This window comes from Eximiradius proteiniborus, from assembly GCF_058546985.1.
Genome location: NZ_CM178592.1, coordinates 576,714 through 634,384 on the forward strand (window position 1 = coordinate 576,714; position 57,671 = coordinate 634,384).

A 57,671-nucleotide genomic window follows, 5' to 3' on the forward strand; every position below is an offset into this window, starting at 1 on the left:
ATTTGCTCCGAAGCAATGTTGATGCTTCAAAAAAAACAATTGTACTTACTTATGTAGGTAGTTCTGTTACTGACGAAAAGAAAAAAATTATTCATAATAATTTGAAAAATTTCGAACTTGAGAAAGCCCAAATTGAGATAAAACAAGGTTTTTCTTTAGACGAAATCAGCTCAAGTATTAATGAAATGAACAAATATCAAGTTGAAATTAATAAACTTAAAGCTTTGCTTTCAGAAAAAGAAAAAAATATAGACTCTCTTGTTAAAATTAATGAAATTGGTTCTCATATTATTAAAGAAATGAATGTTTTATTCCCAGAAATTAAAACAATCTCGTTTTCTCAAAATTATTTTTTCAACTTTGATGGCTCAAAATCTAAGCATAATTTATTTATTATTAGAACTGACAATGAAAGAAAGACTAAAAGCGAGCTTCATAATATAGAGAAGTGGATAAAAATTCGAACTCAAAAAGATAGTATACAGGTTATCGTAGTACCTGATTGATATTAATAATGTTATGATAAAACTTTATATTTTATTAGTTTTGTATTTTATTTATTTACTAAATAATGAGTGAAAATGTCCAATAACAAGCAAAAAAATAAAATTCATTGTTCCTTTTGTGGGACACCTGCATATTTAGTCAAAACTATTATCGAAGGGCAGGATGGTGTGTTTATTTGTGATGAGTGCGTCCGAACATCTATGCAAATTGTTCGCAAAAACGAATTAGATTTTTATTCAACAAATGAACAAGAACTACCTAAACCCTCTGAAATTAAATCAAAACTCGACGAATATGTTATTGGGCAAGAGTATGCTAAACGTGTACTTTCTGTTGCTGTATATAATCATTACAAAAGACTTAAAATTAATTTAGATGAATTTGATAGTGAAGTAGAGCTTGAAAAAAGTAATATTCTTCTGATTGGTCCAACAGGAACAGGTAAAACATTACTTGCTCGAACGTTAGCAAAGATACTCAATGTTCCATTTGCAATGGCTGATGCTACTACAATTACTGAAGCCGGATATGTTGGAGATGATGTTGAAACTGTTCTGCTAAATTTAGTTCAAAACGCTGATTATAATATCAAAGCAGCAGAAAGAGGTATTATCTATATTGATGAAATTGATAAAATTGCTCGAAAAAGTGAATCTACAAGTATTACTCGTGATGTAAGTGGGGAAGGGGTGCAACAAGCTTTGCTGAAAATTCTTGAAGGCACCCGCGCAGGTATTCCACCCAAAGGTGGTCGCAAGCACCCTGAACAATCGTTAATTTATCTTGATACTCGAAATATCTTATTCATTTGTGGTGGTGCTTTTGAAGGAATTGAAAAAATTATTGCTCGTAGAATGCAAAAGCAAACACTCGGTTTTCTCGCAGAGGCAACTGAAAAGGTTGAAGAAAAATTAGACTTGATAAAACATACTGAGCCAGAAGACTTGGTGAAATTTGGCTTTATTCCGGAGCTTACTGGCAGGCTGCCAATAATTGCTCCGCTTGAAGAGTTGTCAGATGAAGCAATGATGAATATCTTAACGGAACCTAAAAATGCAATAATAAAACAATATAAAAAGCTTCTGGCTATGGATAATGTTGAACTTGAATTTACAGATGATGCTTTAAAAAGTATCGTGAAACTTGCTCGTGAAAGAAAAACCGGTGCACGCGCTTTGCGAGGAATTATTGAAGAAATTATGTTACCAATTATGTTTGAAATTCCAAACCAAAAGAACATTAAAAAAGTAGTGATCAATGAGGAAGTAGTTTTAAAAAAATCTTTTGCCGAAATAATTTCTAAGAAATCAAAAATTGCATAATAAAAATAAAAAGATTTTTTATTAAACGAGGATTTGCTTTGTGTCAGCAAATCCTCGTTTTTTAAGTGAATGAATAATATATTTATAAAATAAAATCTATTCCAATTTTGTAAGTTTTGTTCATTAGTGGTGGAACTGTTTTGAATGGCCAATTCATCTTGTCTTTGTAAAGTTCATAAAATCCATAAGAGATGCCATTTTTGAGGAAAAAATGTATGACTGGTGCAAAACTGGGGGAACTATCAAGTACTTCATCTACGAAGTTGTTGGATAATTCCTGAGCTATAGTTTCAATAATAAAAGATCCCAAATCCTTCCAGAACAAATGACGTGGGAAAGTCATAGTTTGTTCATATTCAGCAGAAATTGCAACACCGTTAATGATAAATAACTTTATCCCACCAGCAAAACCACGACCATATCTTAATTGTTTGCCAAAAATTTTAGTTGAATTAATTGAAACGCTGTCAGCAATATTGTTATCAAATGATAAACTATTCCAATTAATTCCCGAAGTATGGTATAGCACTAAATGTGAATTTCCTCCTAAATTCCAACCATAACCGTCAGCATTATTCAAACCAAGCTTAATATGTCGTAAGTCCATATAATTATTACTATTATCGTTTTCCTTGTAATCTAATTTGTTTTCAGCAAAACTAAATGATAAATAATCATTATCATATTCAACGACATTTGAAGTAACTCTGTGTAAATCAGTTGAACCAAGTTTGATGTCAATTATTCCATTATTATTAATTTTCGATGAAAATGAATTTCTTTCATAAAAATGATTGCTTATCCCATAATTTACATTTATCGTTGGAGAATTATTATAGAAATTTAATCTAAGTTTTTTCGATGGTTTATATTGTTTAAATCTTAATGCAGAAGTGAAGATGTCTATGATTGGGTTATTCCCATTATCATCCTCAAAAAAGTCGTTCTCTTCCAAAACATTTGTTGTGTCATTACTTGGCAAATTCTCTGTTTGAAAAGCAAAGCCATTTGTGTAAATGCACATTGATAAAACGATAAGCAATAGTAGTTTTCCTCTCATATGTATTTCCTTTTTATTATAAAATAACGATTCATAAATATCTTTACGAGAAATAGAAAAAATTGTTTCATATCCAAAGATTAGATGAAATATACTTATTTCTTTTTAGATTAAATTAAAATCGATGAAAAATAATTAATTTCTAATTAATTTAATTGTTAAAATATGTATCATATTAAGTAGTCTAAAAAACATATTGATATGTATAATATTAAGTTTTAGCGATTGAATAATTGATTAATTTTTTTTTAATATTTATTTTGTTTAATAAATTAAAAATATTTATATTTGAAACAAGAAGTTATTTTCCATTCACTATTATGGAGTTATTATGAAAAAATTATTTTCTATTCTTTCAGTAGTAGCATTTGTATTATTTATGACTGCTTGCGAAGGTCCGGAAGGACCTGCAGGTCCACAAGGTCCAGCTGGCAAGGATGGCAAAGATGCAAGCGTTGCTTGTGCAGTTTGCCATTCTGACAATGCCACTGCAACAAATCTTGCATTTGCTCAATTCAACTATTCGTTACACAAAACAGGCGAAACTTATGCTTACACAGCTGGACGTGCTGGTTGTGGTGATTGCCATAATGGAGATGGTTTCCGTAAGATGACCGCCTCAAAAACTTGGGGCCAGACTGGTATCACTTCTATTGACTGCAAAACCTGTCATAACATTCACAAGAATCTCGACGAAACTGATTATGCTTTAAGAGTTACCGAACCATTTACATTGATTTACAAAGGTTCTGCTGCTGATGGAAATGTTGATTTCAAAACAGGTAATCTCTGCGCTACTTGCCATCAAGCTCGTTCTTATTCGAGAAATAGTCCAGATTTCGATACATTAACAGCTGCAAGCTCAACTGCTATGTATTCGAGATTTGGTCCACACTACGGAACAGTAGCAAATGTATTTGCTGGTAAAGGCTTGAATTTGATTGATGGTCCAGAAACATATCCAACAGGAAATCCTCATAGTGTTCTTGCAAAAGGCTGCGTTAGCTGCCATATGGGTAGCAATCCAACTGCACCTGCTGCTGGTGGACACTCATTTAAGATGACTGTTGCTCAAATGAGTACTATTGAATCTTGCAAGAGCTGCCATCCATCAGGTATTCCTACAACCAAAACTAATGAAATTAAAACTTTGCTTGCTGAATACCGTCAATTACTTATTGACAAAGGATTGTTGATAGCTACTGCTGGTAACCCTGGTGATGCAGACTATAATGTCCTTGGTGAATATGCAAAACTCGAAGCTGCCGGACAAAGAAGAGTTATTCCTCGTTCCGATGGTGATGTGTTATTAAATTATCTCTATATCGCAAAAGATCGTTCCAATGGTGCTCACAACCCTGCATTCACACTTGCAATATTGAAAAACGGCTTAGATTACTTGAAGAAATAGTATCCCATTGTATTTCGAGGCTGCAAAGTATTTTGCAGCCTTTAATTTTATAAGTTATTATTTTAATCTTGGTTATATTTTAAATTATTTTTCATTCTACATTTTGTGCAATTTAAAGAGATGTTTATGAATAGATTAGTGATAACAATTTTATTGTTGTTTATAATATTTGATGTAGCGAATGCCCGACCGCAATATTCCATATTGCAATCGTTCGGCACAAAATGTCAAAATTGCCACGTTGCACCCAATATGGGGTTGCAACGCAATATGTCCGGTTGGATGTCGTTCAGCGATATTGCGTTAATTAAACCCGAAGGTCTGGGAATTAATCCAGTATACGATGCTATAAGGGAAAACAATACTCCTTTTACTGATAATGTAATGTTCGGACTTGATTTCCGTTATCAATCTGCTCGGTGGCCTACCACAAAAAATAAAATTGTGGTTTACGACAACTTATTTGACCCAAATGTTAAGGATACCATTCACTATACTGATCCTTATGGAACCAAAAGAGATAATATGTTGATGATATTGACCCCTTATTTAACGATTACACCAATTGACGGAGTTATTTTAGAAGGCTCTTACAATTTAGCTTACGAAATTGAGAATAAAAAACGTTATCCCGGTCAGACTCCATATACTGCTAGTATTATACTTCATCCATTTGAAAAATTTCCATCTTTGCGTATTGGAATGGTGCAAGCAACAATTGGGACAGACTGGGACGATCATACCGTTATGACTCGTCAAGTAGTTACAAAGACTCAGACGCCTCCAACAATTCCTTGTGATTACTTTGAGTTGGGAGCTATACTTGACTATGAGCCATTTGAATGGGCAGATGTGTCGTTAGGTGTATTCGATTCAAAAAATCTTTCAGAAATGACCAATGGCTTTGTAAAAGACAATACGTTGTCAGGACTCGCAAAAGTTACTTTGCATCCACCTGACTTTGGAACTGGACTGACTTCTTTTCTTGGTGCCACACATTTCTTCAATAGCACGCTTAAAATGGACGATGGCTTATATTTTGGGAATCATTATCTAACAACTTCGAGTATTTTCTTTCATTTTGGCGTTCCCGGGAAATTTGCAGTAATGACAGAATATATGAGAACAGAATTGTCGCAGCGAAGAATAACTAATAATTTTACTGTTGAATTTAATTATCAGGTAATTGAACCTGCTTATGCTTATCTTCGTTTTGAACGTGGCAATACAGAAATGAAAACTTCAGGCAATCCAAAATATCATGCTAATAGATATACTTTAGGAGCTAAAATATTCCTTTTACCTTACATAGCGTTGATTCCTGAATACAAAATTTTTAACCGTGAGCACGTTGATAAGTATAATTCTCAATTCGCTTTTCAATTACATATTTTCTATTAGGAGGTGACAGCAATGGGAATGAATAATGATAGAAGAGAATTTTTGATAAAATCGGCAAAAATTGCGGGAATAAGTTTGTGCGGTTGTGTTTTAAGTTCAATTATTGCGGCTTGCGACAATGATGGTGAGACAGTTGCACCACCAGAGCAACCAAAACCAGAAAATTATCCAGTTCTGAAAATTTCTGACTATCCCACGTTAAGCAGTGTTGGTGGAATGATAATGGTTATTGTTCGAGATAAAAACAACAAACCGGTTAATAATGGTAATCCATTAATCATTTTCAGAATTGAACAAAATAAATTTGTTGTTCTTGATTCAATTTGCAGACATGCTGGTGCACAAGTTGTCTTGCCATCTTCACCGGGAGGAGATATATTTTGTCCAGCTCATAGCGCCAAATTTTCTTCTTCTGATGGTTTGTTAAAAGATAAAGGAACTGCCTCCGGTGATGTTCCTCCTTTATTAAAGTATAATTCTGTATTCGATCCAATTGAAAATACTCTAACAATTGCAATATAAAAATGAAACTAATTTATTATTAATTCGTTAAGTTATATAAATAACTATTTCTCAAAAGGAGGTCATATGAAAATCAAACATTTATTCTTAGCATTGGCAGCAATCGCATTTATCGCTGTTGCATCATTTAATGTTTCTGTAAACGCACAAGAAGCAAAAGATGGTAAAACAATTTTTACAGAACAGAAATGCGATATGTGCCATTCTGTAAATTCACTTGGTATTGCTTCTAAGAAAAAATCAGGTGCAATTGATTTATCTAATGCATCAGTTGAAGGAGATGCTGAATTTTTTGCAAAATATCTGAAAAAAGAAACAGATTTAAAAGGCAAAAAGCATCCAGCACAGTTTAAAGGTGGTGACGAAGAATTAAGAATATTATCTGAATGGCTCACTACTCTAAAAAGTGAATAATATTTCCAGCGTAGGTAGCAAGCAATTGCTACCTACCTTTTTTCAATATGTTGAACAAGAGATAATATAAGATGTTTAAATATTTACCGATTTTATTTGCTTTCCTCTACATAGTATCTTTTAGTGTACAAAACACGAATTCACAATCTAATGATGATTGCCTTAGCTGCCATAGTGATCCGGATATTTATATGGAAAAAAATGGTCGTAAAGTGAAACTTCATGTGCGAAAATTTGAGCTTGCTCGTTCTGTACATTCAAAAATGCTATGTATTAATTGTCATGTTGGTTTCAAAGCGGATGATATACCTCATAAAGAAGGTGATTTGAGTGTCAATTGTGCTAATTGTCACTCAAATCTAATAGGTAAACATCCATGGCACCCATCTATGGCAAAAGCTACTGGGAGTAAAGGCGGTCCAGATATTAATTGCGTAGGTTGCCATGGTTCTCACAATATTCAAAGTCCTGGTAACCCAAATTCTCCACTTCATTTCACCAATTCAACTGAATTTTGTGGTAAATGCCATTCAGATGTAAAAAAAGAGCACATACAATCTGAACATTCAATTCAATATGTTGCTCACAATCCCAATGCACCTACTTGTATTTATTGTCATAAGCAACCAATCACGAAAGGTAATCAAATTTCAGAATTACAAAGAAAATTAAATCAAGAAAAATTATGTTTATCCTGCCATTTACATATTACTTCCATTTCGAGCCAGTATGCTAACTCATTGATTAATTATGAAAAGAGCGTTCACGGTTCAGCATTATTAGCTGGAAATACAAAAGCTGCTATGTGCGTGGATTGTCATGGTACTCATAACCTTCAAAAGGCTTCACATCCAGAGTCTCGAATTAATCATTTTAATATTCATAATGTATGTAATTCCTGCCATAGTGAAGTATCAACTGAATATATTCAAAGTGTACACGGAAAATCTCTTTTGAGTGGAAATTTAGATGCACCGAATTGCACCTATTGCCACGGCGAACATAATATCCAACACGTTCCTGATATCCCAAGTGCGGTTTTCACAAAATCAGGAATGAAATTTAATGTTGTTGTGAATAATAAAATGGTCTATTGTGTTGCCTGTCACTCTGACGAAGCAATGATGAACAAATATGGTGTTGCAACTGTTGAAAAAGCACATCGTTGGTTACCACGTATTAGCTCACATTGGGATAGAGTGCGTTGCATTGATTGTCATTCTTCAATCGAACCTCCTAATCGTTCGCACGATATTTTGCCACCGGAGAAAACTGTAAAGCGCTGCGAAACTTGCCATTCTATGAATTCAATGCTTATGAATACACTATATCGTCATCAAAAATCGCTATCACGTGAGAAATATGGTTTTATCAATGGAACTATTCTTTCCGATGCGTATGTTATTGGTGTAACAAGAAACCTGTACTTAAATTTGGTTAGTATTGCAATTTTTGTTCTCACTTTATTAGGTATTATAATTCACGCTTCTCTTCGTGCTTATTTTAGTTTAAAACGTAAAAAAATTGCGGAGAAAAAAGTATGAGTACTGTTCGCAAAGTATATATGTACCCACGTTGGTTACGTTTTTGGCATTGGATAAATGCAATTCTGTTCTTTCTATTGATATTGTCTGGTGTCAGTATGCAATATTCAGATACAAGTTCTTTATTGATGCCATTTGAATATGCGATTGTTACTCATAATGTTTGTGGTATTTTGCTTTCAGTTGTGTTTCTTTATTATCTATTTTTTAATATTAAAACTCGAAACTACAAACAGTATATACCTCAATTACGAGGTGCAAAAGAAATGTATCTTAAGCAAATGCGTTATTATCTTTATGGTGTATTCAAAGGTGAACCACATCCATTCGAGACCACTCCTGAAAATAAATTCAATCCACTTCAACGACTAACTTATTTTATAATAATGTTTTTGGCTGTGCCGGGTATTATCATTACTGGGTGGCTGCTTATGTTTCCGGAACTTGCTCCCGAACAGATTATGGGAATGGGTGGGGTCTGGCCTATGGCGTTGCTTCATATTACAATTGGTTTCTTTTTGAATTTATTCTTTATCGGTCATATCTATCTTGCAACGCACGGCGAAACAGTTTCTTCCAATTTTAAGTCAATGATAAATGGGTGGCATTTGCACTTCGAACATAATAATGAAAGCCAAGCAGATAGCTCAGAAATTTCTAATGATAGTTCGTCAAACGTATTGGAGCATACTTTGTCTGATGAATCCATACAAAAAACGAACAATGAAAATAAAGAATTATCTCAATAAACATAAGGTATTAATACTATGTATTCTACACTAAATGATTTTATTTCAGATTGGACACAAGAGAGTTCAGCTACTATTAAGCTGTTACAGTTAATTCCGGATGAGGCTTTAATTCAAAAAGTCTATCCAGAAGGGAGGACGCTTGGGATGTTGGTTTGGCACATTGTTTACACTGTTGGAGAAATGATGCAGGCGGCTGGTATTCAACTTCCAGATTTTGACCTCCAAGAAAAAATGCCACCAAATATTAATGCGATGATCGATAAATACATTCAGTTTTCTAATTCTTTAATCGAAAAAGTTAAAAATTATGATGACCATAAATTAGATGAAGAATTTCATATTTATGGTGAAAATTGGAAATTTAGAGATTTATTGAAAGGTTTAGTATATCACCAAATACATCATCGTGGGCAGCTTACAGTTTTGATGCGCCAAGCAGGACTTCCTGTTATCGGTATTTATGGACCATCAAAAGAAGAATGGTCGCAATTTGGTATGGAAGCACCAGAATAAATTAGTTTACATTTAGAATTTATTTAATCAAATAATTAATTAAGATTTGCATAATAAATTATCTACTTCATTTTATATGAAGTAGATAATTTCAATTTTTGGGAAAATAGACCTTCTAAGATAACTATCTTCAAGTTTAAAGATACGTTTAATTTCATTCGTAAGTTTTCTATTATTAAGATCTTTATCAAGATATAAAGATCTCACATCAATTCTATTGAGTAAATTGACTAATGTCGTTATTTAAATTTGTCAATTCTTTGTTTTTCTATTGAAATTCAGTATTAACTGCATATAATTCTTCATTAACCGACTGTAATTCTTCCTTAGCACTTTGTAGTTTTTTATTACTTGCTTCGAACTTTTCTATTACATCCTGAAATTCACTCCTTGTTTATTTTAGCTGTCTCTCATATATTTTTATTATGGCTTTTTACATTATTATTGTTACAAAAACGATACATAATATTTTCTACTTGCAAAAAGCACATATTTTATTTATATTAATCAATTATAGTTTATTATTTAGTAATTGATGAATATGGATATTGTTACTAATGGTTGAAAAAGTTGTCAAAGTTATTAATCGTTCGGGCATACACACTCGACCAGCTGCAAGTATAGTAAAATTGGCTTCTAAATTTAAGTCTGAAATATTTTTGATTAGAGATAAATTTGCAATCAATGGGAAAAGTATTATTGGAGTGATGACGCTTGCGGCTGAACAAGGAAGTGAGATTAGAGTGAGGGCAGAAGGACCAGATGAACAAGAAGCTATTGATGAGATTGTGAAATTATTTGAGAGTGGTTTCGGTGAGGTATAATGGCTCCACAAGAAGTAATATATGGGAAAACAGATTATAAGTTACTTAAAGAACAGTTTGTACTAAAAGGAATTCCTTCTTCAGCTGGAGTAGCATTAGGTAATGCAATAGTATTGCAGCCAGAATCATTAATCAGTCCATCAATTAAAATTCCGAGTGAAGAAATTTCCAACGAATTATTAAAATTCGAAAAGGCTCATACAAACTTAGTCCATCAATTTATGCAGAGCCTGCATAAAGTACGTTCTTTGGGTAGTAATGTTATTGCAATTCTTGAAACAAATTTATTAATTCTTACTGATCCAATTTTATACGATGGAATTAGAAACAAAATTAAAGATGGTTTCAGTGTTGAAAGTGCAATAGTTTCTGAATTCGATAATCAAAGAAAGTTTTTTCTGAATGCTTCAGATGCTTTATTGCAAGAGCGAGCTAATGAAATTGATAATATTAAACGTAAGCTTCTTGCTTCGCTCAAAGATCAATCAATAGATTATGATAACTGTCAGCACTCAATTGTTGTTGCCCAAACTTTAACTACTACAGACATTGTTAATTTCAAAGAAGCCGGTATCCTTGCAATAGTTACTGAGGTTGGAGGAATTACTTCACACGCTTCAATTTTATCACGTTCATTTGATATTCCGGCTGTAATTGGTGTGCATAATGCTACAGATATTATTCCAAATGGCTCTGAGATTATTGTTGATGGTTTTGCCGGTATTGTTGTGGTAAAACCCAAAGAAGATATTAGAACAGTTTATTTACAAAAAATTGAAGCATTAGAGGAACACAAAAGAAATCTTGGTGCTCTGGCGAAACTTCCCTCTGAAACTCTTGATGGTAAACGGATTTCTTTGCTTGGTAATGTGAACTTTTTAGATGATGTTCGTTCAGGTGAGATTAATGGTGCAGATGGTTATGGACTGGTGCGATCCGAAAACTTGGTTATGGAACTGAAAGGTTTCCCAGATGAAGAAACTCAATATAAGTGGTATAGAGAAATTTGTGAGCGGGCTTTTCCAAAACCTGTTACAATTAGAGTGTTTGATTTAGGTAGCGATAAGTATGTCGAAGGTTTGCCAATTAAGGAATTTAATCCTGCATTAGGTTTGCGAGGAATTCGTTTTTTGCTTTCACGTCAGGATATTTTTAAAACACAATTACGAGCTCTGCTCCGAGCTTCGATTAATAAAAATCTGAAAATAATGTTGCCGATGATAACTTCTCTTCACGAAGTAGAAATATCTCGAAAAATATTAGAAATATGCAAAGCTGAACTTCAACAAGAAGAAGTACTTTTTGATAATCGTATTCCTCTTGGAGTAATGATAGAAACGCCTGCTGCAGCTATTATTTCTGATGGATTAGCAAAAGTTGCAGATTTTTTCAGTATTGGTACAAATGATTTAACTCAATATACTCTTGCTGCCGATAGAAATAATGAACTTGTTTCTGATATTTTTGATGATTTTCATCCATCTGTACTACGGTTGATTGATTTTATCATAAAGACAGCTCACAAAAATGGAGTAAGTGTTTCAATTTGTGGAGAATTGGCAGGACATGCTGCTGCTACACAACTACTGGTAGGGATGGATGTTGATGAATTAAGCGTTGCACCATCTCTTCTTCTTGAACTTAAAAACAGAGTAAGATCATTGACCTACTCTGAAGCTAAAATAATTGCTGAAGATATTTTGAATTCTAATGATTATTTTGAAGTTAGAAAAAAACTTGAAAAAGCAATAGGACGCCACAGTATTACTGAATTGAATGAAATTTAGCAGCTGTTTTTGTCCCACTATTTTTTTACTGAAATAAGTTGTTTTATCTACATCTAAGTATTATATTTGAATTAACAATTCATTAATTTTTTGTAATGAAATTTATCTTATACATACTTATTGCACTAATTCTTTATTCCTGTGATAGCAATAACGATTTTGCTGTTTCATCAGGTTCGCCGAGAGTAACCAATATTTCAAAAAATATCACTTTTCCTACAGATACATTAATCATTTATGGGAAAAATTTCCCACTTAATAATGATAGCGCTGCTATAATTTTTAATGATAGCGTTGTTTTTCAGAAAAATAATTGTATCTTTTGGAGAGCGAATTCTATTGGAATTATTATTGATGAACGGATTCTAAGTGGGTATTTTTATTTGATTTTTGGAAAAGATACCAGTGAATTATTCAATATTACTGTGTTGCCATATCCACCCTTTGAGACTACAACAATAAATCCAGGTTCTTTTAAAATGGGCAGCACGACAGGTTTTGAAGATGAATTGCCTGTTAGAAATATTTACATTACTAAAAAAATTGAAGTATCAAAAACAGAAATAACTCAAAGGTTATATGAATTTATCTCAAAGAGTAATCCAAGTCCAATCAAAGATAATTCTCTTCCAGTATTCAATGTTGATTGGTTGGATGCAATTATTTTCTGCAATAGATTATCAGAAAAAGATGGATTGAAAGTCGCTTATTCTATTAATGATAATATTGTTATTTTTGATACGACTGCAAATGGATGGCGCTTGCCCACTGAAGCCGAATGGGAATATCTTGCCCGGGCTGGTAGTCAAACTGATGTTCCTGCTAATATTTATTCATCTGCTTGGTTCAATGAAAATTCAGGTGGAATACCTAAAATAGGTAAGCAGAAATTACCAAATTCTTTTGGTTTATATGATATGTTAGGCAATGTATGCGAGTGGTGCTGGGACTTGTATGCTGACTATAATCCGATTGATACAATAAATCCTATTCAAAACTTTGGCAGTCATCGTATTCATCGTGGTGGCTGTTTCCTTGACTCTAAATCTTTTATCCGGTTTAGTTCTCGTCAAAGTCAGAATAATTTAGTTGGAATCAGATTAGTTAGAAACAAATAATTATTCTTAATTTTTCCCTCATTTTAATAAATTAATATATTCATAAATACGTTAATTATTTTGACTAAATTCTAAAAGTTTTTTCATAGGTGTTTTATGATACTCGATATTGATATGCTTCGCAAGCATTATAATTCATTAACAGAAAAAATGAATTATGTTAAATCGAAAATCAAGCGACCACTAACCCTTGCTGAAAAGATACTATATACTCACTTGTTCGATATTCATTCAATAAGAGAATTCGAACGTGGAACTGATTATGTTGAGTTTGCTCCCGATCGTGTAGCTATGCAGGATGCAACTGCCCAAATGGCTCTTTTGCAATTTATGCAAGCTCGCAAAAATAAAGTTGCTGTGCCAACAACTGTTCATTGCGACCATTTGATACAAGCTCAGGTTGGAGCTCATAAAGATTTGGAGTTTGCACTTGAATCAAACAAAGAAGTTTATGATTTTCTTGAATCTGTGTCTAACAAATATGGTATTGGTTTCTGGAAGCCCGGTGCAGGAATTATTCATCAAGTGATACTTGAAAACTATGCATTCCCAGGCGGGATGATGATTGGGACTGATTCTCATACTGTCAATGCTGGTGGTCTCGGGATGATTGCAATTGGTGTTGGCGGTGCTGATGCAGTAGATGTGATGGTTGGAATGCCTTGGGAATTAAAATTCCCTAAACTAATAGGTATTAAACTGACTGGGAAGTTATCGGGATGGACTTCTGCAAAAGATGTAATACTTAAAGTTGCTGGTATGCTAACTGTCAAAGGTGGTACTGGTTATATTTTAGAATATTTCGGTGATGGTGCAGAATCTATTTCTGCAACAGGCAAAGGAACTATTTGTAATATGGGGGCAGAAATTGGTGCAACTACTTCTATCTTTGGGTATGATGAGAAAATGTATGATTATCTAATTGCTACTGGAAGAAAAGAAATTGCTGATTTCTGTAGTTCTATGCTCGAATGTGTTACTGCCGATAAAGAAGTTTATCAAAACCCTGAAAAGTATTTTGACAACCTAATTGAAATTAACTTATCTGAGCTTGAACCACATATTAATGGACCTTTTACACCTGATTTAGCTCATCCTATTTCAAGATTTGCTGAAGAAGTAAGGAAAAACGATTGGCCTGTTGAACTTTCTGCAGGGTTGATTGGCTCTTGCACAAATTCATCGTATGAAGATATTACACGTTCAATTTCTATTGTCAAACAAGCTATTGATAATAATTTATCTGCTAAATGTGAATTTACAATTACCCCCGGTTCTGAAATGATTCGTTATACTATTGAACGAGACGGATTTATAGATATGTTCGAGCGAATTGGTGGTGTTGTTCTTGCAAATGCTTGTGGTCCTTGCATTGGGCAATGGAAGAGACTTAATGCTCAAGATCAACAAAAAAACTCTATTATCACTTCATTTAATCGAAACTTTGCTAAAAGAAATGATGGAAATCCAAACACTCACGCTTTCGTAGCTTCGCCTGAGATTGTTACAGCATTTGTGCTCGCTGGTAGGCTTGATTTTAATCCTATGAAAGATAAACTAATTAATGCTGATGGTATAGAAGTTCTGCTTAAAGAACCAGAAGGAATTGAACTCCCACCTCGTGGTTTTGATGTTATCGAAAATGGTTACAAAGCGCCTGCAGAAGATGGTTCTCAACAAGAAATAATAATCGATCCAAATTCTGAAAGGCTCCAAATTATTCCACCTTTTGATAAATGGGATGGAAACGATTTTATCGGATTAAAACTATTAATTAAAGTAAAAGGAAAATGCACTACTGACCATATATCTATGGCAGGACCTTGGCTGCGGTATCGAGGGCATTTAGATAATATATCAAATAATACACTTATTGGGGCTGTTAATTTCTTTAATGATAGAACAAACTATGTAAAGAACCAAATTACTGGTGAATACGATGAAGTTCCAAAAGTTCAGCGTTATTATAAGTCGCTTGGCATAGGGTCAATTGTGGTAGGTGATGAAAATTATGGTGAAGGTTCGTCTCGCGAACACGCTGCTATGCAGCCAAGATATTTGGGCATTAGAGCAATATTAGTTAAATCATTTGCTCGTATTCACGAAACAAATCTGAAAAAGCAAGGTATGCTTGCACTTACTTTTATTGATAAACGTGATTATGATAAAATATTAGAGGATGATACCATTGACATTGTTGGATTAAAGGAATTTGCCCCCAATAAACCGTTAAGAGTAGTTCTTCATCACAAAGATGGAAGTATAGATAGTTTCGAAGTTTCGCATTCCTATAATGCTCAACAAATTGAGTGGTTCAAAGCTGGAAGCGCATTAAATTTGATTAAATAAATCCAATACTTAATGTTGAATAATATTGAGAAAAAATGAAAATTCAAATTAAACGATTAGATGATCAATTTGATGATTTGCCATTACCTACATATCAAACTTCTGGTTCTGCAGGAATGGATATTTATGCGGCTGTAAACGAACCAATTACAATTTTACCAAGGCAAACAGTACTTGTTCCGACCTCTCTTGCTATTGCTTTACCAGATGGATTCGAAGCGCAAGTGCGTTCACGTAGTGGATTGGCTGCTCGATATGGGGTTTTTGCTTTGAATGCTCCTGGAACAATAGATAGCGACTATCGCGGAGAAATAAAAGTTATTTTATCAAATTTTGGGGATGAACCATTTGTTGTTAATCGTGGTGATAGAATTGCTCAACTTGTAATAGCTCGATACGAAAAAGCTGAATTTCAACTCGTTGATGAACTTCCTGATTCTCATAGGAGTAATGGAGGATTTGGAAGTACTGGAATTTAATTTAAACTATTTTTAATAAATCGCAACTTTTTGCTATATTACAGTAGTTGTTTATCAAATTTTGAAATTGAATATGAAAAAGTTAATGTTTGTAGCTGTTTTGCTTTTCTTATTTTGCTCAATATCGTATGCCCAATACTGGGTAAAAATCGATGGGGTCAATCCTTATATTAACAAAATTTTTTCTCCTGTTGACGAGCCGAACAGAATATTAGTTGCTTCAAGCGGTTTCCCAACTAATGTGTTGCAAAAGAATATCGATTTCCCTTTTATTGGAAACGGTTATCAGGAAAGTATTGATTCTGGTAAAACATTTACAAAGTATCAGCTAAATGAGCGATCGGTATATGATATATATCAATCTAAAAGATACCCTAATAAATGGTTCGCAGCAGTCAGACATTTCACCCGCGGCGGGATATTATTGTCAACAAACCGTGGAGAGAATTGGAGCGAAGATATATTATGCGAATCTTCCAATCAATTATATCGAGTATCTTCAACTATTATTAATCAAGATGAATTTTTCGTTGCTGCCGCGATTAATACAAGTGAAGGCTTTGTTTATTCGGATAATGATTTTATCACTTGCAATTCTTCCTCTTTGAGCGTTGAAACACGTTCAGTTGCTTTTTCAAAAATCTCAAATTTACTCTTTTTATCGGGAGACGCATCATCTCAGGGGAGAGTATTAAGATCATATGATTATGGTAGATCGTGGCACCGCGAAAGCAGTGGTTTGGAAGGATTACGTGTGCTTTCAATTTTGCCTTCATCAATAGATCCTTCTATTGTACTTTGTGGTGTGGATTCACTGACTGTTGATGGTTCAAGTATTGGAAAAGGAATATACATAAGCTTAGATACCGGTAAAACGTGGCAGTATTTTACTGGTGCAGGCAATCAGATTTTTGAATTTGCTGAACATCCACGATATCCGCGCCTTGTTGCTGCCGCTGCAGGGAATGCCGGAGTTTTAGTTTCTTCGATCTATGGACATTATTTTGAAGCTTTCAACAATGGTTTGCCTGCCAATAAATCAGTTCGAACAGTTATGATACCTAATTGGGACACAACTGATGCTGGTTTTATTATATTTGCAGGCGTTGATGGCGAGGGATTATTCAAATCCACATACCTTAAAACAAGCGCTGATAATAATAGGAATCCTGAATTTAAGATTTTGTCAATTTCTCCACAACCTGCAAATGACCTATTAAACATTAGAATTTATTTGCCTGATGCACAAAATGTTAATATTACGATATTTAACTCGTATGGGCAAGAGATATATCAACTACCAAATGTCTATTTTAACGCCGGAGAAAATTCATTTAATTGGAATGCAAACGGTTTTCCATCAGGAATTTATTTTATGCAAATTAAATCAGATAACCAGATTTTAAGCGATAAATTTGTTATTAGTAGATAATGTATATTTATCATAATAATAGAATTCCTTTTTTTTCGATTATTCTTACAGCTTATAATCGAGGTCATATAATAGATAGAGCAATAATTTCAGTTCTTAATCAAAAGGAGCAGGATTGGGAGCTTCTCATTGTTGATGATGGTTCGTCAGACAATACTTTTAATGTTTGTTCAAAGTATTTTAGTGATTCAAGAATTCGTTATCTGTTTCATAAAAATAAAGGATTGCCACTTTCGAGAAATGTAGGAATTCTTTCTTCTTCCGGGCTTTACTGCACTTTTTTGGATTCCGATGATGAATATAAGGACAATCATTTAGAACTCAGACGAAACATTCTTTTACAGCATCCTGAAGTTGATCTTCTTTATGGTGGTATTGAAATAATTGGCGACCCTTATGTTGTTGATTTTTATGATAATTCAAAACAGGTACATATTGACGAATGCTATGTCGGAGGCTCTTTTTTCGTGAAGAGGGATGTTGCAGTTAATCTCGGCGGTTTCAGAAATATCAAGTACGGCGATGACGCTGATTTTGCTATGAGAGCAATTGAAAATGGTTATTGTGTCGCATCAGTTGAATACAGAACTTACATCTATCATAGAGATATGAATGATTCAATTTCTAAACTCTATGCTCAATCCACTCAAGATTAGAATGGAGATATTATGTATAGATTGGTTGTTGTTTTCTTTTTATTAGTGCTCATTAGTAATGCATTATTTTCGCAATCATCTAAAATTCAAGATGGGACAGAGGCTTTTTTCTTTGATGCTGTGATTTTTAAAGGGGATTCTGCCAATTTAGCACGAATAGATTGTTACGTGTTGGTGCCTTATCAATCACTTACTTTTATCAAATTTGAAGATAATTTTATTGCTAAAATCAATGTTTTTCTTACGGTTTACGATTCTCTTGGTAATACTGTCGCAACGAAAAATTATGATAGAGTGCTTGTTGAGAGAGACTACAATATAGCTTTGGGTGCAACAGCAAAGTTTGATGTCCGTCAGATGCAGTTTTCTTTAGCACCAGGGAACTATCAAATTAGAGCAATTCTTAGTGATGAAAACTCAAAGGCTGAATATTCTCAGTCGCGAAGTATGAGTGTTATTGATTTTGCAAAATATGACAATGTGATGAGCGGTTTGCTTTTAGTCAGTTCTATTGAAGAAGATAAGGGAAGATGGAAAATTACTCCTCATATTTCTGATAATATTGGTGGATTGAGAGATGGTTTCTTTGTTTTTTTCGAATATTATTCAAATACTAATCAAAAGGTCGATTTTCTCTATCAAATTTTTGAAAATGATGAACTTATCGAACAAGGTTCTAAAATTCAAAAAGAAATTGATATTGGAACAAATAGAATATTTATTCGTGTAAAGAAACCTACTAAAATTTCACGAAATAATTATACATTGAGAGTATTAGCGTTAAGACCAAATAATAATGATGATTATGAGATAAAGGATATTCTTGCAGTTGCTCAGCGTTCTATTAAATCTATCACTCGTTTGAGTGGTTTTGTATTAAATGATCTGGATAAAGCCATTAGACAACTGAGATACGTTGCAAATTCTGATGATATTAATTATATTCGCTCTGCTAAGTCAGAAGATGAAAAGTTTACTCGTTTTAATGATTTTTGGAAATCTTTAGATCCGACACCTAATACAGAACGTAATGAAGCCTTTGAGCAATATTATTTCCGTATTGCATATGCTAATGAAAATTTCCGTTCGTATACAGAAGGTTGGCTGACAGATAGAGGTATGGTTTATATTATTTTTGGACAACCAGTTACAGTTGAAAGGTCTAATCCTATGAGTGATGGGCGTGTTTACGAGCGCTGGATTTATGCTGATAATCGTGAGTTCCTTTTCCTCGATAATACAGGATTTGGTGATTTTCGATTAGTCAGACCAATATCCATTACAGAAAAATATCGTTATAAGAATTAATTCCCACCAATTTACTTTCTTTTTTTCTTTTATATAATAAGAAAAAAATGTATATTAAGTTTCACATGTTTTTTTTCAATCAACGAAAAAAATAGGAGCTAGTTATGAAACGTTACAAAATTGCCTGGTTACCAGGAGATGGTGTAGGAAAAGAAGTATTAGTAGCTACACAAATTGTTTTCGACAAACTTAACTTTAATGCCGAGTACATCCACGGCGATATTGGATGGGAATTTTGGTGCAAAGAAGGTGATGCTTTACCCCAAAGAACAATTGATTTGCTTAAAGAAGTTGATGCAGCTATGTTCGGTGCAATAACTTCAAAACCTGTAAAACAAGCTGAAGCTGAACTTATCCCAGAACTACAAGGTAAAGGGCTCATCTACCGTTCTCCAATTGTTAGAATGCGTCAGCTTTTTGATTTATATGTTTGTCTTCGTCCCTGCAAAGCATATAAAGGCAATTCATTAAACTATAAAGACAATATTGATTTAGTTGTATTTCGTGAAAACACAGAAGATCTTTATGCTGGTGTGGAATTTCATCCAGTTCCACAAGAATTAACAGATGTACTAACAAAATTATCTCGACCGTTCGGAGCTTTCGCTAATCATAACGCAAATGATTTTGCCATTTCTTGCAAAATAAATACGAAAAAAGGTTCAGATAGAATAATTCGTGCTGCTTTTGAATATGCTCGCAAACATAATAGAAAAAAGGTTACAGTAATTCACAAAGCTAATGTTGTGAGAGCCACTGATGGGCTATTCCTTGAAACTGCTCATCAAGTCCATAAGGATTTTCCTGACATTGAAATGGACGATGCTAATATTGATGCTATTACTATGTGGCTATTGAAAAATCCGAATAATTATGATGTTTTAGTTGCTCCGAACCTTTTCGGTGATATTGTTTCAGACTTGTGTGCTCAAATGGTCGGTGGTTTAGGTTTCGGATGTTCAGGTAATATTGGTCAAAGTCTTGGAGTATTCGAGCCTACACACGGTTCTGCTCCTAAATATGCCGGAATGTATAAAGTTAATCCGATTGCAACTATCTTAGCCGGGAAAATGATGCTTGAATGGCTTGGAGAAAAGGAATTAGCTGAACGCATTGAAAAAGCTACAGCAGAGGTTATTGCTGAGGGCAAGGTGAGAACATATGATATGGGCGGTAGCAATACTACTTTAGAAATGGGTAAAGCTATAGCAGAAAGATTATAATTTCATATGAAACTAAATAATATGGGACGCATTATTTTTGCGTCCCGTTTTTTTTACAAACTATTAAGATCAATATATGAAAGAGGCTGTCTTTGAGAGACAGCCTTTTATTGAATGAATTGTTACTTTTGTGGGATATTCTTCATTAATTCAATAAGGAAATTCCAAATTCTTTGAACGGAAGATATACTAACCCTTTCGTCAGGTGAATGAACATCGCGTAGATTTGGACCACAGGACAACATATCAATTCCGGGGTATTTTTCACCAATCAGCCCACATTCAAGACCGGCGTGAATTGCTTCGATTTTAGGTTCTTTGCCTAATACATTTTTATAAACTTGTTTTGCGACATTTAATATTTCAGAATTAACATTTGGTTCCCAAGCAGGATAGCCATCACCTGTTGCAACCGTTGCTCCACCTAATTCAAGTGCCGCATAAACCATATTTTCAACAAATCTTTTTTCAGATTCAACAGAGCTTCTCTGCGAAGTTAGGACAAAAATCTCATTCTCTCTTGTCTCTACGATTGCAAAGTTTGTCGAAGTTTGAACAAGTCCAGCAATATCAGGGCTCATTCTAATTACGCCGTGAGGCATAGCTACGAAAGAGGAAAGTACTTTATAAGCTAATTCAGATTTAAGAATTCTGTTTGGCATTTCAGTTTTTTCACAGAAGAAATCTAAATTTGGTTCTTTTGTTGAATATTCTTTTTTGAAGATAGCTTTATATTGAGCAATTAAATCATTGAATTCATCAACTTTTTCATTAGGAACTAAAACAGTAGCAAAAGCTTCACGAGGAATTGCATTATGTTTGTTGCCACTATTGAATGAAACAAACTTTATTGGCATTGTTCTTATTGTATTCCATAAGAAACGAGATAACAATTTGGCAGCATTCGCACGTCCATCGTGAATCTCTATACCTGAGTGTCCACCACGTAATCCTTTAATTGATAATTTATATGGTGTGTGATTTGAAGGAACTTCTTCTGCTTCGTATTTAAAAATACCAGAGGTATTTAATCCTCCTGCACATCCAATAGTAAATGCATCTTCGTCCTCAGAATCGAGATTAATCAGTATATCGGCAGTTACCAAATCTGTCCCTAATTGTATGGCACCTGTAAGCCCTGTCTCTTCATCCAGAGTGCAAAGTAGTTCTAATGCAGGATGTTGAATGTCGTTAGATGCCATCAAAGCCATTCCCATTGCTATTCCAATTCCATTATCAGCACCGAGAGTAGTTCCTTCTGCTTTAACCCAGTCCCCATCTATGTATACTTTTAACGGATCGTTGTCAAAATCAAATTCTACATCACTATTTTTTTCACAAACCATATCCAGATGACCTTGGATACAAACTGATTTCCTATTTTCCATTCCAGGAGTGGCTGGCTTTTTTATTACAAGATTACCAAGAGAATCAGTTTTATACTCCAAACCGAGCGATTTAGCCCAATTAATCATATATTCCCTTATCTTCTCTTCTTTTTTAGAAGGATGTGGCACCTGAGTGATTTCTTCGAAATATTTCCAAACAAGTTCAGGCTTTAAATTGCTAAGTACATTAGACATTTGTTATCTCCTTTTTTAATTCTAAAAAATATATAAAGCCGTTATGATATAATTGTGTCAAAAACAAATTAAGACGAGGATAAATAGGTTCTGCTTTTTCTCCTAAATCATTTTTCAAAGATTCAGCAATTTCAAATACTTTTGTTTTTCCATCAATTAAGCACCAAACTTTAGAGCCAATTTCATCTAAGTTTGCTCGAATATATAAACTTCTTCCTTTGGGGATAAACTTTTGCATAAACTTACTCTTAAAACGAGGGACTAATACATCAACTAATCCTTCTTCGTTAATCTCGTGCTGATAATTTGTTGTTGGTGTTAATTCCAGCAGGTTAATTTCATTTTTTCGTTTTAGCATAAGCAATTTCATTAATTATCTGAATTTTCAAATATAATAAAAAAGAATAGACTAAAAAATAAAAAAGGTATTGTGTTTTGAGATAATAAAATATATATATTTATTATGCTTTTCCGACTATTTGTATTATATTTATTGATAAATATTTCTTGTTTAGTTTCGTTAGTTTATTTAATTTACTCTCAATAAATATTTCCGAAATATGTATTTGCTGGATTTTCAAGGAGTTCGATTTTTTGAACGATTCTTTAGATTATATTAAATCAATAAAATGTAGAGATTATTTTAATCATAAAGCAAAAAAATTTGTTTATAATAAAATAATTCATTATTTTTGTATCGATAATATTTTATCAATACAGCATTACTGATTAAGGAGCTGTAAAATGTTAACGAAAAAAAACATTGTTGTAATTCCTGAGCCTACTTTAAGAAGGCTTCCTCACTATTTGCATCTATTGTTAAATCTAAAAGAACAAGGTGTAAAAAGTGTTTCATCTACATTTATTGCTAACGAGCTTGGTTTAGATTCTACACAAGTTCGTAAAGATGTTCAATATACAAATATTATTGGAAAGCCTAAAACTGGTTTTGATGTCAATTCATTAATCAATGCTATTCAAACTTGCCTAAACTGGAATCGTTATGAAAATGCTTTTTTAGTAGGGGCTGGTAGCTTAGGGACCGCTATGTTAGGTTACAAACAGTTCAAAGACTATGGGCTAAATTTTGTAGCTGCATTTGATAACGATCCCGAAAAAGTTGGTCAAAAAATACACGGTATTGAAGTATTAAGTATTGACAGATTGCCTGTATTAGCTCAGTTGATGAAAATTCATTTAGCTGTGCTTACTGTGCCTGCAAAAGCTGCACAAGAATGTGTGGATATTATGCTAAAAGGGGGAATTGTTGCTATCTGGAATTTTGCTCCAACTCAAATCAAAGTTCCAAAGAATGTAATAGTTGAAAATGCTCAATTTTCTCAATCTTTAGCAGTATTAACAAGGAAACTATCTGTTTATAAGCAAACACTGCTTTAGAACATAATTTTATTTGTGAAAATTAATTGGAGAAAGTGTGATGAGTTCGCACAACGAGAATTCTTTGCCTGTTCGTAAATTTGAAAAAGTGTGTGAAATCTTAAAGAGTTACAATTATGATTCTACAAAACTAATACCTATTCTTCAAGCAATACAAGAAGAATATAGGTATTTGCCGGAAGATGTGATGATTTTTGTCGCTTCTTCGCTCGATATTTCGCCAGCTAAGCTTTATGGGGTAGCTACATTTTATGCCCATTTTGCTTTAGAACCAAAAGGAAAATACGTTATTAAAGTTTGTGATGGAACTGCCTGCCACGTAAAAGGTTCAAATCCTGTAGTTGAGGCAATTGAGTTAAAGCTGGGACTTAATGATAAAAAACATACAACTGACGATTTACTTTTTACTTTAGAAAAAGTATCCTGCCTTGGTGCTTGTGGATTAGCACCTGTTGTGGTTATTAATGAAGATGTTTATTCACAAGTCAATCCACAAACTATAGTAGAAATTATTGATAAAATAATAACTATGGAGAATAACAATGCTCAAGTCGCTTAATGAATTAAAAGCAATAGCAGAAAAATATAATAATAGTAGTAACACATTGAAAAAAAGAGTTATTGTTTGCGCTGGAACTGGTTGTGTCGCGAATGGTTCTCTTAAAATATATAATGAATTGGTAGCCAAAATTAAGGAAGCAGGAATTGAGTGTGTCGTTGAATTAAAAATGGAAGAAACTAATCAAAATAAGATTCTTGTTTCTGAAAGTGGTTGTCAAGGATTTTGCCAGATGGGACCTCTTGTTACTATTGAACCCGACGGTATTCACTATGTAAAAGTTAAAGTAGAAGATGTTCAGGAAATCGTTGACCATACATTGGTTTTGGGTAAACCAGTTGATAGATTATTATTTGTTGATCCACTGACTGGTGAGCATTGCGTTCATACTAAAGATATCCGTTTTTACAATCGTCAATCGAGAAAAGTATTGGGTTTATGTGGACATATTAACCCTTCTGATATTTATGAATATATTGCAAAAAATGGCTATCAAGCAGCATTCAAAGCTTTAGCTGAAATGACAGACAAAGATATTTGTGAAGAAATTACTTATGCTGGACTTCGTGGAAGAGGCGGTGGGGGATTTCCAACAGGTCGTAAATGGGAGTTAACAAGAGTTCAAAAATCTGACAAAAAATATGTGATATGTAATGGTGATGAGGGCGACCCCGGTGCGTTTATGGATAGAAGCGTGATGGAAGGTAACCCACACTCTGTAATCGAAGGAATGATAATAGCTGCAAAAGCAATTGGTGCCGATGAAGGTTATATTTATGTACGTACTGAATATCCTTTTGCAGTCAGAAGACTTAAAATAGCAGTAAAACAGGCTGAAGAACTTGGTTTGCTTGGCGAAAACATTATGGGCACTGGATTTAACTTCAAACTTCACGTAATGGAAGGTGCCGGTGCTTTTGTATGCGGTGAAGAGACTGCATTAATGTCCTCGATTGAAGGAAAAAGAGGTATGCCTAAACCCAAACCACCATTTCCAGCTCAATCCGGGCTATTTGGTAAACCAACAGTAATCAATAATGTTGAAACATTAGCATCTGTTCCTCGAATAATTCTTAATGGAGCAAAAGAATTTAGAAGTTGTGGTACAGAAAGTTCACCAGGCACAAAAACTTTTGCTTTAACTGGACACGTTGCAAATACTGGATTGATTGAAGTTCCATTCGGTTCTACTATTCGTGAAATTGTTTATAATATTGGCGGTGGAGTAACTTTATCAGATGGAACAATTTCGAGTAATGGGCTTAAAGCAGTTCAAATAGGAGGTCCTTCGGGTGGCTGTTTGACAACGGAACATATGGATATGCCACTGGATTTTGATTCATTAAGTGGTATTGGGGCAATGGTTGGTTCCGGCGGGCTTGTTGTAATGAATAAGGACACTTGTATGGTTAAGATGGCTCATTTCTTTATGCAGTTTACTCAAAATGAATCCTGTGGTAAGTGTGTTCCTTGCAGAGAAGGAACCAAACAGATGCTTGCATTACTCGAAGATATTATAGAAGGACGTGCTACTGAAGAAACATTGGACATTTTGGAAGAATTAGCCAGAGCAGTTCAGAAAGGTTCATTGTGCGGACTTGGTAAAACTGCTCCTAATCCAGTCCTTTCGATGATGAACCAATTCCGTGAAGAATATGAAGCTCACGTAAAACAAAAGAAATGTCCTGCTAAACAATGTAAAGCATTATTAAGCCCTCAAATAATTCCAGAAAAATGTAAGGGCTGTGGATTGTGTGTAAAAGCTTGTCCTGTTAATGCAATTTCAGGTGTTCGTAAAGAAGTGCATTATATTAATGAAGAATTGTGCATCAAATGCGGTGCTTGTTTAGAAACTTGTAGGTTAAATGCAATTGTAGGAGTATAAAATGAAAAAGACTTTAGAAATAAATGGTAAAATAGTAGAGTTCAATGGCGAGAAAAATTTATTGGAAGTAATTAGAAAAGAAAATATTGATCTTCCAACTTTCTGTTATCATTCGGAACTTAGTATTTATGGGGCTTGCCGCTTATGCGTTGTTGAAGTAGAGGGACGCGGAGTGCAAGCATCTTGTTCGTTAGCTCCCGAATCTGGTATGGTCGTCCGAACTAATACTGAACAATTAAGAAATTTGCGTAAAATCTATATTGAATTGCTACTTGCAAGTTATAATCACGACTGCCCGACATGCACAAAAAACAATAATTGTAAGCTTCAGGAATTAGCATATAAATTAGGTGTTCGTGAAATTAGATTTAAACGTAATCAAGAACACTTACCAATTGATAATTCTTCGCACGCACTACTTCGCGATCCAAACAAGTGCATTCTATGTGGCGATTGCGTGAGAGCCTGTGAAGAAATACAAGGTATTGGTGCTATAGATTTTGCTTATCGTGGCTCAAAGTCAGTTGTTTCTCCTGCTTTTGGAAAAGGGCTTTCTCATATAGATTGTGTTGATTGTGGGCAATGTAGCAGAGTGTGCCCGACTGGTGCTATAGTTCCAAAATCAGAAGTGGCTGATGTATGGAAAGCTATTGAAGATAAATCAAAAGTTGTTGTTGCTCAAATTGCACCAGCTGTAAGAGTTGCTATTGGTGAAGAGTTTGGTTACAAATCCGGAACTATTGTTACTGGACAATTGATTGCAGCAATGAAAATGTTAGGCTTCGACAAGGTATTTGATTCATCGTTTACAGCAGATTTAACTGTTATTGAGGAAGCAAACGAATTTATTGAAAGAAAAACTAAAAACGAAAATTTACCTTTGTTTACTTCCTGCTGTCCTGCGTGGGTTAAATACGTAGAACAATATTTCCCTGAATATTTGCATAATTTGTCTACTTGCCGTTCACCACAACAAATGTTTGGCTCCATTGCTAAGTCGATTTTACCAGATTTGTTAGGTAAAAAACGAGAAGATATTGTTGTTGTTTCAATTATGCCTTGTACAGCAAAGAAAGTTGAAGCACGACGACCGGAATTTGCAACTGATGGAATTCAAGATGTAGATTATGTGCTTACAACTCAAGAACTTGCAAATATGATTAAGCAGGTTGGAATAAAATTTGAGAACCTATCTCCTGAAGCATTCGACTTACCACTTGGGTTTAAAACAGGTGCCGGCGTTTTGTTCGGGAATTCCGGAGGTGTTTCTGAAGCAGTGCTTAGATATGCTTACGAAAAAATTAGCGGACAAATCCTTGATAATGTAGATTTCAAAGAAGTTCGTGGAAACGATTCAATTAGAGAAACTACATTACAAATCAATGGTCAAACTATTAATTTATGTATTATTCACGGGCTTAAAAACGCTAAAAATGTTGTGAAGCAAATTCAAAACGGAGAAAAACATTACGACTTAATCGAAGTTATGGCTTGTCCGGGTGGTTGTATCGGTGGTGCGGGACAACCTGTTTACTACGACGAAGAGACTCGCAACAATAGAACAAAAGGGATATATGATTGCGACAAAATGTTGCAGTTACATAAATCTCAAGAAAATCCTTATGTCGCTGATTTATACAAAAATATCCTTAAAGAACCAAATAGCGAAGTTGCTCATAATTTATTACATACTCATTATAAGAGCAGAAAGAGAATCAAAGAAGGTGCAATGGAATTAATTACAAGTGATAGTTCCAAACTTCAAGTTAGCGTGTGCGTTGGCACAAACTGCTTTATTAAAGGTTCTCAAGAAATATTGAAAAAGCTAATTAACTACGTTGAACAAAATAATTTAACTGATATGGTAGATATAAAAGCCAATTTCTGTATGGAAAATTGCGACGAAGGACCAAGTGTTACAATTGGAGATAAGTTAATCAAAAAGTGCAGTGCACAATCTGCAATTAATACCTTAGAAACATTGGTTTCTCAAATAGTATAAACATACATCCATATACTACCTTAACGGAGGCTGTTCATAGCAGCCTCTTTTTATTTGAGTAATATGATTAATATATGTGTATCCAAATAAAAAAGTTGCCAAATATGGCAACTTTAACATTAATTTGAGATTGAATTATTTTCTTAAATCATTATTTTTTTGCTATTAATTTTACTTTGAAGATTATATCATCTTTAATCATTCTGTCGCCCAAATTATCGAAAAACTTTCCTGAACCGTAACGTATATCCCATTTAGTTCTATCAATTTTGAATTCTGCACGGGCTTCTAATCTATTATTTTTAATATTTATTGTAGCGGGAAATTTGATTGAATGTGTGATTCCTTTTATTGTTAAATTTCCTGTAATTTCATATTTATTGTTGTTTCTTTCTTTAATACTTGTAATTACAAATTCAGAAGTAGGATGTTTATCAACACTGAAAAAATCATCAGAACGTAAATGCCCCTCTAATTTGGACTTCCCACTTTTTTCGTCTAAATCTAAAACAACTATACTATTCATATCAATTACAAAACTTCCACCTGATAACTTACTGTTTTTGAATTCGAGATTACCGCTTTTGATAAGAACATCACCCCAATGTCCTCCAACAATTTTTTTACCTTCCCAGCGGATAACACTTTCTTTTGTGTCTGTATTGTAAGTGTCCTGAGCAATCATAGCTAAGATTGAAGAAAAAAATGTTATGAATGTAAGCAAAATTAGTTTTTTCATTTTTAGCCTCTTATATAAATAATAAAAATACAAAGATTTAGACGAGACTAAAAAATAAATATTTTATAATTATTTGTTCGAGATTACTTTGTGAGTAAGAAAAGGCGGATCTATTCTCAAAAGTGATACATTTGAAGGCAAATTAATTACAGGCTTAATAATACCAGTGGTATCATTAATAATTTTATCAAATTCAATGACTGCAGAAATATCAAATTTTGTAATTTCAGACAATATTCCTACACCTCCTTGAATAACAACAGAAATAATAGGTGGTTCTATTATATGTCCAGCAGGCAAAGAACCATTGACAATATCAACGGCAATATCGTCAATGGTGATTTCGGCAGATTGTTGAACTTCTGCTTTTATTAATACTTTTTTGGGAGTAACTGAAACAACACCTTTCAAAGTATCAATAAGATTAACACTTGCAAGAATTGGAGAATTAATATTATCAAACAAAATGTTTTCTGTTTCCCACTTATTTATTTTGGATACAATTTTATCATTACCTCTAATTTTAACTTTCAATGGATCTATAATTGGTTTCCCAATTAACATAAATCCATCACGTGGGATAATTGTAATTTGTGGATCTACCAATACCTCATATTCTTCAATTTTTCCAGTAATTAGCTGTATATTTTCAGGTAAAACATTGATAGGACTTACATTTTTTAGATATTTTAAGCTTCTTTGTAGGTCGATTTTGTTAATTTTATAAATACTGTCTAATAATACTTCTCTCGAAAGATCAATGTTGCAAATCTTAGCATTATTTAAAAATATTAAATAAAAAAGATTCCAGCCACTTCCTTTGACATCTACGAAAACATTTTCAGGAGGAACATTTTCTAATGCTCGATTAGAAGGTAGGATAATCTTTAAAGGAATTTCGACGATAGTTTGATATTCTGAATTTAATGAAGTGTAACTCCAAAGAGCAATCGCAAAAAGCAACGAACCCCAAAAGGATTTTGACTTATACCAGGCTTTCTTTTTCGTTTTTTGCATATGCTTTTAAAATAAAAAAGGACGTTTTTCAACGTCCTTTAATTTATGTAATTCATTAAATTAATGCAAGTGCTTTATCCAAAGCATTAATCAAATCATTTACGTTTTCAATACCTACAGAAATTCTAACTAATCCATCTGTGATTTTTGCTTGTTTTCTTGCTTCGGCGGACATTCCAGCGTGTGTCATTGATGCTGGGTGCTGGATTAATGATTCAACTCCACCTAATGATACAGCTAAACCAAAAATTTCAATATTATTCATTAATACTTTGCCAGCTTCAATACCGCCCTTCAATTCAAAAGCGATCATTGAGCCAGGACCTTTCATCTGGTTCTGAGCAATATCATATTGTGGATGTGATGTCAAACCTGGGTAACGTACCCATTCAACTTTCGGGTGATTATTCAAATATTCAGCTACTTTTTTAGCATTTTCTTGTTGTTGAAGCACTCTTAACTTTAGAGTTTTTAAACCACGATGAACTAAAAAAGAATTAAATGGGTCAATTGTTCCACCTAAATGATTTAAAATTTTTCTGAAATGAGGATATTCTTCTTCGTTTTTAAGAATTATAATACCAGCCACAACATCAGCATGTCCATTTAGGTATTTTGTCATACTGTGAATAATATAATCTGCACCAAGTTCAAATGGTCTTTGCAAAACGGGGCTCATAAATGTATTATCAACAGCAAACTTTGCACCAATTGATTTTGCGATATTTGAAAGTGCTTGTAAATCACTGATTATTAAAGTAGGATTACCAGGTGTTTCAGCATAAATCATTTTTGTATTAGGTTGAATTGCATTTTTAACGTCATCTAAGTTTGAAGTGTCGACAAATGTAGTGCTTATGCCAAAATTAGGCATTACATTCGCAAGCAGTGTTGCTGTTGCTCCATAACAAGATTCACTACAAATAACGTGGTCTCCTGATTTCAACGTTGCAGCAAATAGGGTATGAACAGCTGCCATACCAGTTGCACATCCTAATGCTTTTGCACCACCTTCGAGAATTGCAACAGCATCTTCCATTGCTTCAACTGTCGGGTTTCTCATTCTTGTGTAAATATAACCTTCTTCTTCTCCTTTGAATAATCTTGCCCCATGGTCAGCATCTTGAAATTTAAAAGTTGAAGTTTGATAAATTGGTGTAACTACTGCTCCTTCTTTTGTTTCTTTGAGCCCAGCGTGAACACATTGTGTCTCAATTCCATAATTTCTTATGTTTTTCAAAACTACCTCCAATATTGAAGAAAAAATAATCTACAAAATTATCAAATCATTGCTTGGTAAGCAAATTAATTAAGTATTTATAATTTATAAAATAAAGAAATTATCTTTTAAATGGGTTGTTTAAATGGTATCTTGCGGTTTCATGAGAAGAATTGTAATCTTTCATTTTTAAGATTTTTTCGTATTGTTTGATTGCGTAATTTCGTTTGCCTTGAATATCCAATATTTTACCAGCATACAAATTTGCCATTACCATAAATCCTGATGGTCCATCTTTATCTAAGATTCGAGAGCCTTCATCGCATTTGTAGAAATATTTTAAAGCATTTTCATAATCACCTCGCTCAAAAAGTGCTACTCCAATATAATACATTGCCTCTCTTGCTGTATATCTCTCATAGCCAAATTGTTTTGCCATACATCGCTTTAAAATTTCACGCCAGGTCTGCTCAAAATCATAATAGTAACCACGTCTAACCTGAATTCTTCCTAAATATCTATGAAAATAAGGGTTATCAGGGTATTTAGAATACAACTCATTAATAATTTCTTCTGCTCGATATATGTCGTTCTCAAACGAATAATAAATCTGCAACAGAACAACTTTTGCTTCAATATTGGCATACTTTGCCGAACGTGCTGCTGCATTAAGTTGCAAAATACCAAGAGCTCGGTCGCCACGCGGTAGAAATGTAGCGAGTGGCTTGATTATAGGATATTTTTCAGGTAAAACTGAGGCAAAATAATTATAAATACCGGTACCGAGCATAATATCATGATTTCCAGGTGCAATTTTTAGAGATTCTATCAATAAGTCATATCCTTCTGCTCCATCTTTGACAGCATTAAGCCAGCTTTCGCGTTGTGTATAGTATCGTCCACGAAAACCTATCGCTCCTGCTTTAAAAAAAAGTGCATTTATATCTTTTGGATTTTCTTTTAGTAAAGTATTGCTAATATCAATTACTTTTTGGATTTTATTTAAAAATATCTTGTCGTATTTTGTTTCATCTTTGAGCAATAAGATTTTCCACCATTCTACCATAGCATCGAGAAAGTAACCAACCGGATGATTAGGATAAATTTTTTGTACTTGTCTAAAGCAGTTTTCAGCTTCGGAAAATTTAACATTATAGATATAATTTACGCCTAATGAAACTAAACTATCAGCATCACTTTTCATTATTGCCCATTGGGAATATCCATTTGATGGGATTATGAATAATATTAAATATATTAGAATTGTGATTTTATGCTTAATTATTTTCATTTTGTTCGTTGATTAGTTTTAAAAATTCATCTTCATTTAATATTGTAATGTTCAATTCTTTAGCTTTATGATATTTAGAACCGGGATTTTCTCCCACAACCACATATGAAGTATTTTTAGATACCGATTTCGTTTCTCTTCCACCATGCTTTTCAACCAATTTTGCAGCTTCAGCTCTTGTCATAGTGCTTAATTCCCCAGTAAAAACGAAGGTTTTACCAGATAATTTATCAGATGTTGATGTTGGCGTCTCATCTATACTAAATTTTAGTCCTCTTTCTTTTAGTTGATTTATTATTAAAAGATTTGACGAATTTTTCAAGAAATCGTAAACAGATGAAGCAATTTTTTCACCGATTTCATATACAGATGAAATATCTTCTTTACTTGAATTTATTAGGTTGTCAATATTCTTAAAATGTCTACATAATATTTTTGAGACAGTTTTACCAACATAACGAATACCAAGTGCGTAAAGCACATTCTCGAATGGTTGATTTTTGCTCTTTTCAATTGCTATTAATAAATTATTTGCTTTTTTGTCGCCCCAGTTCTCTAAGTTTAGTAATTCATCTTTTTTTTCTGCTAAATTATAAATATCACAGATAGAAGTAATAATGTTATTCTCAATTAATGTTTGAATGATTTTTTCACCCATTCCTTCAATATTCATAGCATCACGACTTACAAAATGCTCAATTCTACGTCTTAATTGCCAGGGGCAGTTCGGTTCAATGCAATAATAATTTGCTTCACCCTCAACTCGGATTAATTTACTTTTGATTTTGCAAGGGCAATATTCAGGAAATACATAAGGCTTGATATCAGATGAACGCTTCTCGACTACTGGTGCAACAACTTTTGGAATAACTTCTCCTCCTTTTTCTACAATTACTGTATCACCGATACGAATATCACGCTCTCGAATATAATCGTAATTGTGTAATGTAGCTCTGCTAATTGTGCTACCTGCCAAATATACAGGTTCAAGCTCAGCGACCGGTGTGATAGCACCTGTCCTTCCAACTTGTAAAGTAATATCTTTGAGCAAAGTTTCTTTTCTTTCTGGAGGATATTTAAACGCAATTGCCCAGCGCGGTGTTTTAGATATCGCTCCGAGTTTTTCTTGTTGCTTAATACTGTCTATTTTAATTACTATTCCATCTATTTGGAAATCAAGTTCAAATCGTTTATCTTTCCATTTATTTATATAGTTGAGAATATCTTCAACACTAAAACATCTTTCAGCGTAATTGCTCGCCGGAAGTCCTAATTTATTAATAAGAGAGTAATTTTCAAATTGACTTGTTAATTCAATCTCCTCTGAATATAAATGATAACATACTACTTGCAAAGGTCTTTGAGCAACTACTTTACTGTCAAGTGTTTTGATGGTTCCAGATGCTAAATTTCTTGGATTTGCAAAGAGTTTTTCTCCAAGTTCTTCACGCTGGCGGTTAATTTCAAGAAAATCGCTTTCTTTAATATACACTTCACCACGTACTTCAAAATTCTTTAAAGGTGTGTTACTAAACGTAACTTTGTTGACAACGGTAGGTATTGTTTTGATTGTTAAGATGTTTTGAGTAATATCATCACCTATTGTGCCATTACCACGAGTTGCAGCATATTTTAGTCGAAAATCTTCATAAACTAAAGTAATTGCAGCTCCATCATATTTCAGGTCGGTTGTAAACGAAATATCTTCATTGTCAAGCGATTCCTTGCATCTACGAACAAAATCTTCAATTTCACCTATTGTATAAGTATTGGCAAGTGATAGAAGAGGTATTTTATGTTCAATTTGTCTGAATTCTTTGAGAGGTTCTTCCCCAATTTTTTGAGTTGGGCTATCTTGTCTAATTAGTTCCGGGTTATTTCGCTCTAATTCAAGAAGTTCTTGATAGAGCTTATCGTATTCATAATCACTAATTATTGGTTCGCTTTTTTGGTAATAAGCTTCGTTATATTTATTTAATAAAGCAACTAATTCATTTATTCTTTTTTGAGTATCAATCTTATCAAATAAACTATCCATACTATTTCTCTTCAATTACCAAGGATTTTTACTTTTAGGCGTTTCAATTTTTAAATTATTGAAATACTTGTTTTTAGTTTCCTGTTCCTTAGCTTTTATTATATTCAATATTTGTTCAGATGCTATATTTTTCTCAAAATTATTATTTGAAGTATTATTTGTTTCAGAGTTAGATGTTTTTGTATTCTTATCTACTATTGCTTGATGTTTTATTTTTGCATATACATAATTGTATTTTGATTCATAATTATTGGGACTTAATAAAATTGCATTTTTGAAAAAATACATTGCACTATCATATTGGTGTTGTCCTAAATAAATACATCCTAAATTGAATGAAGAACGGAAAGAAATATTTGTATCCTTGTTTGATAAAAGTTTGTTATAAACATTTTTTGCAATGTCTGATTTACCTTTTTTTTGAAGCTGAACAGCATAATTGAATGTTTCAATTGAATTTTCAAAAGAAAAAGCTGCAATGATAATTGCTAAAAAAAACAAAAATTTAATCTTAGAAATCATGGCTTAATCATTATCTTTTTAATTTCATAATCTTCATTAGGATTATCAGTGTTTGTAATTTTAAGCAAATATACACCCGGTTTAAGCTTGTTTCCAAACTTATCTTGCAAATTCCAGCGGTAACCACCGTCAGAATCTTGTTCTTTTAATGTATTTAGCACTTCTCCGTCAATTGTTAATACTTCGATGATTGCTCTCTTTGTTAGTCCGGCAATTGTGATATATTGATCATTTTGATAAGAGATAGGGTGGGGGTAAATATAGAAATTTCTTAAACTGTTTGATGAAATAACAAATGCAAGAGTGTTCCCGGCTCCTTGTGAAATTTGTTTTCCATCTTTTGAAGTTATTTCCCTGGCAGTTAAATAATAAATATATCCTTTTGGTTTTATTGGGAATTCACTGGATATGGCTAATTCAAATACTCTTCCATCGCCTGGTATCTTATTAACCCCAATAATCTTACCAATTGGTGTAATTAAATAGTTATCTAAATTCAAAGCTGAAGAATCAGGCGGTTCTGAAAACTCGATTTGCAAATAGTTATTAGTGTATAGTTTAAGCTTTGATAAATATAGATAAGGACTTATGCTATCGTATTTGTATTCGAAAGTCAACTCATTCGGTTCGGTATTATTTCCATATTTATCTTTGATGGCTTCACAAATTAATGAATATTGACCGTTTTCAAGGCGATCATATAAATGCAAATATACTTTATTTGATATTGCTATTATTGATTGTATTTTAATAGGTTTTATATTATTTTTTCCGAATAATACAAATTTATCACTTTCTAATCGACCCATCTGTAAAATATCAGAGTAATTCACCACAATTGTCGAACAATTAATTGCTTCTGCAAAAGTTGCTTGGATTAAGTTAGATGTATACAATGTCAAACTATTAGACAAATTACTACTGTTGCTCACATTTTCGGCGTTAATAAAAAATGTATAATACTTATTACTATCTAAATTATCAATGATTGCAAAATTATCACTAAATGAACCAATTTTGATTAAATCATTTGAACTTTCGTTAAGTGCAAAGCAATTGTAACGAGTTGCTTCAGGAACATTGTCCCAATATAACTTTACTGATGAATTACTAAGAACGAAGCCATTCAAATATGGCTCGCTTAAAGTTGGAGTAGAAATAAACTCCCAGAACTCAGTTTTATCGAATGTTGCAAAACCAATTTCCTGTTTTCCATTATTATCAAAATCATAGCAAACTGCCGAATTAGAAAAAGCAAACGGATAATACCATAGAGGTTCAAATTTTCTTAAATTTTTATCCCATTTGAATATATAAAGATTTGGCATAGCTGAAATTATTATTTCATCTCCATTAATGCCATCTAAATTTCCAGCTGCTATTCCATTCCTGTATGAGGCACCTATTCGTGGAACTGTTCCAGCCCGAACTCCATATATGAAAAGACTATCCAGAATATAAAACCCAACTTTGGGGTCGTGTTTTATTACTCTTATATACCATAATCCGTCGGAAGGGTCGTTTCGCCTTGGATAAATGTGATAAGAGGAATGAATAATTTCCGGGATACCATCTCCATCAATATCTGCTTTAGCAACATATTGATTTTCAGAGGCTTTTATTTGCGTGTTGGAATAAATTAATTCAAAAATATTATTGTTGAATTCATAAATAAACGAATGTCCCTCATTGTTCGAATGGTATAAGTTCATTTTTCCGTTATTATCGAAATCTCCAAGAGTAGAGCCTCTCCAAATTCCTATGTTGCTTAATTCTTTGGGTACTTTCGTTTGAGCTATTAATTCATCTTTATTATTATTCCTTGAATAAACAAAAAAACAACTGTCATTATGTGCAATTATCTCATCTTTTCCGTCTCCATCTATATCAAAGAAATGTTCAGCCCAAAAATTATATGTTTGTGAGGAGAATATTTTTTTATGGAATGTTTTTTCGAAACTTTCTGATTGCTCATAAACTGTTGTGTTTCCATTAGCATAAACTAAAAAGTCTGTAAGATGATTGCCGTTATAATCACCAATTCCGGTAACAATACCATTTTCAGAAAGGCTATCGATAATGTTAAATTTGTTATTAGAAAATTCAGCAACAAAAGCATTTTTTATTGTAATCGAAGATATATCATTAAAGATAACATTTGGTCTATTATTTTTGTTAATATCAACAACTTGTGGGAAAAGGAGTGCCCTCGGTAAAGAGTAATCTTTTCTTTTAAAGCTGTATTTGGGAAAAAACATAGGTTTCAAATTGAAAGAAAATTCACTTTCAATAGTATCGCCATTTTCTAAAAATATGCGAGCAATTGCTTCATATTCTTGCTCATAATCAAATTCAGTTATAAGGAAAAGATGGTTTTTTGACTTTTCAATATTTCCAGAAATAATTTTAAATTGTTCAGTTGAATTCTTTTTTCGATATTTTATTAGAGAAAAAGCTTCATATGATGATGAAAAATATACAGATAATACGTTTCTATCATTAAACAAGGTTTCTTTTTGAGCTAACTTTTCAATTTTCAAAGGATTGTTGCTTGAATAAATTTGCACTTGGGTTCTAATTTGCAATTTCTTATTATTTTTTAACTCAACTATTACACTAATTGTATATAAATCATCAGTGTACTTTGAAACATCAAGCAAAAATAAAGTATCATCTAACTTGGAATTAACAAATCTTGTGGAAAGAGTATCCCACTGATTGGGATATTTGCCCTTCCCAATTAATATCTGATATGAATCAAAAAGTGGAGTTAATGTCGAGCCAATAATGGGAAGATATTTCTGATTGTCTTTGTTAACAAGTTCATAGAGCTTTGGAGAGCTAATCTCAATTTTTCCATAATGCAAGTTTTCAAGAGCAGAAGCTACATCTAATATGCCTGCACCCGTATAATAATTCCATCCATCAGGGTCGATATTTTTTGCTGTGCTCATTAGAATAGATTTAATATCATAAAACGTTAAATTGGGGTTTTTCTCAAGCATTAATGCAATTGCAGCAGATACATAAGGAGCAGAAAGGGATGTCCCCGATTTCATTCCATAAGATTTGTTAGGAGTAGTAGTAATTATGCTTTGTGCAGGAGCAAGCACGCAAAGATTGCCGCCAAAATTACTATCTTTCCATCTTTTCCCTTCACTATCTGAGCCTCCGACAGAGATTACTTCTGGATAGTCTGATGGGTAATGTGGAGCATCACTTCCATCATTGCCAGATGAGGCTACCATTATTACACCTTGAGAAAAAGCAAATTTTATTGCATCGTGCATTAATGGAGAAGAATATTTTTCTCCAAAACTAAAATTTAATATTTTAGCACCGTTGAGTGTAGCATATAATATCGCAGTTGCAATATCAGAGGCAGAAGCATTACCTGTAACATCAAAAACTCTGCATGTCATTATTTTTGAGTTGTAAGCGAGTCCACTTATTCCTATTCCATTGTTTTGTTCAGCGGCAATTACTCCCGATACAGCTGTACCATGGTCATATTCATCATTTGGAATTGGATCAGGTGAGCTCCACTCGCCTAAATTGGGAATTAACTGATTGACGAAATCATATCCAATTACATCATCTACAATTCCATTGTTATCGTCATCTATACCGTTTAAATCACCTGAAATACCATTTCTCAGTTCGTTATATTGCCACGGTTCAAAGGTGCCATTCTTATTTAAATCTTCTTTTGTGTTTATCCACAAATTATTTACTAAATCAGGATGATAAAAATCAATTCCAGTATCAATAACACCAATAATAACACCTTTTCCAGTTGCCTGCTTCCATGCATCAAATGCTCGAATTTGATTAAGAGCCCACTGAAAGGATAATTTTTCATCATTAATATCGTTTGAAATATGTAACCTATATTTATAGTTTTTAGTTACGTCAATTACATCAGAATTGTTTGCAATTTCATTAATAAAAACATTTAAATAATCGTCATTTATTTTTATTATATAATACTTAGTCAATTCATTTAATAGTGTATTGTTTGAAAGTGTAGTTTCAAGTCTTTTGGGTAAGTCAAAGAATTTTTTGTATATTATGTTGTTGCTTTGTGTGAACGTTAGATTTTTAAATTTTTGTGGATCTTTGACTTTAACAATAAATTCCACTTCATCGGCATTAGAACTGATTGAATAAAGGACTGTGAGAAAAACATATATAATTAATTTTTTCATATTTACTTGATATGTGTTTAATAAATACAGATAATTTTGAATTTAGTTACATTAGGCTCTAAATATAAAATATACAGCACATAATAAGCAAATTCCCGCCCATAAATAGTCAAGTTTTAATGGTTGTTGCATTATATAATAAGAAAAAGGAATAAAAACGCTCAAGGTAACAACTTCTTGAATGATTTTTAATTGAGCGATATTTAATTGTCCATATCCAATCCTATTTGCGGGAACCATAATCAAATATTCAAAAAAAGCAATGCTCCAACTAATAACTACTGCTTTAAACCAGTGTTCTTTGCTTAATGTCTTTAAATGCCCATACCAAGCATAAGTCATAAATACATTTGAAATAACAAGCATAGAAATTGTTGTGATTATTCTATACATTTTCGATTAACTTATTGTTAGACAAAATATTATCAATTTTAGGATCAACGAAGATGGTTTTTCCTCTTGTAACAACAACCGTTCCTGGATTTGCTCCTTTGGGTTTTCTGATATATTTTCTTTCTGTATAAAAAACTGGGACATAATTTGCATTTCTCAAAGAAGAATAATAGGCTGTAATTTCAGCTGCTTTATGGATGATTTCTGCAGGCACAATCTGTTTCCTGTTTAAAGGTATAATTGCATGCGAACCAGATGCTCCCTTAGTATGTAACCACAAGTCGTGTGGTCGTGCAAACTTGAATGTAAGAATATCGTTATTTTCAGCATTTTTCCCAACCAATAAGGTGAAACCTAAGCCTAAATTGAACTTTTTGAATTTAGAAGCACTTAATTGCTTTGTTTGATTATTGTTTAGTGATATTATTTTGTAAAAAACGAGTTTGTTATGCAAAAGTTTTAATTCATTGTATTTAATAGAAATACTCAATTCACTTGATAATTGTTTGCAAATCTCCAATGAATTCTTTAATTTATTTATTTTATTGACAGTTAAATCGATTTCTTTAATGATTTTTTTTGATTTTTCATAATATTTTTGAGCATTTTCAAGTATTGTTAGTTTTGGGTCAAGTTTGACTAACAGTTTTTCTCCGTTGAAATTTTCTAAACTAATAGCTGCTTGTCCTTTTATTTTTAAGTCATTTTGTGAAATTAACAGATCACCAATTACTTTATATGTGTCGGCTAAATTACTATTTTCTATTCTTTTTTCATATTCTTCAAGTTCTCGAGAGCATTTCTCGTAGTATTTTTGTAATGCTTCAGAGATGATTTTTTTTAGTTTTACTTCGTTAATATACTTTAATTTTAAATGTTTACATTTTTTTATCAAATAAGATATTTTATCTGACTTAAAAATAATATTCTTATGGTTGTTGAGTGGGATTAAAGACAATATTGGTTCGCCATCTGTTTGAATAATGTAATATTCTTTACTCTTTTGCAATTCAATTACTAATTTTTTTGACTGTTCTTCAAGCGTTTCAAATTGATAATTTGTTAGTTCGCAAAGTTTTAAATTTTTGTCAAAATTGCATCTACTTAATATTTCTTCTGCATAATATTTTGTTAGTAGAAAATCTGATTTTGATAATGCTTTGATAATTTGTTCATTGGCAGGTGTATTAGATAATTTATTTAATTCATTGCTTTTATATGTGTAAATATTATCTTCTTTCTGATTTTTCTTATTTAGTTTGAAAATAATATTATTTTCTTTGTCGCATAAAAATAAATTTGCTGAACTTCCTGAAAATAAATGAAAGTATATGGTAAAGTTGATAAAACTAAATTTAATTACTCTATCATTTTTTTCTATCGATATTTTTTGTAGATAGTCCCCTAATAATTCTTGCATTATATTGATAGAATTTTTTTTAGCACGATTAAAATTCGTATCTAAATAAATATGAGAAAAATTATTTTGAGCAGAGAAATGAAGGTAGTATTTATTTTTTCCGTCAAAAAAAGTAAATGTAACCGAATCCTTTTCTTGTGAAAAGATTTCGATAACTTTCATTCCTACTAATAATTCAAATTCTCTTTTCAGATGGAAGAGTGTGTAATAATTGCTAAGCATTAGAATATGTAGCCAAAAATTGCATCAATAATCAATATAGAAGCTGCAGATAAAGTAAATGCCCTGACAGTGCTATTGCCGACACCTTCTGCACCACCTTTTGTGTTAAAACCTATATGAACTCCAATAAGTGCAGTTACACCACCAAATACAGTTGTTTTGAGAAGTCCTAACATAAGTTCTTTCATTTTGAAAAATCTTATTACAGAATCAAAAAATGCTTCGCTTGTAAAATTATACTTAATACTGGAAAGCACAAAACTTCCAAGTAATGCAACAGCATTCGAAAAAATTGCTAAAATGGGCATCATTAATATAATCGCAACGGCTCTTGGCATAGCTAAATATCTATTTTTATCGATTGCCATCATTTCGAGAGCATCAATTTGCTCAGTTACTTTCATTGTACCTATTTGTGCTGCCATCGAACCACCAATTCGTCCTGCAATAACTAAAGCAGTCAGAACAGGGGTAAGTTCTTGAAAAACGGCTGTAGCTATTGAAGAGCCAATAAATGGACGAGCTATACTAATAAAGTTAAATTTTTCAAATAAGCTTGTTGCTTGAAGTGCTGCTATTGCACCTGTGAACGCTCCAATTAGTAAGACTAAAGGCAATGAGTCTGCACCAATTATTGACATCTGTTCCAAAACAAGTTTTTTATCTTTTATTACTCTTGGGAAATACCTAAAAGTAGAAATAAAAAGAATAATAATTTGTCCGAATTCCCTAAAAAAGCGAATGGTTTTTCTACCTATTATTTCAAAAATAAACATCGCAGTATTTTACTAAGTTAATTTCCAAATTTACGAATAAGATAGTACATCACCAATAATTTAGTTGTTTTTGTTATTTTATTAATCATTCTTTTTGTAGTTTTGTATTATGTTTTAATCTAATATATTTGTAATGAAAAAGTTTGCTGTTATAATGGCAGGTGGCTCTGGACTTAGATTCTGGCCCAGGACAAAAGAAAAGCTTCCAAAGCAATTTATTCATTTATGTGGTGATGGAACGTTAATTCAAAATACCTTTAAGCGTTTAGAGGCATATTTTTCGATTGATGATATTTATGTTGTTGTGAATGAAGCTTTTGCATATTTAGTTGAAGAGCAACTCCCAGATTTGCCAAATCAAAATATAATAATTGAACCCTTTGGTAAAAACACAGCACCTGCTCTTGGACTTGTTTCAACAATTCTTTCTCAAAAATATTCTGATGATGATGTTATGTTGGCATTCCCTGCCGACCAGGAAATCTCAAACTTAGGTGAATTTTTTAATAGTTTGGATGTCGCAGTTGAAGCTGCTTATTCAAAAAATTCTATCGTTACAATTGGTATTGCTCCAACTCGACCCGAAACACAGTTCGGATATATCCAATTTAATGAAAACCGTAATTCGCTTGGAGAATTGTTCGAAAATGGAGTGCGATTCTGCACTACATTTGCTGAAAAACCTGATTTAGAAACAGCGAAACGTTTTTTAGAAAGTGGTGATTTCCTATGGAACAGCGGTATTGTTGTTGTCAAGATGGATGTTTTTCGGGATGCCTATTCCGAATATCTTCCTTATTATTTTGAGCAATTAAATACAATAAAAGAGTACCTCAATACAGATAAATTTAGTGAAGAATTAGAAAAAATTTATATGAAATTTAATCCTATTTCTATTGATTACGGGATATTAGAAAAGTCTGACAAGGTTCTTGTTGTGATGTCTTCTTTTAGCTGGTCTGATCTGGGAAATTGGGATGAATTATATAGATTGTCGTTAAAAGATGCCAGAAATAATGTGATAGAAGGTGAAGTGATTTCAATAAATTCTTCAAATTCTTTAATTATTTCAAACAAAAACTTGATTTGTGCAGTTGGAATTGAGGATATTATTGTTGTTGAAGGAGATGATTCTTTACTCATTTGTAAGCGGGGACAGTCTGAGCAGGTGCAGGAACTGATAGAAATTATGCGAAAGAAACAGTTAAAAAAATATTTGTAATCATATGAAGATTTATACTAAAACTGGTGATAATGGAACTACATCACTATTTGATGGTCAGCGTGTTCGAAAAGATAATTTACGTGTAGAAACCTATGGTACTGTTGATGAGTTGAATTCTATTATTGGATTAGCCATTGCTTTTGACGTTCCTCAGCAAATGAAAAATGATTTGATTAGAATTAACAATGATTTGTTTGTGTTGGGTGGTGATTTAGCTACACCGATGAGCATTCAATCAAAAGTGAACCGAATTAATGAACAGCACATTAAATGGCTTGAGAATAAAATTGATGAATATACTGAAATTTTGCCTCCATTAAGGAATTTTATTTTACCGGGTGGAATTCGATCTGCAGCATTTTTACATCAAGCCCGGACGGTTTGTCGCCGTCTGGAAAGAATAGCAGTATCTCTTTCTGAAATAGAAGATATAGGTCAATTTGTTTTAATTTACATAAATAGACTTTCTGATTACTTGTTTGTTGCTGCAAGATTTGCTAATTTCCTCAATAATAAGGAAGATGTAATATGGAATCCGTAAATCTGAATATGAAGAGACCCGATTGGGATCAATTATACATAACAATGTGCTATCTCGTCGGGATGCGAAGTCGTGACCCGCACACACACGTAGGTTCTGTTATAGTAGATTCTGATAATGTGCTTGTATCAACTGGCTATAATTCACTTCCTCGTGGCATAAACATTGATAAAGATGGGAGAAGAGTTTCGCGTGATGATGGTGAAAAATATTTTTGGGTTGAACACGCAGAGCGTAATGCTATTTATAATGCTGCTCGGAGGGGAACAGTTCTTAAAGGTTGCAAAATTTATGTTCCGTGGACGCCCTGTACTGATTGTGCTCGTGCAATTATTCAGACCGGAATTTCTGAGGTTATTATACATCAAAATGGACAAGATTTCTATGATAAAAATACCGATGGGAAATGGGTGGAATCATATAAAAAGGTTGCAAGTATGTTTTTAGAAGCAGGGGTAAAAGTTCGCTATATTGTTTGCGATATTGTTACTCCTGAAATATTTATGAATGGGATTCTATATCCAGCAGCTATTTCATTAAATAAAGATAAAGTTGAATAATTCTTGAAATATATTATGAAAAAAATTATTGTTTTTGGTGGTGCTTCGGCAATAGCTACAGAAGTTGAAAAACTCTTTGCTGCAGAAGGTGCAGAGTTATGTTTACTTGATACAAAAATGACACGATTGGAAGCTGTGCGTAATGACATATTAGCACGCTACAAAACACGTGTTGAATTGATAGAATTCAATGCACTTGATTTTAATACTCACAAAGAAGTTTTCCTTAAAGCTGTTGAAACTCTTGGTGGGGTTGATATTGTGCTGGTAACCTATGGAACTTTACCTAACCAAGAAAAAGCTCAACACGATACTGATTATGCAATTGAGCATTTTAATATAAATGCAACTTCTGTTATTTCCCTATGTTCAATAGTTGCTAATTATTTTGAAGAGAAGCATAGTGGCACTCTGGCTGTTATCTCTTCAGTGGCAGGCGATAGAGGTAGAAAAAGCAACTATCTTTATGGTTCAGCCAAAGGTGCGGTATCATTATTTTTGCAAGGGCTTCGGAATCGTCTCTCAAGTAAAAATGTTTCAGTAATAACTATCAAACCTGGAATTGTTGATACTCCAATGACAGCTCATTTACCCAAAAATTTTCTTTTTGCAAAAGTTGATGTCGTTGGGCGGATAATTTTTGAGGGCATTAATGCTCAAAAGGATATTATTTACGTTCCGGGGTATTGGAGATTAATAATGTGCCTGATTAAACACATTCCTGAAACAATTTTTAAAAGATTAAATCTTTAATTATTATATTGCCTTAAGTAATTAAGGTGTCGTTATGAAGAAATCTCTCTTTTTTTTATTTTTTCTTTTTTTGTTGGCTGATTTTTATGCAAAAGGAGAAGAAGAGTACGATTATGAAAAAGCTTTGAAAGAAATGGAATACAAGGAGCGATTCGGAGTTTTTTATAATTTCAATTTTAATTATCAAAGTACTAATTTTCAAAATCTACCGAACGTCCCAAGCTGTTGTCCAAATTATCAAAATGGTTCGGGGAATGGATTTCAGATAGGTGGGTTGTTTGAAAAATACTTTCGTGATAATTTCTATTATGGTGCAAGGATTGGTTTTCATAATTTTTACTCAAGTTTTAGTTCCCTTGAAGATGAAACTTTTATTATTGATGGGAATGTTTATCCCGGTAAAATAGAACATTTGATTGATGTTGAATTCTCTAGATTTTTTATTGTTCCAAGTGTGATTTATTCGCCGAAAGAAAAACTTTTTATCACTCTTGGTGCGGATCTTTCATTTATAGTAAAAGCCGATTATAAACAAATTGAAAAAATCAAAGATCCACCCGATAAGGTTACATTCAATGATGGTTTACGTTATAGAAACAAAAATGATGGTAATCTAAAAGAAAGTAATAATTTTAATTTCGGGCTTAATTTGGGAACTGGCTATGAATTTATTCTAAATTCTAAGGGTTCTTTGAGATTTATGCCAGAAATTTATTATAGTATATGGTTTTTGCCTTTAATCAAAGAAAAAGAATGGTTATCTCAGAATTTGAATTTAGGTGTTGCTTTAAAATATATCCAGCCACCACCGCCACCACCACCGCCGTTACCACCGAAAGCTCCGCCACTATTAAATCCAAGTTTGCCGGAACCACCACCAAAACTCGCAGCTAATGTTTATGTTGTAGAAATAGATACAAACAATAATGAAAAAAAGAACTTTGCAGTAAAAATTGAAGATTTCACATCATTAAGTTTGCGTCCTTTACTCAATTATATCTTTTTTGACCATAACTCAAGTGATATTCCAGATAGATATCTAAAACTAAAGCGAAACGAGATCAATAATTTTTCACTTAATCAATTGATTAATGCTGATGCTCTTCAGACTTATTATAATGTCTTGAACATTATTGGCTTAAGATTGCAGAATAATCCTGATATTAACATCGAACTTGTAGGAACCAACTCAAACAAAGCAGAAGAAAAAGACAATAGAAAACTCTCTCTTGAAAGAGCTGAGAAAGTGCGTGATTATTTTGTTAATGTATGGAATATTGATCCCAAAAGAATTACTGTAACTTCAAGGAATTTACCTAAAGAAGCCACTTTATCCGACGAAGAAGGTGCTGATGATGAAAACCGACGTGTAGAAATAAATAGTTCTTCACCTGTTTTATCAGAACCGGTAATCACTGGTGATACTTTAAGGGTGGTTTCTAATTCTAAATTGCGTTTCTATTTGAAACCACTTTCTCCAATTGGTATTAAAGAATGGACTTTAACAATTAAACATAGAAATGAGATTATTAAACAACTATCAGGTGAAGGTCCAGTCCCAGATTATGTAGATTGGCAAATAAATAGCGAAGACAAATATTTTCAAAGAGTATACACTAATTTAACTTATACGCTATCAATGAAAGATTTAATAAATCAAACTTACGAGACAAAACCTCAGATTATTCCGATTGACCAAATTACTATTGATCGAAAACGCTTGGAAAAGCGTGCCGACCGCGAATTTGAATACTACCGCTTAATATTATTCGATTATGCTTCTTCTAATTTGAGAGATGAACACAAAAAAGTATTAGATCTTGTGAAGTCAAGAATTAAACCTAATTCTAACGTTAAAATAAAAGGTTATACTGACCGGATTGGAAAAGAAAATGTGAATATGAGAATAGCAACTTTGCGAGCCAATTCTGTTGCAAGATATTTAAATCTAAAAAATGCATCGGTTATAGGAATAGGGGAAAACGAACTGATTTATGATAATAATTTACCGGAAGGAAGGTTCTACTGCAGAACTGTTACTATTGATATTGAAACACCAGTAATTGAATAATGGAGATATAATGAAATTTGATCTTTTAATACAAAACATTATCGAGTTATTAAAAAGTAGCTCTAAGCCTCTTAAAATATTAGAAATTTCTAAAGCATTGCAAATTAAAAGCGATAGCTCAGATTATGAATTACTTAAAGATGCTATTAACTTGCTTATAGAACAAGAAGTTATTGAAAAAGGAAAGAAAAGAACTTATCAATTAAAACAAGATGAATTCTCTGAATTTACTGGAAAACTTCAAATAATTGATGGTCAAGGTGTTATTGAAACAGGATTTCCAAGTATACCTAAGATATTAATAAAGCGTTCCCAATTAAATACCGCATTTCAAGGTGATACTGTTGTTGTCAGATTGCTAGCAAGCAAGAAAAAGAATAAACATCGTGGAGAAGTTATTCAAATTTTGCAAAGGAATGAATCTTTTATTGTTGGAAAAATAGAATTCGATGGATACTTTTATTTTCTTGTTCCTGATGACCCAGCATACTATGTTGATTTCTTAATTCCACAAAAAAAATTAAACGGTGCCCGTGATGGTGATAAAGTAGCCGCTCAATTTGTTACTTGGGACGACCCAACTAAAAGTCCTAAAGCTGAAGTAATTAAAATCTTAGGTGTGGCAGGCGATCCAACAGTAGAATACGACGCTGTAATTGATGAATTTAATTTGCCTCTCGAATTTCCACACGAGGTAATAAGCGAAGCAAAAAAACTAAAATCTCCTTCTAATAGAAAACCTGCTCAAAGACTTGATTTTAGAAATGAAACAATTATTACAATCGATCCGGAAGATGCAAAAGATTTTGACGATGCACTTTCATTGAAATCATTACCTAATGGCAACTATCAGTTGGGTGTTCATATTGCAGATGTAAGCTACTATGTTAAAGAAAGTAGTTCCATTGACATAGAAGCGCGAAAACGAGCAACAAGTATTTATCTTGTAGATCGTGTTATTCCAATGCTTCCCGAAGAACTTTCAAATGAAATTTGCTCTTTAAAGCCCAACGAACCTCGTTTTACTTTTTCTGTTATTGCTGAACTTACTCCCGAAGCTGAAGTTGTAAATTATCATATTTCTGAAACTTTGATCAGAAGTTCCCGTAGATTTACCTACGATGAAGTGCAACAAATAATAGATACAGGAAAAGGGGATTATGTTGAATTAATTCTTGAACTTCATAAACTTGCTCAAACTTTAAAAGAAAAACGATACCAAAATGGTGGAATTCTTTTCGATACTGTTGAATACAAGTTTGTTTTGGACGAGAAGAAGTTTCCAAAGCAGGTAAAACTTAAACAAACGACACCTGCAACATCTCTTGTTGAAGAGTTTATGCTTCTTGCAAACCAAATTGTAGCCCTTCACGTTGACAAGATTAAAAAAGAATTTAATATGCGAAAGCCATTGCCATATTTATACAGAATTCACGATGAACCTGATCCCAAAATGCTGAAAACAGTTCTAAAATTTATCTCTTCTTTCGGGTATAAACTTAATAAAAAGAAAATAACATCAAAAGATATTAATGAGTTGCTTATTAAAGTTCAAGATACACCTGAAAAAAATATAGTTAATCAGGTCCTGATTCGTTCGATGCCCAAAGCAATATATAGTGCTCAAAACTTCGGACATTTTGGGCTGGGTTTTACACATTACACTCATTTTACTTCTCCGATTAGAAGATATCCGGATCTTTTTGTCCATCGCCTTCTGAAAGAATATGCTATTGGCAAGCCTGAGAGCAATAGATTAGACTATTTACATCGTTTATCTCGTGATGTAGCTAAAGTTTCATCGGATCAGGAACGCCTTGCTATGGAAGCTGAGAGAGCCTCTAATAAAATAGCTTTTGCTTTGATTGCTTCTCAATACGTTGGTCAAGAGTTTGATGGAATAATTACTGGTGTTACTTCTTTCGGATTATTTGTCCAATTAAAAGATTTATATGCAGAAGGATTGCTCCATATTAAAGATATGCACGGAGATTACTTTGTTTTTGATGAACCCAATTACAGATTAATTGGTAAAAAAACAAAGAAGATTTATAAACTCGGAGGAAATGTTCGAGTTCGAATAATCAAAGTTAATCTGGAAAAGAGAATGATTGACCTTGCTTATGTTTCAGATTAATTAAAAGAAGAATTACGCAATATACTGCTTTTTCTATTTGAAGAGACTACTTTATAAAGTAGCCATAATACAAATGAGAAAATAGCTATTCCAATAAATAATTTCACAACAGAAAAAGTTGGTGGATAAACATCAATGCTGCCATCTTCATTTTCTACATAATATGGTTTGCTATAATAAAAGGCAGGATGGAAAGGCATCATCCATAGCCACGAAGTATGCCCCATAAGATAACCAGTCATTAACCCATTTGCATAACCGTCATAATTATGAATATTATAAGTTCTTTGATTCCCATTTGCATCAACTCTTTTTGTTTGTTCGACTTTTTTAGGTATGCCATATTTGGCTTTTGCTTGCTCTTTAGAAATTCTCGTTCCGCCAAAACTTGAAGTGCGCTGTTGTCTTGGGAAGGTAGAAGATTGAGGTTTTACTGTTTGAGTTGTACGCGGTTTGAAAGAACGACTACCTCCAAAGCTTCTACCTCCACCGCCTCTTCTTGCTTCAGCAAAATCTGGCAAAAGAAATATTTTAAGAACAAATAGAATAATAATTATTCCTAAAAATCTTATAATATTAACATATGTTTTCATTAGAATACTTTCTCCTTATCAAATGAACCATCTTCGTTTCTAAAAATTATTTCTGAATATAATTCAGGAGTATCTGGTATGTAATATTTTGAGGATAAAAATTTTCTTATACCATCTTTGTTGTCTGCTCCTTTGATGTGCACATATAAGCTTACTACACCTTCCTGATATTCGTCATCAATAAATACAGATGTGTTTTCTAAATTGCCATCGCTTTCAATAGTTAAAGTAACTAAATTTTCAAATTCTAAATCAGTAAGAGTAGGTTCTGTTGTTTTTAAGTTTATTAAATAATCTTCAAAAATATTAAATACGTATGTTTTTTTATCAGTTCCTTGATATTGAATAATTGCTTCAAAATTTCCTTCTTCATTTATATTAATATAAATTTCTTTAAGTCCGGTTAATTGTTCGCCATTGTAGAAAACAACTGTTTTTTCCAGCCTACCATTACTTGAAATACTAAAAGTTGGCATAAAAACTCAAACAAGTAATTAAAATTATATTTATTAATTTTCGTTTATAATTTACATTTATTGTATTAATTACCCAATAGGTATTTTATGGCAAAGCTTTATAAGCAATTTAAAACAAATTATTCAGCATTGGAAATGAAAAACTATATTTCCACTAAATTATTACCAAATCCAACTCTTGCATCTTTTCTTGAAAGCACCTATTGGGAGGGAGATACTCTATTTATTAATAGTAAATTAGGGAAAGGGAAAATTATTTTAGAGAATAATTTAATCACAATAGACTTTGTCTTTTCTTTTCTCGGTTCTGTTGCTCAAAAAACAATTGAAGCTACTTTGGATAAAGAATTTAAGCAACTTGGGAAATAATATTCAATAATTTGTTTTATAATGAAAAATAAGTTTTGGCTTGCTCTTGCTTGCTTTATTGTAAGCTATATAATCTATACCTTATCTCAGCAAATTTTTCAATTTTACTTGAATATTTATATAAGTATTATTATTTCTCAATTAGCATTTTTTTTGTTTCCAGTTGTCTTTTCATCACATTTGCTTTCTTTTAATTTCAAAAGCGCTTTCCGAATAAATACATTGAAAAATTTTCATTCATACACATATATTTTTGTTCTTTTTTTATCATTATTTATTTTAACTCACTCAATAATTAATATTCAACTATCATTGATGCCTGAAACGGTTAAATATGTAATGATAGAATTTTCAAAAAAGACAGACTATATACTAAAAGAATTATCCCAAAACAATATTGCTATAGCTATACTTTCATTGGGAGTTGTCCCTGCATTTTCTGAAGAATTGATATTTCGAGGTTTTTTGCAGAAAATATTTGAAAATAAGTTTGGTGCTCATTTGGGAATAGTATATTCTTCGATTATTTTTTCGCTTCTTCATTTTAATCTGTTGAATTTATTCCCGCTTTTTCTGATGTCGTTAGTGATTGGCAAAATAGCATTTTATACAAATTCGATATATCCCGGAATGATAATTCATTTTTTGATAAATACAACGACTATTATTTCTAAATCTATATCTGGCAAATTCTTAGATGCAAATCAATATTATCAATTGTCTGTCGAAATTATTCTTCTATTTATTTTTTCTTTATTGTTTACTGTAATTGTAATTAAATACTTTAAACGATATTATGATTATACAAATATTAAATTTTGAAAAATATTTGGTATTTTATCTGATATTAAATAAATTAGTGTCTTGTGTTTAATTACAATTGTATTAACATTATTATTTTTGTATTACTTACTAAAGGAAACAACAGTGATTGCAGAACTCACACAAGAACAAAAACGAACAATTTGGGAACGTCAAAAAGGAATGTGTGCTGTTACAGGCAAAAAATTCGAAAATTTTGACGAAGCAGCTGATGCTGAATTCTTAATCATCAATCCGGAATTACCTATCGAACTCTCAAATGTAGTAATGATGTTCAAATCGGCTGACCTTTCTGCCGTAAAAAGAAGCACACCTGATGGAAAAATTTACCTTCGTCGTTATTTGATGCCTTATGCAAACTTGGAAAATTTCTCTAAAGAGGAATTTGCTTCTGAAATTAATATCGACATAGAACTTGTAACAGAAGAAGCAAAAAATAGCACGAATTGGAAAGAAGTTAGAAATAAAATTAGAGACTTGATTTCTATTCTCAATAGTTATCAACCATCACTTGAAAATAAAAATAGCCTTTTAGATAAATTGAATTCTTCATTAGAAATATTGATTGCTCGTCAGAAGGATGAAACTGAAAAAATTCAAGCTGAACAAACCAAAAACTATGAACAAATAAAAGCAATTGTTGATGAAGCAATTAAATTTGCCTCTGAAGCACAAAATTTCAATGAAGCAAGAGAAAAACTTATCAATGCCAAGAGTGAATTTAGGAAATTGTCTCTGAAAAGAGAACACGCTGAAGAAATTCTCACGGCATTGAACAATGCAATAGAGAACATTAATAACAAAATTCGTGAAGAACGCGAAAACTACGAAATGGAATGTTCCGAAAACTATCACATTCTCAAAGCAAAAGTTGAAGCTACTGTCGAAAAAGCAAGCAAAGCAACTCATTTCAAGTCAGCTCGTCAAAGTTTAATCGATCTTCAAGCTGAAATAAAAGATAAGAAACTTAAACGAAACCAAAGAGAAGAATTATACCAAATCATTCGTGAATGTTTTGAAGGTATTAACCAGCGTCAGCAACAGGAACGTCAAATGTCTGATGCAGATTATGAAGAAAATTATCAAAAAATCAAAAAAATTGTTGATGAAGCAATTTCTTTTGCAGAAAATGTAACTACAAGCTTCAAAGAAGCAAAAGATACATTAATTGCAGCACAAGCCGCAATTAAAGCTGCCATTCTACGAAAAGTGCAAAAAGATGAGCTTTTCGGTAATATCCGCAGAGTTTTTGAAACTATCAATGAAAAACAAAACGCTGATAGAGAAAATTACGACAAAGAAGCCAATGAAAATTATTCGAAATTGTCTGCCAAAATCGAAGAAGCTTTCGTTTATCTAAATAATACGAGTGATTTTAGATTGCTCCGCGAAAATATCATTGGTATTCAAAGTGAAGTTCGAATAATGAAATTAAAACGCGAACAAAGAGCTGAACTACTTGAAAAAATTCAAAAAGCATTTGCCATTATTGATAAATTGAAAAATGAATATTTCGAAAAACGTAAACAAGAACGTATTATTAAACTCAATGAAACTTTGAGTAATCTTGAACTTAAAATACAACGCCTCGAAGAATCAATTAATGCTGACAAACAAGCAATTCAAAATATTAATTCTGATGATCTTAGCGAAGCAGAAAAAGAAGAAAAAATTAAATCAATTCAGGAGCGTATTTCTGAAAAAGAACAGAAAATTACAGAAACAAGAACAAGAATAGAAGAACTTCAAAAAGAAAAAGAAAAAATTCAACAACAATAAACGATATTTTATTTAATAAACGTCATTACTTACTATAAGTAATGACGTTTATTATTTTGGAGGTATCGAGTTGGTATATATTACAAAGCAGGTTAAATTTTCTGCAGGACATCGGCTGTATAATCCGGAGTTTTCTGACGAGGAAAACGACAGAATCTATGATAAATGTAATAATCCTCGAGGTCATGGTCATAACTATACGCTCGAAGTTACTCTGTGCGGTAACCCTGATCCTAAAATTGGATATTTATATGATTTAAAAAAACTTAAAGAAATAATTCATCGTGAAATCATTGATAAGGTAGATCATAAAAATTTAAATGAAGATGTAGATTTTTTAAAGGGAGTAATTCCAACCGTAGAAAATTTAGCATTTAAATTTTGGGAACTACTTGATGGGAAATTTGGTAATGCAAAACTTTTTCGAATTAAATTATTTGAAACGGACACAAGTTTTGTCGAATATTACGGAGAAAAATAATGAGTAAGAGTATAATTCCTAAACAAGATAATCATATTATTAAACCTGAAGTTGAAATTCAAAAATCAATTCAGGAAAATGAGGATTTGGAAATTTACAATAAATATAATGAATTCGGTTACGAACTTTTTGATGCCAATGGCAATAATCCAATTTCTGATGATGAACGTAAGATGATGATTGTGCAGCTTGAACAAAAGTTTAAAGAAGTGCTTGATATTTTAAGAATTTCCAGAAGCGACCCAAATGCAACAGATACACCTCGTCGTATTGCCAAAATGTTAGTTAATGAACTACTTGTTGGGCGTTTTTCCAAACCACCTGCACTTACAGTATTTCCTAACCGGAAAAAAGTAAACAACCTTGTAATAAGCCAAGGAATTGAAATAATGTCAATTTGTTCGCATCACTGGTTGCCTATTTCTGGAACTTGTACTGTTGCATATATCCCTGGCGATTATGTAATTGGTCTTTCAAAAATTTCAAGGATTGTAAATTGGTTTGCTCGGCGTCCACAAATTCAGGAAGAATTAGGTGAACAAATTGCAGATTATTTTGAAGAGTTGCTTAAACCACAGGCTCTTGGAGTTGTAATCAAAGCTCGGCATTACTGTATGATTGCTCGTGGTGTTCGTGGCTCAGAAGAACAGTCTATTATGACAACCTCAGTAATGAGAGGACTTTTAATGGAAGAACAAAGCTTAAGAAATGAATTTGTTAATCTGATACAGTTATGATTATTGATAATATTGAAGAATATTATCAATCAAAATATCAATTTGTCGCCGGTGTTGACGAAGTCGGGAGGGGTTCGATTGCTGGACCAGTCGTTGCCGCTGCCGTAATTCTTCCTAAAAACGCATTTTTGAAAGATTCCGGAATTGACGATTCTAAAAAGCTCACATCTAAGAAAAGAGAGTATTTATTCAATCTAATTACAGAAATTGCACTTGCCTATTCAGTTGCCTTTATAGACAATCAAACAATTGACAAAATAAATATACTTAAATCTACTATGTGTGCTATGAACAAAGCGATAGAAGGTTTGAAAATTAAACCTGAATTTTTATTGATTGACGGCAATTACTTTAGTGGTTCGAATATTGAACATTCTACTATTATCAAAGGTGATGAAAAATGTATTTCTATTTCTGCTGCTTCAATTATTGCAAAAGTAACTCGCGATAAATATATGTCCGAAGTTTGTCACCCCAAATATCCAGAATATGAATTCAATAAAAATAAAGGATATGGTGTGAGAAAACATATTGAAGCTATAAAAAAGCACGGCATTTCACCTTATCACCGTATTTCATTTCTGAAAAAATTTGATTTAAATTTCAAAATAGATAATTATTCATTATTTTAATTAATTATTTTGATGTTATACTTTTTGAGACAAACCTTATGAAAAAGTTATTTTTGTTATTATCGTTGCTATTGTTTTTTTCTTGCGATGATAATAGTTCAAACTCATCACCAAATAATTATATTCCAAATGAGCACGAGTTAGAGGTAACAGTTGATTCAGTTATTAATGCAAATAAGTTTATAGCGACAATAAACAACAAAAAATATGCAATTGTTGTTGTTGATTTGAATTGTTACGAGTTAGAAAGGAATGAAATACTAACAAATCAAGCAAATATTGCAGGGATTTCTGTAGATTCAGCTCTTTCGATTGCTCGTAACGCAGTAGAATTTGCAAAGGAATTATTGTTAAAAAAGAAAATAATTATTAGACGCGATTCACTGCTATCAAATAGTCTTCCAACAGGTGAATTGCTCAGGCATGTTATTATTAATGGATTAAGATATGATTCCATAATCATAGCAAAGAAATTGAATGCTCCCCGACGACCTTCACCGGATGACAAAGAATTCTATGCAATTGTAAATTGGGTGTATGATGGTGATACATTTGATTATAAATATGAAGGAGTTCTTCATAAGGTTCGTGTCTTAAATATTGATTGTTATGAAACACAAATTAATGATAGATTGAAAGAACAGGCAAGACGAAATAAAATTTCAGTTGATTCGGCTCTTGCCCTTGGCTTGGCAGCAAAAGAATTTGCTATAAAAAATTTAAAAGGAAAAGAAGTTTTATTGATTCGCTCAACCCAAGCTCCTAACTATGATGTTTATAATAGATTCCTTCGATTTGTAAAAATAAATGGTATGAGCTACGATTCTCTTATTATTGCTAATGGGTTTAATGCAAACTAATAAAAAAAGGGGCTGAAAATTACTTCAAGCCCCTTCATCATTCAGAAGATATTATAATTATTTGATAATATTCATCACTTTTGTTACTGAACGTCCATCAACTGTTAAAGTAACATAGTATGAACCCATTGGGTATTTCGAAGCATCCAAACTTACGTTGAAGTTACCTGCATTATAGTAGCCGTTTGCTAATACTTCAAGTGTCTGTCCTAATGCATTGCTTAATTTGATTGTAGCATTGCCTGCTTTTTCAATTGTAAAGTTAACATTTGTAAGAGCAGAAGCAGGGTTTGGATACACTAACAAATTATTGTTGTTTTCTTTAACATCAACGACTGAGTTCGGATTAACAGCGTCAACAACAGCAACTTCAAGAGCAGCAGGCATACCAATTTCATCTATAAGCTCAATCAAGAATGATGGGTAGTCATAGTATTCTGGATAAACAGGTTGTTGTGTTGTAGAACTAACTCTTTTAACAATTTGTTCATCAGTTCTCAAATGTAATATTGGAATTGCATTAATACTTTTAACAAGTTTTGGAACAATTGTATTTCTGTTGTAGCGTGAATCGTTTGTAACATTGGACACTCTCCACTGTGATGAAGCAATCTGGCGATAAGCTACAAACACATCGTTAGTTGGCAATGTATCCCAAGTAATCATTGAATAATTGTATGGGTCATTATCAGTTGCCTGGCGGAAAGCAATTTGTGTAGTTGGGAAAGTGATAAGTTCATTTCTATGGTCGAGGAACTTGCAAAATACATATCCATCCAATGTTTTTCCGGCGCTAATTTCATATTTTCTATCATAGATGAAAGGTATTTCTTCTTCACCTGTTTCAGATGTTTTTTGAGTATTTATTGCCCACATACGACCGTATGCATAAGGTGGATTGAGAAGTTGATGAATTTTATTGACTGACCAAACACCATTATCAAATTTAATTTCAACTATATGACTGATAGCATCTCCATCCTTTATTATATATAAGCGAGTGAAATAACTAAATTTATTTTTCCCATATACAACAAAACCATTTGCTTCGTAAGGATAAATAAATGCACTATCACTATTTGCTCCTTGAGAAGTGATATAGTCATTTAATACACTAATAGGCATTTTTTCAAAATCTGACCAGGTTTCTCCGTTATTTGTAGAGATTGAAAATCCTACTCTTCTTTTTTCTGGCATATCAATAAACATATTTGCAACACAAGCATAAAGAGTACCTTCATCATCAGCATCAATGTAAATAGTGTTATTGTAATGTGAGCCAGATGATGGATTAGAAGCTTGTCTGAATTTATCAATTCCCCATTGTTGAGGTATCGAAGAAGTAATATCATACTCAGTCATATTTACAGTTGCGCGCCCGTAGTTACCACCTGGATAACCGTCTTCAGGCAATAATTGTCCTGCTAATACACTGTAGTTTGTACCACTTTTTGTATATGTTGCAGCAGTAGTTTTAAACCATTTTTGACGGGAAGCAGGATTGTTGTCCACTGGTCCTTTCAGTGCAATTGCGTCTGTAAAATCTGGAGTAACAAATACAAAGTGACCACCATAAAATGGAGCAGATGTTTGCCCATCTTCAGCTTTTGCAACACGGCTATAGATAAAGTAATGTAAATCTCTTGGGTTGGATACTCCACTTGGATTAAAAACAGATACTGTTGGCATTACATCGAAATGACTTGGTTGTTGGTATATTACTTGTGGAGTACTCCATGTA

General features: G+C 32.6%; 52 protein-coding genes (2 of these 52 cut by a window edge). 35 read left to right on the forward strand and 17 right to left on the reverse strand.

Features of this window, described 5'->3' with window-relative positions; all coding sequences use genetic code 11:
• Nucleotides 1–506, forward strand: the 3' end of a protein-coding gene (locus ACY2LT_RS02420) for a DUF389 domain-containing protein (RefSeq protein WP_491816126.1). Its footprint begins 805 nt before the window's first position; the window shows 506 of its 1,311 coding nt (coding positions 806–1,311); the start codon falls outside the window, past its left edge; it ends in the stop codon at nt 504–506.
• 75 nt (nt 507–581) lie between these two features.
• Nucleotides 582–1,829 (forward strand): ATP-dependent Clp protease ATP-binding subunit ClpX, encoded by a 1,248-nt coding sequence (clpX, locus tag ACY2LT_RS02425; protein WP_491816128.1) that lies wholly within the window; start codon nt 582–584, stop codon nt 1,827–1,829.
• An 82-nt stretch (nt 1,830–1,911) separates the two neighbouring features.
• On the opposite strand, the gene ACY2LT_RS02430 is transcribed toward clpX, so the two are convergent.
• Complete coding sequence (locus ACY2LT_RS02430) at nt 1,912–2,889, reverse strand: hypothetical protein (RefSeq protein ID WP_491816129.1); 978 nt, start codon at nt 2,887–2,889, stop codon at nt 1,912–1,914.
• Between the two features lie 331 nt (nt 2,890–3,220).
• On the opposite strand from ACY2LT_RS02430, the gene ACY2LT_RS02435 reads away from it, so the two are divergent.
• From ACY2LT_RS02435 to ACY2LT_RS02465, 7 genes are all read left to right on the forward strand, one after another.
• Nucleotides 3,221–4,300: a hypothetical protein gene (locus ACY2LT_RS02435; protein WP_491816131.1), complete on the forward strand. Its 1,080-nt coding sequence runs from the start codon at nt 3,221–3,223 to the stop codon at nt 4,298–4,300.
• 126 nt (nt 4,301–4,426) lie between these two features.
• Nucleotides 4,427–5,701 (forward strand): hypothetical protein, encoded by a 1,275-nt coding sequence (locus tag ACY2LT_RS02440; protein ID WP_491816132.1) that lies wholly within the window; start codon nt 4,427–4,429, stop codon nt 5,699–5,701.
• A 12-nt stretch (nt 5,702–5,713) separates the two neighbouring features.
• Nucleotides 5,714–6,223: a Rieske (2Fe-2S) protein gene (locus tag ACY2LT_RS02445; RefSeq protein ID WP_491816134.1), complete on the forward strand. Its 510-nt coding sequence runs from the start codon at nt 5,714–5,716 to the stop codon at nt 6,221–6,223.
• Nucleotides 6,224–6,289: 66 nt separating this feature from the next.
• Nucleotides 6,290–6,637 (forward strand): c-type cytochrome, encoded by a 348-nt coding sequence (locus tag ACY2LT_RS02450; protein WP_491816135.1) that lies wholly within the window; start codon nt 6,290–6,292, stop codon nt 6,635–6,637.
• A gap of 191 nt (nt 6,638–6,828) precedes the next feature.
• Nucleotides 6,829–8,181 (forward strand): hypothetical protein, encoded by a 1,353-nt coding sequence (locus ACY2LT_RS02455; protein WP_491816137.1) that lies wholly within the window; start codon nt 6,829–6,831, stop codon nt 8,179–8,181.
• Nucleotides 8,178–8,930, forward strand: coding sequence for a cytochrome b/b6 domain-containing protein (locus ACY2LT_RS02460; protein ID WP_491816138.1), 753 nt, complete (start codon nt 8,178–8,180; stop codon nt 8,928–8,930). Before ACY2LT_RS02455 ends, ACY2LT_RS02460 begins: the two co-directional genes overlap by 4 nt.
• A gap of 18 nt (nt 8,931–8,948) precedes the next feature.
• Nucleotides 8,949–9,446 (forward strand): DinB family protein, encoded by a 498-nt coding sequence (locus ACY2LT_RS02465; protein ID WP_491816140.1) that lies wholly within the window; start codon nt 8,949–8,951, stop codon nt 9,444–9,446.
• Nucleotides 9,447–9,518: 72 nt separating this feature from the next.
• Here ACY2LT_RS02465 and ACY2LT_RS02470 read toward each other — a convergent pair whose 3' ends face one another.
• Entirely contained in the window at nt 9,519–9,689 is a 171-nt protein-coding gene (locus tag ACY2LT_RS02470) for a PAS domain-containing protein (protein ID WP_491816776.1), read from the reverse strand.
• 314 nt (nt 9,690–10,003) lie between these two features.
• On the opposite strand from ACY2LT_RS02470, the gene ACY2LT_RS02475 reads away from it, so the two are divergent.
• From ACY2LT_RS02475 to ACY2LT_RS02515, 9 genes are all read left to right on the forward strand, one after another.
• Nucleotides 10,004–10,270, forward strand: a complete 267-nt coding sequence (locus ACY2LT_RS02475; RefSeq protein ID WP_491816142.1) for an HPr family phosphocarrier protein — start codon at nt 10,004–10,006, stop codon at nt 10,268–10,270.
• The gene (ptsP, locus tag ACY2LT_RS02480) at nt 10,270–12,057 is read left to right on the forward strand and encodes a phosphoenolpyruvate--protein phosphotransferase (protein WP_491816143.1); all 1,788 of its coding nucleotides are present in this window, start codon (nt 10,270–10,272) and stop codon (nt 12,055–12,057) included. Before ACY2LT_RS02475 ends, ptsP begins: the two co-directional genes overlap by 1 nt.
• Nucleotides 12,058–12,152: 95 nt before the next feature.
• Nucleotides 12,153–13,175 carry a formylglycine-generating enzyme family protein gene (locus ACY2LT_RS02485; RefSeq protein ID WP_491816144.1) on the forward strand — a complete coding sequence of 341 codons (1,023 nt, stop codon included), beginning with the start codon at nt 12,153–12,155 and terminating at the stop codon, nt 13,173–13,175.
• A 96-nt stretch (nt 13,176–13,271) separates the two neighbouring features.
• Nucleotides 13,272–15,524: an aconitate hydratase gene (locus ACY2LT_RS02490; protein WP_491816145.1), complete on the forward strand. Its 2,253-nt coding sequence runs from the start codon at nt 13,272–13,274 to the stop codon at nt 15,522–15,524.
• A gap of 35 nt (nt 15,525–15,559) precedes the next feature.
• On the forward strand, nt 15,560–16,003 hold the full coding sequence (dut, locus tag ACY2LT_RS02495; RefSeq protein WP_491816147.1) for a dUTP diphosphatase: 444 nt from the start codon (nt 15,560–15,562) through the stop codon (nt 16,001–16,003).
• Nucleotides 16,004–16,076: 73 nt separating this feature from the next.
• Nucleotides 16,077–17,435 (forward strand): T9SS type A sorting domain-containing protein, encoded by a 1,359-nt coding sequence (locus tag ACY2LT_RS02500; RefSeq protein ID WP_491816149.1) that lies wholly within the window; start codon nt 16,077–16,079, stop codon nt 17,433–17,435.
• On the forward strand, nt 17,435–18,091 hold the full coding sequence (locus ACY2LT_RS02505; protein WP_491816150.1) for a glycosyltransferase family A protein: 657 nt from the start codon (nt 17,435–17,437) through the stop codon (nt 18,089–18,091). The genes ACY2LT_RS02500 and ACY2LT_RS02505 overlap by 1 nt, the downstream gene beginning before the upstream one ends.
• A 12-nt stretch (nt 18,092–18,103) precedes the next feature.
• Nucleotides 18,104–19,399, forward strand: coding sequence for a GWxTD domain-containing protein (locus tag ACY2LT_RS02510; protein WP_491816151.1), 1,296 nt, complete (start codon nt 18,104–18,106; stop codon nt 19,397–19,399).
• Between the two features lie 104 nt (nt 19,400–19,503).
• Nucleotides 19,504–20,622, forward strand: a complete 1,119-nt coding sequence (locus ACY2LT_RS02515; protein ID WP_491816153.1) for an isocitrate/isopropylmalate dehydrogenase family protein — start codon at nt 19,504–19,506, stop codon at nt 20,620–20,622.
• A gap of 122 nt (nt 20,623–20,744) precedes the next feature.
• Here the strand turns inward: ACY2LT_RS02515 and ACY2LT_RS02520 are convergent, their stop codons facing one another.
• Complete coding sequence (locus ACY2LT_RS02520) at nt 20,745–22,205, reverse strand: aminoacyl-histidine dipeptidase (RefSeq protein ID WP_491816155.1); 1,461 nt, start codon at nt 22,203–22,205, stop codon at nt 20,745–20,747.
• Nucleotides 22,198–22,563, reverse strand: coding sequence for a PqqD family protein (locus tag ACY2LT_RS02525; RefSeq protein ID WP_491816156.1), 366 nt, complete (start codon nt 22,561–22,563; stop codon nt 22,198–22,200). The genes ACY2LT_RS02520 and ACY2LT_RS02525 overlap by 8 nt, the downstream gene beginning before the upstream one ends.
• Nucleotides 22,564–22,949: 386 nt before the next feature.
• Between ACY2LT_RS02525 and ACY2LT_RS02530 the strand changes: the two genes are divergently transcribed.
• The 4 genes from ACY2LT_RS02530 to ACY2LT_RS02545 are packed head-to-tail and all read left to right on the forward strand — an operon-like array spanning nt 22,950 to nt 28,049.
• Complete coding sequence (locus ACY2LT_RS02530) at nt 22,950–23,603, forward strand: redox-sensing transcriptional repressor Rex (protein ID WP_491816157.1); 654 nt, start codon at nt 22,950–22,952, stop codon at nt 23,601–23,603.
• A gap of 40 nt (nt 23,604–23,643) precedes the next feature.
• The gene (locus ACY2LT_RS02535) at nt 23,644–24,162 is read left to right on the forward strand and encodes an NADH-quinone oxidoreductase subunit NuoE family protein (RefSeq protein WP_491816159.1); all 519 of its coding nucleotides are present in this window, start codon (nt 23,644–23,646) and stop codon (nt 24,160–24,162) included.
• A complete protein-coding gene (locus ACY2LT_RS02540) occupies nt 24,146–26,047 on the forward strand; it encodes an NADH-ubiquinone oxidoreductase-F iron-sulfur binding region domain-containing protein (RefSeq protein WP_491816160.1) in 1,902 nt (633 codons plus the stop codon). The genes ACY2LT_RS02535 and ACY2LT_RS02540 overlap by 17 nt, the downstream gene beginning before the upstream one ends.
• Nucleotide 26,048: 1 nt before the next feature.
• A complete protein-coding gene (locus tag ACY2LT_RS02545) occupies nt 26,049–28,049 on the forward strand; it encodes an NADH-dependent [FeFe] hydrogenase, group A6 (RefSeq protein WP_491816161.1) in 2,001 nt (666 codons plus the stop codon).
• A 151-nt stretch (nt 28,050–28,200) separates the two neighbouring features.
• Here ACY2LT_RS02545 and ACY2LT_RS02550 read toward each other — a convergent pair whose 3' ends face one another.
• The 10 genes from ACY2LT_RS02550 to ACY2LT_RS02595 all read right to left on the reverse strand — a co-directional run bounded on the left by ACY2LT_RS02550 (nt 28,201) and on the right by ACY2LT_RS02595 (nt 41,894).
• Nucleotides 28,201–28,788, reverse strand: coding sequence for a YceI family protein (locus ACY2LT_RS02550; RefSeq protein WP_491816162.1), 588 nt, complete (start codon nt 28,786–28,788; stop codon nt 28,201–28,203).
• 69 nt (nt 28,789–28,857) lie between these two features.
• Nucleotides 28,858–29,805 (reverse strand): YbbR-like domain-containing protein, encoded by a 948-nt coding sequence (locus tag ACY2LT_RS02555; RefSeq protein ID WP_491816163.1) that lies wholly within the window; start codon nt 29,803–29,805, stop codon nt 28,858–28,860.
• A 55-nt stretch (nt 29,806–29,860) separates the two neighbouring features.
• Nucleotides 29,861–31,045, reverse strand: a complete 1,185-nt coding sequence (locus ACY2LT_RS02560; protein WP_491816165.1) for a trans-sulfuration enzyme family protein — start codon at nt 31,043–31,045, stop codon at nt 29,861–29,863.
• Nucleotides 31,046–31,145: 100 nt separating this feature from the next.
• The gene (locus ACY2LT_RS02565) at nt 31,146–32,228 is read right to left on the reverse strand and encodes a tetratricopeptide repeat protein (RefSeq protein WP_491816166.1); all 1,083 of its coding nucleotides are present in this window, start codon (nt 32,226–32,228) and stop codon (nt 31,146–31,148) included.
• A 73-nt stretch (nt 32,229–32,301) separates the two neighbouring features.
• The gene (gene ligA / locus ACY2LT_RS02570) at nt 32,302–34,353 is read right to left on the reverse strand and encodes an NAD-dependent DNA ligase LigA (protein WP_491816168.1); all 2,052 of its coding nucleotides are present in this window, start codon (nt 34,351–34,353) and stop codon (nt 32,302–32,304) included.
• Nucleotides 34,354–34,368: 15 nt separating this feature from the next.
• The gene (locus ACY2LT_RS02575; RefSeq protein WP_491816169.1) at nt 34,369–34,875 is read right to left on the reverse strand and encodes a tetratricopeptide repeat protein; all 507 of its coding nucleotides are present in this window, start codon (nt 34,873–34,875) and stop codon (nt 34,369–34,371) included.
• Nucleotides 34,872–39,083 (reverse strand): S8 family serine peptidase, encoded by a 4,212-nt coding sequence (locus tag ACY2LT_RS02580; protein WP_491816170.1) that lies wholly within the window; start codon nt 39,081–39,083, stop codon nt 34,872–34,874. The genes ACY2LT_RS02575 and ACY2LT_RS02580 overlap by 4 nt, the downstream gene beginning before the upstream one ends.
• A 51-nt stretch (nt 39,084–39,134) precedes the next feature.
• On the reverse strand, nt 39,135–39,476 hold the full coding sequence (locus ACY2LT_RS02585) for a DMT family protein (RefSeq protein WP_491816172.1): 342 nt from the start codon (nt 39,474–39,476) through the stop codon (nt 39,135–39,137).
• Nucleotides 39,469–41,118 carry an NFACT RNA binding domain-containing protein gene (locus ACY2LT_RS02590; protein WP_491816174.1) on the reverse strand — a complete coding sequence of 550 codons (1,650 nt, stop codon included), beginning with the start codon at nt 41,116–41,118 and terminating at the stop codon, nt 39,469–39,471. Before ACY2LT_RS02590 ends, ACY2LT_RS02585 begins: the two co-directional genes overlap by 8 nt.
• Nucleotides 41,118–41,894: an MlaE family ABC transporter permease gene (locus ACY2LT_RS02595; protein ID WP_491816175.1), complete on the reverse strand. Its 777-nt coding sequence runs from the start codon at nt 41,892–41,894 to the stop codon at nt 41,118–41,120. The genes ACY2LT_RS02590 and ACY2LT_RS02595 overlap by 1 nt, the downstream gene beginning before the upstream one ends.
• 133 nt (nt 41,895–42,027) lie before the next feature.
• Here ACY2LT_RS02595 and ACY2LT_RS02600 point away from each other — a divergent pair, with 133 nt between their 5' ends.
• The 6 genes from ACY2LT_RS02600 to rnr are packed head-to-tail and all read left to right on the forward strand — an operon-like array spanning nt 42,028 to nt 49,181.
• The gene (locus ACY2LT_RS02600; RefSeq protein ID WP_491816177.1) at nt 42,028–43,116 is read left to right on the forward strand and encodes a mannose-1-phosphate guanylyltransferase; all 1,089 of its coding nucleotides are present in this window, start codon (nt 42,028–42,030) and stop codon (nt 43,114–43,116) included.
• Between the two features lie 4 nt (nt 43,117–43,120).
• On the forward strand, nt 43,121–43,660 hold the full coding sequence (locus ACY2LT_RS02605; RefSeq protein WP_491816178.1) for a cob(I)yrinic acid a,c-diamide adenosyltransferase: 540 nt from the start codon (nt 43,121–43,123) through the stop codon (nt 43,658–43,660).
• On the forward strand, nt 43,648–44,220 hold the full coding sequence (locus ACY2LT_RS02610; RefSeq protein ID WP_491816180.1) for a deoxycytidylate deaminase: 573 nt from the start codon (nt 43,648–43,650) through the stop codon (nt 44,218–44,220). The genes ACY2LT_RS02605 and ACY2LT_RS02610 overlap by 13 nt, the downstream gene beginning before the upstream one ends.
• A gap of 15 nt (nt 44,221–44,235) precedes the next feature.
• Entirely contained in the window at nt 44,236–44,973 is a 738-nt protein-coding gene (locus ACY2LT_RS02615) for an SDR family oxidoreductase (protein WP_491816181.1), read from the forward strand.
• A gap of 34 nt (nt 44,974–45,007) precedes the next feature.
• Nucleotides 45,008–47,044 (forward strand): OmpA family protein, encoded by a 2,037-nt coding sequence (locus tag ACY2LT_RS02620; RefSeq protein WP_491816183.1) that lies wholly within the window; start codon nt 45,008–45,010, stop codon nt 47,042–47,044.
• A gap of 10 nt (nt 47,045–47,054) precedes the next feature.
• Nucleotides 47,055–49,181, forward strand: a complete 2,127-nt coding sequence (gene rnr / locus ACY2LT_RS02625) for a ribonuclease R (RefSeq protein ID WP_491816185.1) — start codon at nt 47,055–47,057, stop codon at nt 49,179–49,181.
• Here rnr and ACY2LT_RS02630 read toward each other — a convergent pair.
• Both ACY2LT_RS02630 and ACY2LT_RS02635 read right to left on the reverse strand, forming a co-directional pair.
• Nucleotides 49,178–49,774 (reverse strand): hypothetical protein, encoded by a 597-nt coding sequence (locus tag ACY2LT_RS02630; RefSeq protein ID WP_491816187.1) that lies wholly within the window; start codon nt 49,772–49,774, stop codon nt 49,178–49,180. The genes rnr and ACY2LT_RS02630 overlap by 4 nt on opposite strands.
• On the reverse strand, nt 49,774–50,250 hold the full coding sequence (locus tag ACY2LT_RS02635) for a hypothetical protein (protein WP_491816189.1): 477 nt from the start codon (nt 50,248–50,250) through the stop codon (nt 49,774–49,776). Before ACY2LT_RS02635 ends, ACY2LT_RS02630 begins: the two co-directional genes overlap by 1 nt.
• Before the next feature lie 87 nt (nt 50,251–50,337).
• Here ACY2LT_RS02635 and ACY2LT_RS02640 point away from each other — a divergent pair, with 87 nt between their 5' ends.
• The 7 genes from ACY2LT_RS02640 (at nt 50,338) to ACY2LT_RS02670 (ending at nt 55,930) form a co-directional block, all read left to right on the forward strand.
• Nucleotides 50,338–50,619, forward strand: coding sequence for a hypothetical protein (locus ACY2LT_RS02640; RefSeq protein WP_491816190.1), 282 nt, complete (start codon nt 50,338–50,340; stop codon nt 50,617–50,619).
• A 339-nt stretch (nt 50,620–50,958) separates the two neighbouring features.
• Nucleotides 50,959–51,441: a CPBP family intramembrane glutamic endopeptidase gene (locus ACY2LT_RS02645; RefSeq protein ID WP_491816191.1), complete on the forward strand. Its 483-nt coding sequence runs from the start codon at nt 50,959–50,961 to the stop codon at nt 51,439–51,441.
• Nucleotides 51,442–51,546: 105 nt separating this feature from the next.
• Nucleotides 51,547–53,220 (forward strand): hypothetical protein, encoded by a 1,674-nt coding sequence (locus ACY2LT_RS02650; protein ID WP_491816192.1) that lies wholly within the window; start codon nt 51,547–51,549, stop codon nt 53,218–53,220.
• A gap of 70 nt (nt 53,221–53,290) precedes the next feature.
• The gene (locus tag ACY2LT_RS02655) at nt 53,291–53,701 is read left to right on the forward strand and encodes a 6-pyruvoyl trahydropterin synthase family protein (RefSeq protein ID WP_491816194.1); all 411 of its coding nucleotides are present in this window, start codon (nt 53,291–53,293) and stop codon (nt 53,699–53,701) included.
• The gene (folE, locus tag ACY2LT_RS02660; protein ID WP_491816196.1) at nt 53,701–54,438 is read left to right on the forward strand and encodes a GTP cyclohydrolase I; all 738 of its coding nucleotides are present in this window, start codon (nt 53,701–53,703) and stop codon (nt 54,436–54,438) included. Before ACY2LT_RS02655 ends, folE begins: the two co-directional genes overlap by 1 nt.
• Nucleotides 54,435–55,070, forward strand: coding sequence for a ribonuclease HII (gene rnhB / locus ACY2LT_RS02665; protein ID WP_491816198.1), 636 nt, complete (start codon nt 54,435–54,437; stop codon nt 55,068–55,070). Before folE ends, rnhB begins: the two co-directional genes overlap by 4 nt.
• A gap of 38 nt (nt 55,071–55,108) precedes the next feature.
• Complete coding sequence (locus tag ACY2LT_RS02670) at nt 55,109–55,930, forward strand: thermonuclease family protein (protein ID WP_491816199.1); 822 nt, start codon at nt 55,109–55,111, stop codon at nt 55,928–55,930.
• Nucleotides 55,931–55,987: 57 nt separating this feature from the next.
• Here ACY2LT_RS02670 and ACY2LT_RS02675 read toward each other — a convergent pair whose 3' ends face one another.
• Nucleotides 55,988–57,671 carry the 3' portion of a T9SS type A sorting domain-containing protein gene (locus tag ACY2LT_RS02675; protein WP_491816200.1) on the reverse strand. It continues 389 nt past the right edge of the window, so the window shows 1,684 of its 2,073 coding nt (coding positions 390–2,073); its start codon lies off the right edge, out of view — the gene reads right to left on this strand; its stop codon occupies nt 55,988–55,990.

Excerpts from the sequence above, each read along its gene's own strand:
- clpX (WP_491816128.1), top strand. The coding sequence starts at position 582 with ATGTCCAATAACAAGCAAAAAAATAAAATTCATTGTTCCTTTTGTGGG.
- ACY2LT_RS02430 (WP_491816129.1), bottom strand. The coding sequence starts at position 2,889 with ATGAGAGGAAAACTACTATTGCTTATCGTTTTATCAATGTGCATTTAC.
- ACY2LT_RS02435 (WP_491816131.1), top strand. The coding sequence starts at position 3,221 with ATGAAAAAATTATTTTCTATTCTTTCAGTAGTAGCATTTGTATTATTT.
- ACY2LT_RS02440 (WP_491816132.1), top strand. The coding sequence starts at position 4,427 with ATGAATAGATTAGTGATAACAATTTTATTGTTGTTTATAATATTTGAT.
- ACY2LT_RS02445 (WP_491816134.1), top strand. The coding sequence starts at position 5,714 with ATGGGAATGAATAATGATAGAAGAGAATTTTTGATAAAATCGGCAAAA.
- ACY2LT_RS02450 (WP_491816135.1), top strand. The coding sequence starts at position 6,290 with ATGAAAATCAAACATTTATTCTTAGCATTGGCAGCAATCGCATTTATC.
- ACY2LT_RS02455 (WP_491816137.1), top strand. The coding sequence starts at position 6,829 with ATGGAAAAAAATGGTCGTAAAGTGAAACTTCATGTGCGAAAATTTGAG.
- ACY2LT_RS02460 (WP_491816138.1), top strand. The coding sequence starts at position 8,178 with ATGAGTACTGTTCGCAAAGTATATATGTACCCACGTTGGTTACGTTTT.
- ACY2LT_RS02465 (WP_491816140.1), top strand. The coding sequence starts at position 8,949 with ATGTATTCTACACTAAATGATTTTATTTCAGATTGGACACAAGAGAGT.
- ACY2LT_RS02475 (WP_491816142.1), top strand. The coding sequence starts at position 10,004 with ATGGTTGAAAAAGTTGTCAAAGTTATTAATCGTTCGGGCATACACACT.
- ptsP (WP_491816143.1), top strand. The coding sequence starts at position 10,270 with ATGGCTCCACAAGAAGTAATATATGGGAAAACAGATTATAAGTTACTT.
- ACY2LT_RS02485 (WP_491816144.1), top strand. The coding sequence starts at position 12,153 with ATGAAATTTATCTTATACATACTTATTGCACTAATTCTTTATTCCTGT.
- ACY2LT_RS02490 (WP_491816145.1), top strand. The coding sequence starts at position 13,272 with ATGATACTCGATATTGATATGCTTCGCAAGCATTATAATTCATTAACA.
- dut (WP_491816147.1), top strand. The coding sequence starts at position 15,560 with ATGAAAATTCAAATTAAACGATTAGATGATCAATTTGATGATTTGCCA.
- ACY2LT_RS02500 (WP_491816149.1), top strand. The coding sequence starts at position 16,077 with ATGAAAAAGTTAATGTTTGTAGCTGTTTTGCTTTTCTTATTTTGCTCA.
- ACY2LT_RS02505 (WP_491816150.1), top strand. The coding sequence starts at position 17,435 with ATGTATATTTATCATAATAATAGAATTCCTTTTTTTTCGATTATTCTT.
- ACY2LT_RS02510 (WP_491816151.1), top strand. The coding sequence starts at position 18,104 with ATGTATAGATTGGTTGTTGTTTTCTTTTTATTAGTGCTCATTAGTAAT.
- ACY2LT_RS02515 (WP_491816153.1), top strand. The coding sequence starts at position 19,504 with ATGAAACGTTACAAAATTGCCTGGTTACCAGGAGATGGTGTAGGAAAA.
- ACY2LT_RS02520 (WP_491816155.1), bottom strand. The coding sequence starts at position 22,205 with ATGTCTAATGTACTTAGCAATTTAAAGCCTGAACTTGTTTGGAAATAT.
- ACY2LT_RS02525 (WP_491816156.1), bottom strand. The coding sequence starts at position 22,563 with ATGCTAAAACGAAAAAATGAAATTAACCTGCTGGAATTAACACCAACA.
- ACY2LT_RS02530 (WP_491816157.1), top strand. The coding sequence starts at position 22,950 with ATGTTAACGAAAAAAAACATTGTTGTAATTCCTGAGCCTACTTTAAGA.
- ACY2LT_RS02535 (WP_491816159.1), top strand. The coding sequence starts at position 23,644 with ATGAGTTCGCACAACGAGAATTCTTTGCCTGTTCGTAAATTTGAAAAA.
- ACY2LT_RS02540 (WP_491816160.1), top strand. The coding sequence starts at position 24,146 with ATGCTCAAGTCGCTTAATGAATTAAAAGCAATAGCAGAAAAATATAAT.
- ACY2LT_RS02545 (WP_491816161.1), top strand. The coding sequence starts at position 26,049 with ATGAAAAAGACTTTAGAAATAAATGGTAAAATAGTAGAGTTCAATGGC.
- ACY2LT_RS02550 (WP_491816162.1), bottom strand. The coding sequence starts at position 28,788 with ATGAAAAAACTAATTTTGCTTACATTCATAACATTTTTTTCTTCAATC.
- ACY2LT_RS02555 (WP_491816163.1), bottom strand. The coding sequence starts at position 29,805 with ATGCAAAAAACGAAAAAGAAAGCCTGGTATAAGTCAAAATCCTTTTGG.
- ACY2LT_RS02565 (WP_491816166.1), bottom strand. The coding sequence starts at position 32,228 with ATGAAAAGTGATGCTGATAGTTTAGTTTCATTAGGCGTAAATTATATC.
- ligA (WP_491816168.1), bottom strand. The coding sequence starts at position 34,353 with ATGGATAGTTTATTTGATAAGATTGATACTCAAAAAAGAATAAATGAA.
- ACY2LT_RS02575 (WP_491816169.1), bottom strand. The coding sequence starts at position 34,875 with ATGATTTCTAAGATTAAATTTTTGTTTTTTTTAGCAATTATCATTGCA.
- ACY2LT_RS02580 (WP_491816170.1), bottom strand. The coding sequence starts at position 39,083 with ATGAAAAAATTAATTATATATGTTTTTCTCACAGTCCTTTATTCAATC.
- ACY2LT_RS02585 (WP_491816172.1), bottom strand. The coding sequence starts at position 39,476 with ATGTATAGAATAATCACAACAATTTCTATGCTTGTTATTTCAAATGTA.
- ACY2LT_RS02590 (WP_491816174.1), bottom strand. The coding sequence starts at position 41,118 with ATGCTTAGCAATTATTACACACTCTTCCATCTGAAAAGAGAATTTGAA.
- ACY2LT_RS02595 (WP_491816175.1), bottom strand. The coding sequence starts at position 41,894 with ATGTTTATTTTTGAAATAATAGGTAGAAAAACCATTCGCTTTTTTAGG.
- ACY2LT_RS02600 (WP_491816177.1), top strand. The coding sequence starts at position 42,028 with ATGAAAAAGTTTGCTGTTATAATGGCAGGTGGCTCTGGACTTAGATTC.
- ACY2LT_RS02605 (WP_491816178.1), top strand. The coding sequence starts at position 43,121 with ATGAAGATTTATACTAAAACTGGTGATAATGGAACTACATCACTATTT.
- ACY2LT_RS02610 (WP_491816180.1), top strand. The coding sequence starts at position 43,648 with ATGGAATCCGTAAATCTGAATATGAAGAGACCCGATTGGGATCAATTA.
- ACY2LT_RS02615 (WP_491816181.1), top strand. The coding sequence starts at position 44,236 with ATGAAAAAAATTATTGTTTTTGGTGGTGCTTCGGCAATAGCTACAGAA.
- ACY2LT_RS02620 (WP_491816183.1), top strand. The coding sequence starts at position 45,008 with ATGAAGAAATCTCTCTTTTTTTTATTTTTTCTTTTTTTGTTGGCTGAT.
- rnr (WP_491816185.1), top strand. The coding sequence starts at position 47,055 with ATGAAATTTGATCTTTTAATACAAAACATTATCGAGTTATTAAAAAGT.
- ACY2LT_RS02630 (WP_491816187.1), bottom strand. The coding sequence starts at position 49,774 with ATGAAAACATATGTTAATATTATAAGATTTTTAGGAATAATTATTATT.
- ACY2LT_RS02635 (WP_491816189.1), bottom strand. The coding sequence starts at position 50,250 with ATGCCAACTTTTAGTATTTCAAGTAATGGTAGGCTGGAAAAAACAGTT.
- ACY2LT_RS02640 (WP_491816190.1), top strand. The coding sequence starts at position 50,338 with ATGGCAAAGCTTTATAAGCAATTTAAAACAAATTATTCAGCATTGGAA.
- ACY2LT_RS02645 (WP_491816191.1), top strand. The coding sequence starts at position 50,959 with ATGATAGAATTTTCAAAAAAGACAGACTATATACTAAAAGAATTATCC.
- folE (WP_491816196.1), top strand. The coding sequence starts at position 53,701 with ATGAGTAAGAGTATAATTCCTAAACAAGATAATCATATTATTAAACCT.
- rnhB (WP_491816198.1), top strand. The coding sequence starts at position 54,435 with ATGATTATTGATAATATTGAAGAATATTATCAATCAAAATATCAATTT.
- ACY2LT_RS02670 (WP_491816199.1), top strand. The coding sequence starts at position 55,109 with ATGAAAAAGTTATTTTTGTTATTATCGTTGCTATTGTTTTTTTCTTGC.